62 protein-coding genes (2 of these 62 only partly in view) are annotated in these 57,671 nt (G+C 36.9%); 34 read left to right on the top strand and 28 right to left on the bottom strand.

Annotation, left to right across the window (positions count from 1 at the left end; translation table 11 throughout):
- From ESU54_RS04220 to ESU54_RS04145, 16 genes are all read left to right on the top strand, one after another.
- Positions 1-59 carry the end of a four helix bundle protein gene (locus tag ESU54_RS04220; protein WP_111843891.1) on the top strand. 289 nt of this gene lie to the left of the window's left edge, so the window shows 59 of its 348 coding nt (coding positions 290-348); its start codon lies beyond the left edge, outside the window; the stop codon is at positions 57-59.
- A 65-nt stretch (positions 60-124) separates the two neighbouring features.
- Positions 125-886, top strand: coding sequence for an imidazole glycerol phosphate synthase subunit HisF (hisF, locus tag ESU54_RS04215; RefSeq protein WP_111843890.1), 762 nt, complete (start codon positions 125-127; stop codon positions 884-886).
- A 20-nt stretch (positions 887-906) separates the two neighbouring features.
- Positions 907-1,512: a bifunctional phosphoribosyl-AMP cyclohydrolase/phosphoribosyl-ATP diphosphatase HisIE gene (hisIE, locus tag ESU54_RS04210; RefSeq protein WP_111843889.1), complete on the top strand. Its 606-nt coding sequence runs from the start codon at positions 907-909 to the stop codon at positions 1,510-1,512.
- Positions 1,513-1,555: 43 nt separating this feature from the next.
- The gene (gene corA, locus ESU54_RS04205) at positions 1,556-2,644 is read left to right on the top strand and encodes a magnesium/cobalt transporter CorA (RefSeq protein WP_111843888.1); all 1,089 of its coding nucleotides are present in this window, start codon (positions 1,556-1,558) and stop codon (positions 2,642-2,644) included.
- Positions 2,645-2,713: 69 nt separating this feature from the next.
- Positions 2,714-3,127, top strand: coding sequence for a c-type cytochrome (locus tag ESU54_RS04200; RefSeq protein ID WP_111843887.1), 414 nt, complete (start codon positions 2,714-2,716; stop codon positions 3,125-3,127).
- A gap of 106 nt (positions 3,128-3,233) precedes the next feature.
- Positions 3,234-3,710 (top strand): hypothetical protein, encoded by a 477-nt coding sequence (locus ESU54_RS04195; RefSeq protein WP_111843886.1) that lies wholly within the window; start codon positions 3,234-3,236, stop codon positions 3,708-3,710.
- A 231-nt stretch (positions 3,711-3,941) separates the two neighbouring features.
- Positions 3,942-4,328 (top strand): hypothetical protein, encoded by a 387-nt coding sequence (locus ESU54_RS04190; protein ID WP_111843885.1) that lies wholly within the window; start codon positions 3,942-3,944, stop codon positions 4,326-4,328.
- 2 nt (positions 4,329-4,330) lie between these two features.
- A complete protein-coding gene (locus ESU54_RS04185) occupies positions 4,331-6,142 on the top strand; it encodes an adenylate/guanylate cyclase domain-containing protein (protein ID WP_111843884.1) in 1,812 nt (603 codons plus the stop codon).
- Between the two features lie 180 nt (positions 6,143-6,322).
- Positions 6,323-8,116 carry a type VI secretion system tip protein VgrG gene (gene vgrG, locus ESU54_RS04180; protein WP_111843883.1) on the top strand — a complete coding sequence of 598 codons (1,794 nt, stop codon included), beginning with the start codon at positions 6,323-6,325 and terminating at the stop codon, positions 8,114-8,116.
- 14 nt (positions 8,117-8,130) lie between these two features.
- Complete coding sequence (locus tag ESU54_RS04175; protein ID WP_111843882.1) at positions 8,131-8,430, top strand: PAAR domain-containing protein; 300 nt, start codon at positions 8,131-8,133, stop codon at positions 8,428-8,430.
- Between the two features lie 70 nt (positions 8,431-8,500).
- Positions 8,501-8,683, top strand: a complete 183-nt coding sequence (locus ESU54_RS04170; RefSeq protein ID WP_111843881.1) for a DUF5908 family protein — start codon at positions 8,501-8,503, stop codon at positions 8,681-8,683.
- Positions 8,683-9,495: a contractile injection system tape measure protein gene (locus ESU54_RS04165; RefSeq protein ID WP_111843880.1), complete on the top strand. Its 813-nt coding sequence runs from the start codon at positions 8,683-8,685 to the stop codon at positions 9,493-9,495. The genes ESU54_RS04170 and ESU54_RS04165 overlap by 1 nt, the downstream gene beginning before the upstream one ends.
- 148 nt (positions 9,496-9,643) lie before the next feature.
- On the top strand, positions 9,644-10,741 hold the full coding sequence (locus ESU54_RS04160; protein ID WP_111843879.1) for a nickel-binding protein: 1,098 nt from the start codon (positions 9,644-9,646) through the stop codon (positions 10,739-10,741).
- Positions 10,742-10,853: 112 nt separating this feature from the next.
- Positions 10,854-11,228, top strand: coding sequence for a group I truncated hemoglobin (locus ESU54_RS04155; RefSeq protein WP_111843878.1), 375 nt, complete (start codon positions 10,854-10,856; stop codon positions 11,226-11,228).
- 1 nt (position 11,229) lies between these two features.
- Complete coding sequence (locus ESU54_RS04150; RefSeq protein WP_111843877.1) at positions 11,230-12,615, top strand: FAD-binding oxidoreductase; 1,386 nt, start codon at positions 11,230-11,232, stop codon at positions 12,613-12,615.
- A 125-nt stretch (positions 12,616-12,740) separates the two neighbouring features.
- Positions 12,741-12,932, top strand: a complete 192-nt coding sequence (locus ESU54_RS04145; RefSeq protein WP_111843876.1) for a cold-shock protein — start codon at positions 12,741-12,743, stop codon at positions 12,930-12,932.
- Between the two features lie 135 nt (positions 12,933-13,067).
- Here ESU54_RS04145 and ESU54_RS04140 read toward each other — a convergent pair whose 3' ends face one another.
- The 4 genes from ESU54_RS04140 to ESU54_RS04125 form a co-directional block, all read right to left on the bottom strand.
- Positions 13,068-13,526 carry a TspO/MBR family protein gene (locus ESU54_RS04140; protein ID WP_111843984.1) on the bottom strand — a complete coding sequence of 153 codons (459 nt, stop codon included), beginning with the start codon at positions 13,524-13,526 and terminating at the stop codon, positions 13,068-13,070.
- 49 nt (positions 13,527-13,575) lie between these two features.
- Positions 13,576-13,800, bottom strand: coding sequence for a hypothetical protein (locus ESU54_RS04135; RefSeq protein WP_111843875.1), 225 nt, complete (start codon positions 13,798-13,800; stop codon positions 13,576-13,578).
- Between the two features lie 72 nt (positions 13,801-13,872).
- Positions 13,873-14,514: a thiamine phosphate synthase gene (gene thiE, locus ESU54_RS04130; RefSeq protein WP_111843874.1), complete on the bottom strand. Its 642-nt coding sequence runs from the start codon at positions 14,512-14,514 to the stop codon at positions 13,873-13,875.
- A 44-nt stretch (positions 14,515-14,558) separates the two neighbouring features.
- Complete coding sequence (locus tag ESU54_RS04125; protein ID WP_111843873.1) at positions 14,559-15,173, bottom strand: DEAD/DEAH box helicase; 615 nt, start codon at positions 15,171-15,173, stop codon at positions 14,559-14,561.
- Positions 15,174-15,207: 34 nt separating this feature from the next.
- On the opposite strand from ESU54_RS04125, the gene ESU54_RS04120 reads away from it, so the two are divergent.
- A complete protein-coding gene (locus ESU54_RS04120) occupies positions 15,208-15,417 on the top strand; it encodes a hypothetical protein (RefSeq protein ID WP_146743974.1) in 210 nt (69 codons plus the stop codon).
- A 58-nt stretch (positions 15,418-15,475) separates the two neighbouring features.
- On the opposite strand, the gene ESU54_RS04115 is transcribed toward ESU54_RS04120, so the two are convergent.
- Positions 15,476-16,234 (bottom strand): arylesterase, encoded by a 759-nt coding sequence (locus ESU54_RS04115; protein WP_111843872.1) that lies wholly within the window; start codon positions 16,232-16,234, stop codon positions 15,476-15,478.
- A gap of 27 nt (positions 16,235-16,261) precedes the next feature.
- Here ESU54_RS04115 and ESU54_RS04110 point away from each other — a divergent pair, with 27 nt between their 5' ends.
- From ESU54_RS04110 to ESU54_RS04100, 3 genes are all read left to right on the top strand, one after another.
- The gene (locus ESU54_RS04110) at positions 16,262-16,951 is read left to right on the top strand and encodes an ABC transporter ATP-binding protein (protein ID WP_111843871.1); all 690 of its coding nucleotides are present in this window, start codon (positions 16,262-16,264) and stop codon (positions 16,949-16,951) included.
- A 47-nt stretch (positions 16,952-16,998) separates the two neighbouring features.
- Positions 16,999-19,491: an ABC transporter permease gene (locus ESU54_RS04105; protein ID WP_111843983.1), complete on the top strand. Its 2,493-nt coding sequence runs from the start codon at positions 16,999-17,001 to the stop codon at positions 19,489-19,491.
- A 434-nt stretch (positions 19,492-19,925) separates the two neighbouring features.
- Complete coding sequence (locus tag ESU54_RS04100) at positions 19,926-20,774, top strand: aldo/keto reductase (protein WP_111843870.1); 849 nt, start codon at positions 19,926-19,928, stop codon at positions 20,772-20,774.
- A 47-nt stretch (positions 20,775-20,821) separates the two neighbouring features.
- Here the strand turns inward: ESU54_RS04100 and ESU54_RS04095 are convergent, their stop codons facing one another.
- A complete protein-coding gene (locus ESU54_RS04095; RefSeq protein ID WP_111843869.1) occupies positions 20,822-21,247 on the bottom strand; it encodes a BLUF domain-containing protein in 426 nt (141 codons plus the stop codon).
- A gap of 291 nt (positions 21,248-21,538) precedes the next feature.
- Between ESU54_RS04095 and ESU54_RS04090 the strand changes: the two genes are divergently transcribed.
- Together ESU54_RS04090 and ESU54_RS04085 are read left to right on the top strand one after the other, a co-directional pair.
- Positions 21,539-22,744, top strand: coding sequence for an RNA methylase (locus tag ESU54_RS04090; RefSeq protein ID WP_111843868.1), 1,206 nt, complete (start codon positions 21,539-21,541; stop codon positions 22,742-22,744).
- Positions 22,745-22,824: 80 nt separating this feature from the next.
- Positions 22,825-23,094, top strand: coding sequence for a hypothetical protein (locus ESU54_RS04085; RefSeq protein ID WP_111843867.1), 270 nt, complete (start codon positions 22,825-22,827; stop codon positions 23,092-23,094).
- 527 nt (positions 23,095-23,621) lie between these two features.
- Here ESU54_RS04085 and ESU54_RS04080 read toward each other — a convergent pair.
- The 6 genes from ESU54_RS04080 to ESU54_RS04060 form a co-directional block, all read right to left on the bottom strand.
- Positions 23,622-24,641: a toll/interleukin-1 receptor domain-containing protein gene (locus ESU54_RS04080; RefSeq protein WP_111843866.1), complete on the bottom strand. Its 1,020-nt coding sequence runs from the start codon at positions 24,639-24,641 to the stop codon at positions 23,622-23,624.
- 34 nt (positions 24,642-24,675) lie between these two features.
- The gene (locus ESU54_RS04075) at positions 24,676-24,900 is read right to left on the bottom strand and encodes a PGDYG domain-containing protein (RefSeq protein ID WP_111843865.1); all 225 of its coding nucleotides are present in this window, start codon (positions 24,898-24,900) and stop codon (positions 24,676-24,678) included.
- A 98-nt stretch (positions 24,901-24,998) separates the two neighbouring features.
- Positions 24,999-27,239 carry a caspase family protein gene (locus ESU54_RS04070; RefSeq protein WP_111843864.1) on the bottom strand — a complete coding sequence of 747 codons (2,241 nt, stop codon included), beginning with the start codon at positions 27,237-27,239 and terminating at the stop codon, positions 24,999-25,001.
- Positions 27,240-27,297: 58 nt separating this feature from the next.
- Positions 27,298-29,265, bottom strand: coding sequence for a tetratricopeptide repeat protein (locus ESU54_RS04065; RefSeq protein WP_146848079.1), 1,968 nt, complete (start codon positions 29,263-29,265; stop codon positions 27,298-27,300).
- A 96-nt stretch (positions 29,266-29,361) separates the two neighbouring features.
- Positions 29,362-29,517, bottom strand: a complete 156-nt coding sequence (locus ESU54_RS17775) for a hypothetical protein (RefSeq protein WP_160113260.1) — start codon at positions 29,515-29,517, stop codon at positions 29,362-29,364.
- 78 nt (positions 29,518-29,595) lie between these two features.
- On the bottom strand, positions 29,596-30,456 hold the full coding sequence (locus tag ESU54_RS04060; RefSeq protein ID WP_111843982.1) for a formate/nitrite transporter family protein: 861 nt from the start codon (positions 30,454-30,456) through the stop codon (positions 29,596-29,598).
- Positions 30,457-30,773: 317 nt separating this feature from the next.
- On the opposite strand from ESU54_RS04060, the gene ESU54_RS04055 reads away from it, so the two are divergent.
- The 3 genes from ESU54_RS04055 (at position 30,774) to ESU54_RS04045 (ending at position 32,596) form a co-directional block, all read left to right on the top strand.
- The gene (locus ESU54_RS04055) at positions 30,774-31,736 is read left to right on the top strand and encodes a TerC family protein (protein WP_111843862.1); all 963 of its coding nucleotides are present in this window, start codon (positions 30,774-30,776) and stop codon (positions 31,734-31,736) included.
- A gap of 79 nt (positions 31,737-31,815) precedes the next feature.
- Positions 31,816-32,118: a ribosome hibernation-promoting factor, HPF/YfiA family gene (gene hpf / locus ESU54_RS04050; RefSeq protein ID WP_111843861.1), complete on the top strand. Its 303-nt coding sequence runs from the start codon at positions 31,816-31,818 to the stop codon at positions 32,116-32,118.
- A gap of 13 nt (positions 32,119-32,131) precedes the next feature.
- The gene (locus tag ESU54_RS04045; RefSeq protein WP_146743972.1) at positions 32,132-32,596 is read left to right on the top strand and encodes an arsenate reductase family protein; all 465 of its coding nucleotides are present in this window, start codon (positions 32,132-32,134) and stop codon (positions 32,594-32,596) included.
- Positions 32,597-32,618: 22 nt separating this feature from the next.
- Here the strand turns inward: ESU54_RS04045 and ESU54_RS04040 are convergent, their stop codons facing one another.
- From ESU54_RS04040 to ESU54_RS03990, 11 genes are all read right to left on the bottom strand, one after another.
- A complete protein-coding gene (locus ESU54_RS04040; protein WP_111843859.1) occupies positions 32,619-32,870 on the bottom strand; it encodes an acyl carrier protein in 252 nt (83 codons plus the stop codon).
- Positions 32,871-32,875: 5 nt separating this feature from the next.
- Positions 32,876-34,147: a beta-ketoacyl-[acyl-carrier-protein] synthase family protein gene (locus ESU54_RS04035; RefSeq protein WP_111843858.1), complete on the bottom strand. Its 1,272-nt coding sequence runs from the start codon at positions 34,145-34,147 to the stop codon at positions 32,876-32,878.
- Between the two features lie 8 nt (positions 34,148-34,155).
- Positions 34,156-34,632, bottom strand: coding sequence for a 3-hydroxyacyl-ACP dehydratase FabZ family protein (locus ESU54_RS04030; protein WP_111843857.1), 477 nt, complete (start codon positions 34,630-34,632; stop codon positions 34,156-34,158).
- Between the two features lie 15 nt (positions 34,633-34,647).
- The gene (locus ESU54_RS04025) at positions 34,648-35,421 is read right to left on the bottom strand and encodes an SDR family oxidoreductase (protein WP_111843856.1); all 774 of its coding nucleotides are present in this window, start codon (positions 35,419-35,421) and stop codon (positions 34,648-34,650) included.
- Positions 35,422-35,483: 62 nt separating this feature from the next.
- Positions 35,484-36,536: a type III polyketide synthase gene (locus ESU54_RS04020; RefSeq protein ID WP_111843855.1), complete on the bottom strand. Its 1,053-nt coding sequence runs from the start codon at positions 36,534-36,536 to the stop codon at positions 35,484-35,486.
- On the bottom strand, positions 36,526-37,251 hold the full coding sequence (locus tag ESU54_RS04015; protein WP_111843854.1) for a methyltransferase domain-containing protein: 726 nt from the start codon (positions 37,249-37,251) through the stop codon (positions 36,526-36,528). Before ESU54_RS04015 ends, ESU54_RS04020 begins: the two co-directional genes overlap by 11 nt.
- The gene (locus ESU54_RS04010; RefSeq protein WP_111843853.1) at positions 37,248-38,375 is read right to left on the bottom strand and encodes an NAD(P)/FAD-dependent oxidoreductase; all 1,128 of its coding nucleotides are present in this window, start codon (positions 38,373-38,375) and stop codon (positions 37,248-37,250) included. The genes ESU54_RS04015 and ESU54_RS04010 overlap by 4 nt, the downstream gene beginning before the upstream one ends.
- Positions 38,376-38,449: 74 nt before the next feature.
- Positions 38,450-39,157, bottom strand: coding sequence for an OmpA family protein (locus tag ESU54_RS04005; RefSeq protein ID WP_111843852.1), 708 nt, complete (start codon positions 39,155-39,157; stop codon positions 38,450-38,452).
- 5 nt (positions 39,158-39,162) lie between these two features.
- The gene (locus ESU54_RS04000) at positions 39,163-39,642 is read right to left on the bottom strand and encodes a lipocalin family protein (RefSeq protein WP_111843851.1); all 480 of its coding nucleotides are present in this window, start codon (positions 39,640-39,642) and stop codon (positions 39,163-39,165) included.
- A 44-nt stretch (positions 39,643-39,686) separates the two neighbouring features.
- The gene (locus ESU54_RS03995; protein WP_111843850.1) at positions 39,687-39,848 is read right to left on the bottom strand and encodes a DUF1328 domain-containing protein; all 162 of its coding nucleotides are present in this window, start codon (positions 39,846-39,848) and stop codon (positions 39,687-39,689) included.
- Positions 39,849-39,945: 97 nt separating this feature from the next.
- Complete coding sequence (locus ESU54_RS03990; protein WP_111843849.1) at positions 39,946-41,955, bottom strand: alpha-ketoacid dehydrogenase subunit alpha/beta; 2,010 nt, start codon at positions 41,953-41,955, stop codon at positions 39,946-39,948.
- 119 nt (positions 41,956-42,074) lie between these two features.
- On the opposite strand from ESU54_RS03990, the gene ESU54_RS03985 reads away from it, so the two are divergent.
- The 4 genes from ESU54_RS03985 to ESU54_RS03970 all read left to right on the top strand — a co-directional run bounded on the left by ESU54_RS03985 (position 42,075) and on the right by ESU54_RS03970 (position 45,173).
- Positions 42,075-43,025 (top strand): isopenicillin N synthase family dioxygenase, encoded by a 951-nt coding sequence (locus ESU54_RS03985; RefSeq protein ID WP_111843848.1) that lies wholly within the window; start codon positions 42,075-42,077, stop codon positions 43,023-43,025.
- A gap of 72 nt (positions 43,026-43,097) precedes the next feature.
- Positions 43,098-43,427: a translation initiation factor gene (locus ESU54_RS03980; protein ID WP_111843847.1), complete on the top strand. Its 330-nt coding sequence runs from the start codon at positions 43,098-43,100 to the stop codon at positions 43,425-43,427.
- 10 nt (positions 43,428-43,437) lie between these two features.
- The gene (locus tag ESU54_RS03975) at positions 43,438-44,310 is read left to right on the top strand and encodes a nucleoside phosphorylase (RefSeq protein ID WP_111843846.1); all 873 of its coding nucleotides are present in this window, start codon (positions 43,438-43,440) and stop codon (positions 44,308-44,310) included.
- Positions 44,307-45,173 carry a substrate-binding domain-containing protein gene (locus ESU54_RS03970; protein WP_111843845.1) on the top strand — a complete coding sequence of 289 codons (867 nt, stop codon included), beginning with the start codon at positions 44,307-44,309 and terminating at the stop codon, positions 45,171-45,173. The genes ESU54_RS03975 and ESU54_RS03970 overlap by 4 nt, the downstream gene beginning before the upstream one ends.
- A gap of 195 nt (positions 45,174-45,368) precedes the next feature.
- Here the strand turns inward: ESU54_RS03970 and ung are convergent, their stop codons facing one another.
- Positions 45,369-46,034: a uracil-DNA glycosylase gene (ung, locus tag ESU54_RS03965; RefSeq protein ID WP_111843844.1), complete on the bottom strand. Its 666-nt coding sequence runs from the start codon at positions 46,032-46,034 to the stop codon at positions 45,369-45,371.
- Between the two features lie 39 nt (positions 46,035-46,073).
- Between ung and ESU54_RS03960 the strand changes: the two genes are divergently transcribed.
- Positions 46,074-48,248: an endonuclease MutS2 gene (locus ESU54_RS03960; protein ID WP_111843981.1), complete on the top strand. Its 2,175-nt coding sequence runs from the start codon at positions 46,074-46,076 to the stop codon at positions 48,246-48,248.
- Between the two features lie 60 nt (positions 48,249-48,308).
- Positions 48,309-48,710: a thiol-disulfide oxidoreductase DCC family protein gene (locus tag ESU54_RS03955; protein WP_111843843.1), complete on the top strand. Its 402-nt coding sequence runs from the start codon at positions 48,309-48,311 to the stop codon at positions 48,708-48,710.
- Here the strand turns inward: ESU54_RS03955 and ESU54_RS03950 are convergent.
- The 3 genes from ESU54_RS03950 to aroC all read right to left on the bottom strand — a co-directional run bounded on the left by ESU54_RS03950 (position 48,707) and on the right by aroC (position 52,246).
- Positions 48,707-49,504 (bottom strand): hypothetical protein, encoded by a 798-nt coding sequence (locus ESU54_RS03950; protein ID WP_111843842.1) that lies wholly within the window; start codon positions 49,502-49,504, stop codon positions 48,707-48,709. The genes ESU54_RS03955 and ESU54_RS03950 overlap by 4 nt on opposite strands.
- Before the next feature lie 215 nt (positions 49,505-49,719).
- Positions 49,720-51,165: a dicarboxylate/amino acid:cation symporter gene (locus ESU54_RS03945; protein ID WP_111843841.1), complete on the bottom strand. Its 1,446-nt coding sequence runs from the start codon at positions 51,163-51,165 to the stop codon at positions 49,720-49,722.
- 16 nt (positions 51,166-51,181) lie between these two features.
- Positions 51,182-52,246 carry a chorismate synthase gene (aroC, locus tag ESU54_RS03940; RefSeq protein WP_111843840.1) on the bottom strand — a complete coding sequence of 355 codons (1,065 nt, stop codon included), beginning with the start codon at positions 52,244-52,246 and terminating at the stop codon, positions 51,182-51,184.
- Positions 52,247-52,419: 173 nt separating this feature from the next.
- Between aroC and ESU54_RS03935 the strand changes: the two genes are divergently transcribed.
- Positions 52,420-53,256: a UDP-2,3-diacylglucosamine diphosphatase gene (locus ESU54_RS03935; protein WP_111843839.1), complete on the top strand. Its 837-nt coding sequence runs from the start codon at positions 52,420-52,422 to the stop codon at positions 53,254-53,256.
- A gap of 2 nt (positions 53,257-53,258) precedes the next feature.
- Here ESU54_RS03935 and ESU54_RS03930 read toward each other — a convergent pair whose 3' ends face one another.
- Positions 53,259-56,192 carry an FAD-binding and (Fe-S)-binding domain-containing protein gene (locus ESU54_RS03930; protein WP_111843838.1) on the bottom strand — a complete coding sequence of 978 codons (2,934 nt, stop codon included), beginning with the start codon at positions 56,190-56,192 and terminating at the stop codon, positions 53,259-53,261.
- A 132-nt stretch (positions 56,193-56,324) separates the two neighbouring features.
- Here ESU54_RS03930 and ESU54_RS03925 point away from each other — a divergent pair, with 132 nt between their 5' ends.
- Both ESU54_RS03925 and ESU54_RS03920 read left to right on the top strand, forming a co-directional pair.
- Positions 56,325-56,825, top strand: a complete 501-nt coding sequence (locus ESU54_RS03925; protein ID WP_111843837.1) for a hypothetical protein — start codon at positions 56,325-56,327, stop codon at positions 56,823-56,825.
- 138 nt (positions 56,826-56,963) lie between these two features.
- Positions 56,964-57,671, top strand: partial view of an amidohydrolase family protein gene (locus ESU54_RS03920; protein ID WP_111843836.1) — the beginning only. 747 nt of this gene lie beyond the right edge of the window; only the first 708 of its 1,455 coding nucleotides appear in the window; the start codon lies at positions 56,964-56,966; its stop codon lies off the right edge, out of view.

Raw genomic sequence — 57,671 nt, 5'->3', positions numbered from 1 at the left:
GCAACGAATTGGTAGCCATTACCGTCGCTTCCATAAAAACAGCAAGAAAAAGATTATGATAAATATTTTTCAAATCTCAAAACTCAATCTCGTCGCTCGTCGATCGTAACTCGTACTTCAAGATATGTTGACTAAAAGAATAATACCGTGTTTGGATATAAAAAACGGCAGAACCGTGAAAGGAATAAATTTCCTCGATTTGCGTGACGCCGGAGATCCTGTAGAACTTGCAAAATTCTATTCTGAAAACGGAGCGGATGAGTTAGTTTTTTTGGATATTTCAGCGACTGAAGAACGGAGAAAAACGTTGGCTGACTTAGTTTTAAAGGTAGCAGAAACCATTAATATCCCCTTTACAGTGGGTGGTGGTATTTCTTCAGTGGAAGATGTAGAAATTCTGCTGAATAACGGAGCTGATAAGGTTTCTATAAATTCTTCCGCAGTAAAAAATCCGCAATTAATAAATGACCTGGCTTCAAGGTTTGGTTCACAGTGCATCGTAGTGGCCATTGATGCAAAACAGATTGACGGAAACTGGAAAGTTCATTTAGTGGGAGGGAAGGTACCTACCGAGTTAGATTTGTTTGAGTGGGCAAAAGAAGTAGAACAGCGAGGTGCTGGAGAAATTCTTTTTACATCGATGAATAACGACGGGACCAAAAATGGGTTTGCAAATGAGGCTTTGTCAAAACTCTCAACGGGATTGAACATTCCTATAATCGCTTCCGGAGGGGCGGGAACTATGCAGCATTTTACTGATGCTTTTGTTGAAGGAAAGGCAGATGCCGCTTTAGCTGCCAGTGTTTTTCACTTTAAAGAAATTACAATATCAGATTTAAAAAACGAATTACAAACACAGGGAATTCCGGTTCGAATTATAACTTAAGAACAAAAAAAAATTAAACGATGAATATAGATTTTAAAAAATACAGTGATGAGCTAGTGCCAGCGATAATTCAGGATAATACCACCAATAAGGTATTGATGTTGGGCTATATGAACGAAGAGGCTTTTTTGAAAACCAACCAGTCCAAAAAAGTTACTTTTTTCAGCAGGAGCAAGCAAAGACTTTGGACAAAAGGGGAAGAAAGTGGCAATTTTTTGAATCTCGTTTCAATTGCGGTAGATTGTGATAATGATGCTCTACTTATAAAGGTGAAACCCACAGGTCCCGTTTGTCACAAAGGCACTGATACTTGTTGGGAGGAAGAGAATATTTCAAATTTTGGCTTTCTTTCAGAATTAGAAAATATTATTGAAAATAGAAAAGATCACGCTGATAATGAGGATTCGTATGTTTCATCCCTTTTCAGAAAAGGGATAAACAAAATAGCCCAGAAAGTAGGTGAGGAAGCAGTGGAAGTGGTTATTGAAGCAAAGGACAACAATGACGAACTATTTTTGGGAGAAAGCGCAGATTTGCTTTTTCATTACTTGATTCTGCTTCAGGCAAAGGGTTTTACGCTGAGTGATGTAGAGAAAATACTTCGGAAACGCCATAAACAGGAATAATCTTTATACTTTTTCCTACCTTTAAAAAATAATCCATTTTTTTATGTCTGCTAAAAGAAGAAAAAAACAACAAACCACTAAAATACAACCCAAAAGAGCCAAAAATCTTTCTCCGGGAACTGTTAGCTACACGGGAAAAAAAACAATTACCAATACGCAGCTTGATATAATTGATTATTCAAAAGAACATTATAACCGTTTTGAAACGCATGCTATCGAGGATGCATTCAAATATGAGGATTCCACACATATTACCTGGATAAATGTAAACGGCTTGAGCAATGCGGATGATATAATAACCTTGGGTAATCACTTTGAATTGCACCCGTTGATACAGGAAGACATCGTTACCACCAACCAACGCCCAAAGATTGACGAGTATGAAGAATATCTCTTCATTGTCTTTAAGATGTTGCATTATGACGATAACGAGCTGTTAACCAATGAACATGTGAGTATGGTAATGGGGAAAGATTACGTTCTTACCTTTCAAGAGGCTGAAGGCGATGTTTTTGGAGATCTCCGAGAACGTTTGGAGCACGGAAAAGGAAGAATAAGAGGTGTAGGAGCTGATTATTTAATGTTCGCTATCTTGGATGCGGTTGTGGATAATTATTTTACTGTCATTGATTTTTTAAGCAATAAATTAGAATTACTGGAAGACAAGCTTTTTGGTGATAAAGAAGACCCAAATATCACGGAAGATATCCAAGAGCTTAAAAAGGAAATATTAAAAATCCGAAAGGCTGTAGTGCCTTTAAGGGAAGTGATAAACAGGCTTGAAAAAATAGAAACTCCACTTATTGAAGAACGGACCAATAAGTACATCCGCGATCTTTATGACCACATTATTCAAGTAAACGAAAGCGTTGAAATATACCGCGATATGATCTGGGGCTTGATGGATATGTATATGACCACCATTAGCAATAAGATGAACGAAGTGATGAAGGTGCTGACCATTATGGCTTCCATTTTTATTCCTTTGACCTTCCTTGCAGGAATTTATGGGATGAATTTTAAAAACATGCCCGAACTTGACTTTAAGTACGGATACTACTACCTATTGGGTTCTATGGTTTTAGTGTTCTTTGCAATGATTTGGTATTTTAAAAGAAAGAAGTGGTTGTAGGGTACTGATTTTCCACCGTATATCTATTTTCACTATATTTAGGCATGTCGTTATTTATATCCAAAAATTATGCGATTATTTTTATTCTTTATTTTGATTCTCTTGGGGTGCAGTTGTAAAAGTGAAAAGAAATCAAATGAAGCCATGGATATTGTTGAACCCAAACGTGCAGAACTGAGCTTTGACTCCCAAATTTTTCTTGGAAATCGATTGTTTTCAGAGAAAACATGTATAACCTGCCATGATGTAAACCGGGTAAAAAAAGCACCTTCCGTCAAGGAAATCATGGCTGTTTATAAAGAAAAAAATGGTGACATCGTTGCGTTTTTAAAGGGAAACGCACAACCCATTGTTGACACCACGGCTACTCAAGTGGCCATTATGCAAAAGAATATCGATGGTTTCTTAAAAAAAATAACCGACGAAGAACTGAATTCCTTATCCATCTATATGCTGCATATCGATAAATTATATCCGGAATAGCATATTTTAAAGCTGTAATTTATACTTCCCTTGCGCGCACCCAAGCACCTTGATTATGTATTTATTCCAAAGCCTGTAAGAAATTTTATACTTTTAAGTTAGTATTATGCCTGAATCTCCCAATGAAATAAGCACAGTTGATATTTCGTATATTCTAGATAACTCATGGGGCCTAACTGAAAGCGAGTGGAGCTTACACAATAAAAGTTCACGAAACAATACCCTTTCAGAAATAGTTAGACGTCTTAAATTAACTGCTGCAGATGGTTTTTCCAATATATGGAGAACACCAACTAATGAACCTATAGCCATTTTAGGGGTTCATAAAGTTGAGGATAAAAAATATGAAACCTTCTTTATTGCAAGCAAACACATGGATGAATCTGCACTGAAATTAAGCTTTGATATGCGCAAGATTTTAAAGGAAAAAACTTCTATTTATAAAGGATGCTCCTGTGGATTGTACTCTACCTCAGACCATCCCAGTCAAATTAACTGGTTTCGGTTTCTAGGCTTTAGCTATATCCCGGAGGGAGATCTAGGCAATACCCGATATTTTGAATACAAACCGTCGAATAGCTAACAAAAAGTTTTCCTACAAGCTAAATAACGCCCAAATCAAACGTGAAAAATCTTGACTGTTATCTCTAAAAATAACTATTGGAAGTTATTTTCAAGCCCATTCGATAATGAAATTAACAGCTTCGGACAGTAATTGAAGGGTTTTATACAGTTTTAATATATTGATTCACAGTATTTTGTTACCTTAACACTTAATTTATGAGCAGTACTACTAACCTTAAAAAATAAAATTATGTGCGGGACAAAACCAACCAAGATTACCCTTACCATTGGCGCAACAACAGCCAACCCATTTCCACCTACTTTAACAGATGATGGTGGTTTTACGTCTATTACAGAACCGGGAGACAAAAACACAGTTACCCTAGTAAGCCCTGGAAACATTATGATTTGGAAAAAATCAGAAGATGTTTCCAAGATTATTGCAATTGTAGAAACTGGCGGGGATGATGTATTTAGTTCCAACCCCACGCTGCAACCAGACGGAACCTGGCAGGCCGTAGTTGGTAATTTTCCAGCAGGAAACGAAAAATCATATAGCATTGTCTATGCCGTAAGTGGAGCACCTTGTGACTGCTATTGTCAAGATCCAGTAATGAAAATTAATCCTCAGCAATAATTATGATTGTTAATAGAAAAGCCTATTTCTTAATAATAGGCTTTTTTTGCCTTTTCAATAGTACTATTATTGCTCAGGATCAGCGTATTGCAGACAGCCTGGCGGGGATATATCGTGCAGATACTCTTAAAGGCAATGAAAAGTTAGAATTACTTAGAGAGCTGTCTTTTAATGAAGTAAAGGACAATCAACGTAGCCTTCAATATGCTGAAGAGTTAATACAGCTATCTGAAAAAATGGGTGATTATCCCTATTTATCGCAAGGGTATTATCAAAAGGGGAGTGCTCATAGATTGTTGGGCAATCTAGAAGAAGCCGTAAAGGCTTTTTTCAAAAGTGCAGAATTTGCAAGAAAAATAAATAAATTTTCTTTAGAGGGCAGTGCCTATGGCGCAATTGCTAGTGTATATTCCATCACAGACAATCATAAAAATGCAATGCTCTACTATAACAAGGCTATTGCCACACTCCGAAAAGATAAAGATAAAGTGGCATTAGCATCAACAATATTAAATGCTGGAGACGCGCTCCTCACTAAAAAGAAGTACGATTCTGCACTTGTGTACTTCAAAGAATCAGGTGAAATTTTTGAACAGCTTAATTATGCTACTGGAAAAGCATATAATCTAGGCAACATAGGTATGGTATATGCCAATACTGGGAAAAAAGAGTTGGCCGAAAAGAACATCAATGAAGCTATCCATATTTTGCAAGAATCTGAGGATTATTACCCAATTAGTGTTTATCTCATGGCAATGTCTGATATCTACTTAGAAAAAGGGCAATGGCAGGCCGCAATTGATTATTCTAAAAGAAGTCTCACGCTTGCAAAACAATATGGTTTAAAGGAACAGATTGGTGATGCCAATAAAAAAATAGCTGAACTTTACGAGCAGGCCGGTGACTCTGTGCTATCCTACAAATATTATAAGTCGTATATCATTTATAGGGATAGTGTTGTCAATGTAAAAAATGTGCAACAAATGGGCGATTTGCGCACAAATTATGAAGTTTCGCAAAAACAGATAGAAGTAGATTTACTGGACCAAAAAAGAAAAAACCAACGCAATATAATAATTGCCACTGCTATCGCCCTGTTTTTGATAATACTCATGGCCATTGGCTTATATAGGCGCAACAACTTCATAAGAAAAACAAAAAAGATTATTGAACAAGAACGGGATCGCTCAGATAGTTTATTGCTAAATATACTTCCCGAGGAAACTGCAGCCGAATTAAAGCAAAATGGTGCGGTAAAAGCCAAAAAATACGATTCCGTGACAGTGTTATTTACCGATTTTAAGGGATTCACCAATTATTCGGAAAAGCTATCGCCAGAAGCCTTGGTAGAAACAGTGAGCTTTTACTTTTCAAGGTTTGATGAAATTGTAGAAAAACACGGTCTGGAAAAAATCAAGACCATAGGCGATGCCTATATGTGTGCAGGGGGGCTGCATAGCAATACGGAAGATCACGCCAAAAGAATGATATTGGCCGCTATTGAAATCGCCGCATTTGTAGAGAAAACAAAAAAAGATGTATCAGCAAGCGAACTCACTTTTGATATCCGAATAGGCATCAATACGGGGCCCGTTGTTGCGGGCGTAGTGGGAACCAAGAAATTTGCCTATGATATATGGGGAGATACCGTAAATGTAGCTTCCCGTATGGAAACCATGTCTGAGCCCGGAAAAATAAATATTGGGGAAAACACCTATGAACTTGTAAAAGATACTTTTGAATGTGAATATAGAGGAGAAATAGCTGTCAAAAATAGAGGCGCAATGAAAATGTATTTTATAAACAACAATTAAGTCGAGGCCCATGAGGGAAGCATAATGCTTTTTCAACTAAAGCTATAGTAAAAAAAATGGTGTGTGGGCTGAAAAACCTACAACCAGACAAATAGATTATATTCAATGTTGATCTCTATTGAATAATTTATTTACTAATTTGATCCAAAAAGTAAACAGAACCCATTAAAAAGAGAACCCATGGCAAAGGCACTGCAATATCCCGAAGGTATAATCGATTTTGAAATTTTAATTAATGGCACTAAAATTAAGGATACTATCGAGGTAAAAGAGCTGTTAATTGAAATGGAGGTTAATCGAATAACGTCAGCCATGATTGTTGTTCACGATGGGGGAGCAGATGGTTCAGAAAATGAGTCTTATATAAATAGTGAGGGTTCAGACTTTATTCCTGGTAACGAAATTGAAATACGTCTTGGTTATAATAATAAAAAGGAAGAGGTTTTTAAAGGATTAATTATTTCCCAACAACTCAAAGTTAAAGGCTATAAATCACAGCTTACGGTTTTATGCAAAGACAAAGCAGTGAAAATGACAAAAGGCAGGCACAATGCTGTATTTCAAAATATTATAGATTCAGATGCTTTAAAAAGCATTGTTAAAAATTATGGATTAAAACTTGAAATAGATGCTACAACTGTTTCACATCCAGTTTTAATGCAGTATAACTGTTCAGATTGGGATTATCTTGTTATAAGAGCAGAAGCCAATAATATGCTCGTAACTACCTATCAAAATAAACTTAGTGTAAAGAAGATTGACTTTAACACAACGCCTGAGTTGGAAATAAATGCTACTCAATTTATAATTGATATTGATCTAAGATTGCAAAGCGAAAACCTTTCCGAAGCTTATAATATGTCAGCATGGAATCCAGATACACAACAAGAAATAAAGAGTACGCACCTCATTGAGGATTCTTTAAATCAAGGAAATTTAAACGCTAAAAAACTGTCTGCAGTGTTAAGCAATACTTCAAACAGTTATTCATCAACTTCTCTTGATACTGATGAAATGAAAGTTTGGTTAGCATCGCGGGCAAATTCAGCGATTCTGGAAAAGATTCAGGGGAAAATTACTGTTCTAGGAACTACAAAAGTTATTCCGGGCAATATTATTAAGCTTTCAGGATTTAGCGCTCGCTTTAATGGTAATGCCTTTATTTCAAAAGTTACACATAGTTTGCAAGATGGCGAATGGTTAACTGAATTATATGTGGGTAGATCGGCAAAACTTCATGCCGCTTTAAATGATGTTGAAGATTTAGGGGCATCAGGATTGTCACCCGCTTTAAGAGGTACTCAAATTGCAACGGTTAAACAAATACATGAAGACCCTTCTAATAAGTATCGAATTTTGGTAAGCTTGCCAATAAGTAATGGAAATGGGGAAGACTTAGCTATTTGGGCTAGAATTTCAGTCCCTTATGCTTCTGCAGATGCTGGCCTTTTCTTCTTTCCTGAAGTAGGGGATGAGGTTCTCCTAACTTTTATGAATAATGACCCGCGATTTCCAGTCATAATCGGATCGCTTTATAGTGCTAAAAATAAGCCTAAGGAAACACCCGATGAAAAGAACCAATTCAAATCCATTTATTCTAAATCTGGTATCCATATAACCTTTGATGATGAAGATAAAATTTTAACCATTGAGACTCCAGAAAAGAATACAATTGTGTTCGATGATAAAAATAAAAGCATCAATATTACTGATGTCAATGAAAACACCTTAGTTATGGATGAATCAGGAATAACAATGAATTCATCAAAGGATATAAATTTAAACGCCGATGGAAACATTAACCTTATAGCAAAATCTAATTTAGCAATGAAGGCAATGGCTGATGTAACATTGGATGGATTAAATATTAAACAAAGTGCCCAAACCTCATTTACAGCAAAAGCTAATGCCTCAGCAGAACTCTCAGCCTCTGGCCAAACTACTGTAAAAGGGGCTATGGTAATGATTAATTAAAAAACAAAAAAACTATGTCATTAGCAGCAAGACTTACAGATATGCACACTTGTCCAATGGAAACCCCAGGACTTCCACCTATTCCTCATGTGGGCGGTCCAATTGTTGGCCCCGGAGTACCTACAGTATTAATTGGTAGTATGCCCGCAGCCGTTGTTGGCGATAGTTGTGTTTGCGTAGGACCTCCAGACACCATTATAACAGGTTCAGCTACAGTATTGATTGGCGGTATGCCAGCAGCAAGAATGGGTGATGCCACTGCCCATGGCGGTACCATTGTTTTAGGATGCCCCACTGTAATAATAGGGGGTTGATGTTGATTTACTAAGGTATTAATTAAGAGAGATCCTTAAAAAAGTTTCCATAAACTAAAATTAAATTTTCATGACATTAATTATAAAAGAATTGATAATACGAGGGGTTGTAACTAAAAGCACTTCAGATAAGAATGAAGAATCATTGAATAATGAGGATTTATTGCAATACATGGAACAAATGAAAAAGTCAATTAAAGAGGAATGTATTGAAACGGTTTTATCAAAATTAGAATCAAAATCAAAACGATAATGAAGCAGGAGCAAAGCAGTATTTATAAATCTATTTTCAACTTCAACTATGAAAATAAGGCTTTGGCTTCTCGATGCAATAATGTGATTGAAACTGTTTTTGATTCTCAGATACACGCTGCCCTGGAAAATGCTATTTCATGTAAAATCCCAAATGAAATTAGTATCGAATTGGATATTTTAGAAATAGACATAGGCACTATTTCTGAAAAAGAACTTGAATCAGAACTACCGAAACGTATTGAAATTGCTTTCCAACAGGCTTTGGATACTAAATTAAACTTAAAGAATAACAATTTACAAGAAATGGAAGATGAAATATATATAAATAATTCAGGCTTAATCATAGTATGGCCTTTTTTACCACGCTTTTTTGAGCAATTGGATATGCTTGAAAACGGTGAATTTATTAATAGTGAAAACAGAAATAGAGGGGTGTATTTAATACAACAACTTGTTTATAACCAAATTGATTTTCCTGAGCATGAGCTTGTGCTAAACAAACTATTGGTTGGAATGCCCATAGAAGACCAATTGGAGCCTATTACTGAATTAACACAACAAGAAAAAGACCTAGCAGAAAGCCTTTTGAATGGGCTTATTCAAAACTGGGATAAAATAAAAAATACAACTATAGAAGGGGTTCAAGAAACCTTTTTACAACGAAATGGAATTTTAAAAATTGAAGAGGATAGAAGTAAACTGAGGGTTGAACAAACGGGAGTTGATGTATTAATGCAAACCATCCCCTGGAATATTTCTCTAATTAAGCTGCCGTGGATGGAAAATCCATTATATATAGATTGGGTTTAAAAGAACATTAATATCAAATATAAATTTCTTTAATCATCACATTAAGCAGAAACTATTATAAAATACTCCATAAAAGAGCGTTTAAACCACTTTTGCAATTTGACTTTTGCAATAAAAAAAATGTATCTTACAATCAAAACCATCAAGTATGCCAATATTTATGGACTTCCATGATCTGCCTGACGGCGTTTCAGCCAAGCATGTTGCAGAAATGCATCAAGCAGATTTAGATATTGAGCACAAATATAATTGTCGCGGATTAACCTATTGGTGTGATGAAAAAAGACAAACAGCCTTTTGTTTAATAGATGCACCAGATAAACAAGCGGTTTTAAATTTGCACCATCATTCGCACGGTGCTGTTCCACAACGTATTATTGAAGTTAATGACACCATTGTAGAATCTTTTTTAGGACGTATAGAAGACCCGGAAAAGTCTAAAAAAACCAGTCTTAACATTATTAACGATCCAGCTTTTAGAACGCTTATGGTTGTTACTATAAAGCATAAAACCTTAAGACTAACCGAAATAAAAACCTTAAAAGCCGCAATTAGAGGCTACACTTCTTCAATAAAAACCCTGACGTCTGAATTTAATGGCCGTTTGGTTCGGCAAGAAGCCAATAGCTTTTTAATGTCTTTTGCTTCTGTTACCGATGCGATACATTGTGGGCTAAAAATTAAAGGAACTCAAAATTGTGTTATAACCCCTGATTTAGACTTTAAAATAGGAATAAGCGCTGGGATTCCTGTTACTGAAAAAGAGGGCATTTTCGAAGACACCATAAAAATGGCCGAGCGTTTATGTGAGTATGTAAACAAACCTGTCTCCATAACATCTGAAGTGAAGGATTTATACGAAAGTGAGCATTTAAATGTTCCTATTAACAGTAGTCTTGTACATACATTAAGTAACACCGACGAAAAATTTCTTAACCACCTTATGGATCATACAGAGCAGGTATGGGATCAAACCACTTTAAATGCAAGCGACTTTAGTAAAGATTTAGGTTACAGCAAGTCGCAGCTCTATCGTAAAATGATGGCCGTCCTGGGAAAATCCCCCAATACATTTATAAAGGATTACCGTTTGGAACAAGCCTTACTTTTACTACAGAAAAAAACAGATAATATCTCTGAGGCTGCCTTTAAAATAGGCTTTAATAGTCCTGCCTACTTCTCAAAATGCTTTATGGAAAAATATGGTATACTTCCTTCCACATACATACAGCAGTATATAGTCTAAGTTCAATTTCTCCGAATTCCCAATGGTTCAAAATTCTCATTTTTTGAATTAATTTTAGCGGTGTGTCCTCTTTTGTCTCTTTAGTTTTGGAATATAACTAAAACAAAATATTATGAAGACAACACTTTACGAACGCTTAGGTGGCGAAGAAGGAATTAAATTGATAGTAGACGATACTGTTACTGCCCATATGAATAACCCCGCTATAAGTGCGCGTTTTCTGCCTTTTAAGGACAAACCCGAACAGTTGGCTGTTATTAAAAAACACACTGTAGATTTTTTTAGTGCTGGAAGCGGAGGCCCTGCCCATTATGGAGGAAAAGATATGGTAATGACGCATACAGGTATGAATATAAGTCCTGGGGAATATTTGCACGTAATGGATGATATTTTTATTGCCTTGGATAAGAATTCCATTTCTGAAGATTCAAAAACAGAAGTATTGGCCATACTCTGGTCCTTAAAAGATATGATAATTTCAAAATAACATGAAGAATTCAGTTAAAGAGATATCTCCACACATCATAAAAGCATTTGCCTCACAATTAAAAGGCAGGCTTATTTTACCAACAGACGCAGCCTATAATGAAACACGTAAAGTGTACAATGGCATGATAGATAAACATCCGGGGGTATTCGCTATGTGTGAAGATGCTAAGGATGTGATAGCGTCTGTAAATTTTGGAAGAGAAAACAATTTGTTGGTTGCCATAAGAGGAGGTGGCCATAACGGAGCAGGCTTAGGCTTATGTAATGATGGCTTGGTAATAGATTTATCAGGTATTAAGTTCGTAGACGTAGATACCGCTAACAACACCGTAAAAGTGGGAGGGGGAAACATTTGGAATGAAGTAGATAAGGCAACCCATGAATTTGGTTTGGCAATTCCTTCAGGAATGATTTCAACAACAGGAGTAGGAGGGTTAACACTTGGAGGAGGTGTAGGCTATTTAACGCGAAAGTATGGGCTGACTATAGACAATCTATTAGAAGCAGATATGGTTTTGGCAGATGGCAGCTTTGTTACCGTTAATGCTAGCGAAAATACCGACTTGTTTTGGGCCATTCGCGGGGGTGGTGGCAATTTTGGTGTGGTTACTTCATTTACATTTCAGGCGCATGCTGTTAAAATGCTAATGGGCGGACCTACCTTATGGCCAATAGAAAGAGTGGAAGAAATAATGGCCTGGTATGACACTTTTATTCAAGAAGCGCCAGAAGATTTAAATGGATTTATTGCAACCATGATTATTCCAGAATCTCCGTTTCCAACGCATTTACACAACAAAAAGTTTTGTGGCATTGTTTGGTGTTATGTGGGTGATCCTGAAAAGTTTGAAGCAATCTTTAAACCAGTACTAGATCTCGATCCAGTTTTTTCACATGTTGGTGAAATGCCTTATCCAGCCTTACAAACCTTATTTGACGGATTATTGCCAAAAGGATTGCAGTGGTACTGGAGAGCGGATTTTTTCAACGAATTAAGCCCAGAGATAAGCGCACAGCATTTAAAATTCGGTTCTAATGTACCAACCCCTTTATCGCAAATGCATTTATATCCAATAACTGGCGCAGCCAGTAGAGTTGGGGCGACAGATACTCCTTGGGCATATAGAGATGCCAAATATGCAGGTGTTTATATAGGAGTAGATCCAGATCCTGCAAATGCGACTAAAATTACCGATTGGTGTAAAGCGTATTATGAGGCTTTGCATACATATTCTGCAGGTGGTGCCTATTCAAACTTTATGATGGAAGAAGGGCAAGATCGTGTTAAAGCCAGTTATAAGCAGAACTATGATAGATTGGTTAAAATTAAAACTACCTACGATCCAGAGAACTTATTTAGAGTAAATCAGAATATTAAGAAATGAGTTTAGTTCAAATAATTGACTATTTTCTTTATGCCCTAATAATAAACAGACTAATTGGCGGTAATTAAATTTAATGGCACCATCTTTGCAAACTATTAATTATTAATAAATTAAAATACATTACAATGAGTAAAGGAACAGTAAAATTTTTCAACGACGCTAAAGGTTTTGGATTCATCACTGAAGAAGGAGTTGAAAAAGATCACTTTGTACACATTTCTGGATTAATCGATGAGATTAGAGAAGGTGATGAAGTTACATTTGACCTTCAAGAAGGAAACAAAGGATTAAACGCAGTAAACGTAAAAGTTGTCTAAATAAATATTCTTATATTTTCAAACAAAGCCCGTCTTAATCGATGGGCTTTTTTTTATCCATATATTTAAAAGTAAATCCATAAAAAAGTAGTCTGCCACTAAAGCATTAGCGAGTGAAGATGTGTGGGAAACAAATTAATTTTTTAAAAGAACATAAGCATTTAAAGAGGTGGCAATAAGAAGCCAAACAAGATAGGGGGCTATCAATAACGATTTAAAATCCAAATGCGACCAATAAAAATACATAAAGAACCCAATAACCAGCGTAAGCCCGGTTATTATAAATAGTCCTGCTAAAACTTGATGGTAATGGAAGAAAACCGGATTCCAAGCTAGATTCAGGATATAATGAAGAAGCAATACACCAATAAGCATTTTTTTATTCTCGACCACAGGCCATAAATAAGCCAGGTAAATACTGAAACAAATCATTATCAACGTCCACGAGGCACCAAATACCCAACCCGGTGGCGTCCAAGGCGCTTTGTTAATACCGGCATACCATTCAGACCTAGGTCCTTTTCCTGCAAGGACACTTCCAAGTCCGATAGAACCAAAATTTAGTATTAAGAATAGTATAAGTCTGTAAATCATTTGAATGTGCTTTTTAAAATATTCAGTTATTTGAAAATAACAATTTGTTTCATTCAATAATTTCGTAGTCAATAGCTAGTTTTCGTAAAGCTCTTAAAGCAGAACCACTGTCTTTGTCTTTCACTTCAATATCTACAGCATCTCCCTCTAAGAGTATATCCGTAAGTTCATTGGCTAAAGATTCGCTTATGTTTAATGAAATGGCTACAATACATTGGGCTATAGCTCTTTTATCAGGCCGCTGCGCATCACAGGATAATAAGTTTAATTTCATTATATCAAAATTAGAATAGAGTATTTTTCATAATTCCAAATCTCATAGTTCGTACCTCGTCGCTCGTACTTCTTATTCAAAAGTATACCGTTGTTCGGCAGTAGAAGACGCGTTTAGCAATTGGTTAAAGACTTTAATATTATTAAAATCGCGGGTAATTGCTTCGGAAACAGCAATTCCAGATATACCTGTTTCTAAAATGGCAGTAACGTCATCTGTTGTAATGCCTCCAACGCCAATAATGGGGGTGCCGGTTTTCAATATATCTGTAATGGCAGTATAGCCAGCTAAACCTAAAGCGGGTGGTAAATCAGCTTTAGTTGCTGTTGCTCTAAAGGGACCTAAGCTTATATAGTTTACTTGTTCATCAAGCAATGCTTCACAATCTTGCATAGTATTTGCCGTACCGCCAATGATTTGCCAAGAGTATAAATGCTTTCTAGCTATAGTAGGGGAGACATCTGTTTTTCCTAAATGCACCCCATCTGCTTTAACTTCTCTTGATATTTTATAATGATCGTTAATGATTAGCCTGGTTTGAAAATGAGAAGTGATTTCTCTGGCCTCATTAGCAAATTTTAATAATTTCTTTTCCGCAAGACCTTTCAAACGCAATTGCACCAATTCCGCCCCAGAGTTACAAGCCTTTTGAATGTTTTCCAAATGCTCCTTTGGAGAACTTCCTTGGGTTATATAATGTAGTTTAGGGATCATAAATATCAATCAATTTTTAATTTTGTTTAACGTCTCAATACTCACTACTCAATACTAACAACCTTAGAATACGCCATAAAATACCCTTCAAACCGCTTCAAAATGGGATGCATTTTTTCTGAATAAATCACATACTGACATTTATGGATACTTTGAGTAATGGACATAATAGCTTCATATGATGATTTTTGGGTTAGAAATTCAGCGTCGTCTATACTGAACATCTTTAATTGAGAGATACTCACCCCGTTCAATAAAAACAACTTATTCATACTCTTGGGCGTGGTAATAAGAATGTCTGTACCCATAGCTATTTCGGATTTCTGCACATCAATGTGCAGCTCTTCATAGCCTACATAAACCCGTAACGAAGTATGTTTGGTATAGAATAAAAACGCATCGTATAACTCCATGGCCTTTTCCTTGTTTTCAACAAGAACTACCGCCCTTGGGGCATTTCCAACTTCCTTACACTTCAATTTTTGCAAAGTGGTAATTATAAGCGTGGTCGTTTTTCCACTATCCTGTGGGGCCGTGCAATACACATTGGCGCCACTTTTTATAACAGGAATGCTCGCGCTTTGAAAAGGAGTAGGAGTAGTTATTTCTAAAGCCGCTAGCTTCTCTAGTATATCGGGATGTAATTTTTTAAAAGGCATAGGAATTTAATAAATGAAGGCTTAGCGTACGATTATGCTAATAACGGTAAAGATACTGCCTACAAACGACATAGGGGTGCGTTGTTGGGTTTTCTATTTTGGTGGCCTCGATACTAATTCCACTTCGCTTCGCTCTTTGGAATTCACTCGGTCACCATTCGTGATTGTGACTTGGGTAATGATCCAAACCGTCATTGCGAGCGCAGCGAAGCAATCTCATGAAACCACTTGCCATCATGAATAAACTACACCTGAGCAGATTGCCACAGTCGCTCCTTGGGTCGCTCCTTCGCAATGACGAACTACAACTCAGAATTAAGAACAGGCCCCAACACCTCCCATACAGTATTGGCTACTATCCTATGTCCTTCAACAGTCGGGTGAATACCATCACTCTGATTTAATTCTTTTACACCACCTACGTCTTTCAAAATAAAAGGAATGAAGGCAATTTTATTTTCTGAAGCCAGATCAGAGAAAACGGCTTTAAATTGGGTTGTGTACGCTTGTCCCATATTGGGGGGTAATTGCATGCCTGCCAAAACGATTTTTGTGCTTGGGCTTTTGGCTTTTACGGCATCTATAATCGCTTGCAAATTCGCTTTGGTTTCTGTTATAGGCAGACCGCGCAGGCCGTCGTTTGCGCCTAGCTCCAGCACGAATATATCGATATCCTGGTTGAGAATCCAATCGATTCTACTTTTGCCGCCAGCGGAGGTTTCGCCACTTAGGCCAGAGTTTACAACCTCATAGTTTAAGTCCAAGGAATCAATTTTAAACTGAATAATCCCCGGAAAAGCATCGTTAGTATCATCTAGCCCATAGCCGGCAGTAATGCTGTCGCCATAAAATAGGATGGTCTTGCTGGAAGTGGTTGCTGGAGCTTCCGTTTCAGTTTCAGTAGTGGCATTTTCGTTTGTATCTGCAGAGACTTTTGATTTTGTGTCATTTCCACAGGAGATTACAACAAAAACCATCAGGAAATAACAAAACTTTAAGAGGTTTCGATATTTGGAAACTGTACTATTTAAAAGGGTTTCTGTAATTTTGGACTTCGGCATAAGGACGCTGATTATTATAAAATTTAAATGGTAAAGATATTAAAGATTAACGGGCTGGAAAAGACTTATAAAAGTGGTTCCAAGGAATTAACGGTCCTTCATAATGTTTCCTTTGAAGTTGAAAAAGGACAAACATTCTCCATTGTTGGCCCCTCGGGAAGTGGGAAGACCACCTTATTGGGCTTAGCTGCAGGCCTAGATACGCCCAGTGCTGGCACGGTTGAATTATGCGGACATACTTTAAACACCCTTAACGAAGATGAACGGGCGCAATTGCGCAATGAAGAAGTGGGGTTTATTTTTCAGGATTTTCAGTTGTTACCAACCTTAACGGCCCTTGAAAACGTTAGTGTGCCTTTAGAGCTACAAGGCGCAAAAAATGCCACTGCCAGAGCGAAGGAATTATTGGAAAAAGTTGGCTTGGGAGATCGCATTCATCACTATCCATCACAACTATCGGGTGGGGAGCAGCAGCGGGTAGCAGTAGCAAGGGCTTTTTCAAATAGCCCTTCAATTTTATTTGCTGACGAGCCTACTGGCAACCTAGACGAAGAAACCGGCGAGAAAGTGATACAGTTGCTTTTTAACCTCAATGAAGAGGCAGGAACTACACTAGTGATTATTACCCACGACTTAGATTTGGCTGCAAGAACACAGCAAATCTTAAGATTGAAAGGGGGCAAGATTTTAACGAATGAAACAACTGTACAAATTTGAACAAGTCTCAGTTAAAATCTAAACCCAACACCGCTTGGCTTTTTAAAATGGCTTGGCGCGATGCCAAAGCCAGTAGGGTGCGCTTACTGCTTTTTATGGCCTCTATTATATTGGGGATTGCGGCCGTAGTTTCCATACAGTTGTTCGGACAGAACCTAACCGCTAATATTCAGCGGCAATCAAAATCCTTGATGGGGGCCGATTTCCTTATTGATACGGATCAGCTTCCCAATGAACGCGCGCAAGCAATTATAGATTCCTTAAAACCAGATGCATCGGAAGTAAACTTTGTATCGATGGCCGCTTTTCCTAAGAATAACGGCACTAAATTAGTACGTGTCCGTGGTTTACAAGGCGATTTCCCTTTTTACGGAACGCTTAAAACACAGCCTGTTACAGCCGCTACTTCCTATCAAGCTTTAGGTGGGGCTTTGGTTGATGCTACTTTGATGTTGCAATACAACCTTCAAGCGGGCGACTCCATTAAAATAGGCGAAATAACCTTGCCCATAGCCGGCGCATTAAACGCTATTCCCGGTAATAACGCTGTTTCCAATTCTGTTGCACCCTTGGTGATTATTCCTTTTCGATTTATAGCCGACACCGAATTGTTACAGTTTGGAAGCCGAAAACAGTATCAGTATTTTTTCAAGCAACCCAATACAGATCTGGTGGCACTGGAAAAAAAGTTGCAACCGATGCTCGAGGCAGAAAATGCAGACTTGGATACCCACACCAACACCAGCAGCAGATTGGGGCGCCGGTATGACAATGTAGGCTCATTTTTAAACCTAACCGCCTTCATAGCGCTATTACTAGGCTGCGTAGGGATTGCCAGCTCGGTAAACATCTATATCAAGGAAAAAATAAAGGCCATTGCAGTATTAAAATGTCTGGGAGCGTCCAGAAAACAAAGCTTTTTGATTTTCTTGATACAGATTGCAGGCATAGGGATCTTAGGAGGTATTATAGGAACCGCAATAGGAGTAGGGCTTCAAGAACTTTTTCCCATTGTATTAAAAGAGTTTTTACCGTTCGAATTAACCATTAGCATTACTGCACAACCGTTAATCATAGGCGTTCTTTTAGGCTTGGTGATGTCGGTTTTATTTGCTTTATTGCCTTTATTGCGCACTTGGTATGTTTCCCCCTTGGAAGTGCTGCGGGTTAGCGGCGATACTTCTAAACAATCTGCGAAGGCCCGTTATAGTGTCATTGCCGTGATTGTTTTGTTTTTATACGCCTTTTCCTATTGGTTGCTTAAAGATTGGTTATTTGCCTTGGCCTTTATCGGCGGGATACTCGTAACCTTCGGTATCCTTGCAGGTATTGCAATAGGGAGCATGAACTTGGTTAAAAGATACTTTCCCAAGGGTGCAGGTTTTACTACACGGCAAAGTCTGCTGAATTTATTTCGTCCCAACAACCAAACCGTTGTGTTGCTGGTAGCTATTGGATTGGGTACCTTTTTAATCAGTACGCTTTACTTTACAAAGGATATTTTACTAGATAAAGCAGCATTGGGGCAAACCTCAGAAAGTGCAAACTTGATAACCTTGGACGTGCAGCCAGACCAAATAGCTGAGGTTGTAAACACCTTTAAGGCGAATGACTTGTCGGTATTGGATAATATCCCGATTGTTACGATGCGGATGCATAGCATAAAAAATGAATTGGTAAACAGCTTGCGAACGGATACTACTTCCCAAGTAAAAGGCTGGCTTTTAAATCACGAGTTTAGAACCACCTATCGCAGTGAACTTACCGATTCCGAAGAAATTGTAACAGGGGAGTGGGTGGCTTTGCACAAGGCAGAAGATACCATCCAAATTTCCATCTCCGAGAATCTTGCTGAAGACGCCAAGGTAACACTTGGCGACCCAATTGTTTTTAATGTGCAGGGCGTACTTATGGAAACGGTGGTTACAAGCATCCGAAAAGTGGATTGGACAACCCTGCAACCTAATTTCTCCATCGTTTTTCCAAGTGGAGTTTTGGAAAATGCGCCACAGTTTAATGTGTTGACCACCTATGCGCCAACGGAAGCCAGTTCTGCGAAACTGCAACGGGATTTGGTTACTAAATTTCCAAATGTGTCTGTTATAGATTTAAGACAGATGTTTACGGTAATAGAAGATATCCTGAATAAGGTTTCGTGGGTTATTAATTTTATGGCGTTTTTCAGCATCCTTACAGGGATTATTGTTTTAATAGGCTCTGTGCGTACCAGTAAATACCAGCGAATAAAGGAAAGTGTCTTACTGCGAACCCTGGGTGCAAAAAACAAACAGATATTGACCATTACCGCCCTGGAATATCTATTTCTAGGAATTTTGGGCAGTCTCTTGGGAATACTTTTGGCGCTAGTTAGCAGCTTGCTCTTGGCAATATTTGTATTTGAAGAACCCTTTACACCTTCGCTAATCCCGTTCTTGGTTTTTCTACCTGGAATCTCTCTTTTGGTTTTAGGGATTGGGTTAAGCAATATCCGGGAGGTTTTGAGGAGCTCTCCTTTGGAGGTGCTTCGAAAGAGTGGGTGATGGGTTGTCAGTTGTCTGTTTTGGGTTCTCGGTTGTCGGTTGTGAGGCTACTTGCCGTCATGAATAGAACTACAACTGGGCAGGTTGCCGCAGTCGCTCCTTCGAAATGACGGACGGATGATGAATAATTAGTAATTAATAATGGGTAATGAATAATTAGATTCTGAAATTACCCCTTACGTCTCCCGACGAAAAGGTCGGGAGCCACCTTTTCCTGTAATTTTGTTTTTTCTTCCAATGTGTATTTATTGCATAGGGGAAGGAGCTTTTGATTTATGATTGACGATATAAGATTGGTGATTTGGGATTTGGGAAATATAAAGTATAATGCTTACAGCTACAGCTTAAAACCTAAAACCATTTTAGAATTCTTGGGCTTGAATTTTTGTTACATTTGAACTATGACCAGAAAACTGAAATAAAAAATTGGCGCAATGATTCAAAAAAAAATAAGCTTGAATGATGGGCATAGCATACCGATAGTAGGATTTGGAACCTATAAAGCTATCGATCAAGAAGGAATTGAATCGGTTACATCTGCTATTTCCAATGGGTATTCTTTAATTGATACCGCAGCGATTTATGGGAATGAAGAAGCTGTTGGAAAAGGTATGAAAGCCAGTGGCGTTGCAAGAGAGCATCTTTTTATAACTACTAAGTTATGGCGGGAGCATTTAGGGTATGAATCAACGAAAAAGGAGTTTGAAAATTCCTTACAAAGACTAAATCTAGACTACATTGATTTATACTTAATACACTGGCCTGCTAATGCTAAAAATTACGATAACTGGCAAAAAGCCAATGCCGATAGTTGGCGGGCAATGGAAGAATTACAAGCTGAAGGCAGGATAAAATCCATTGGGATAAGTAATTTTTTTCAGGAGCATTTAGAAGCTTTATTTAAAACCGCCAAGGTGATGCCGGCAATTAACCAAATAGAGTTTCATCCAGGCTATTGGCAGCAGGAATTAGTGACGTACTGCAAAAATAAAGGTATAGCGGTTGAGTCTTGGTCGCCTTTGGCTAGGGGAAAAGTTTTTGAAAACGAAGTTTTGGAAACAATCGCGAAAAAACACAATAGATCGATTTCACAAGTTTGTTTGCGATGGATAATTCAGCACGAAGTAATCGTTATTCCAAAATCAACATCGCCCAAAAGAATAGCGGAAAACATCAAGCTGTTCGATTTTGAATTGACTGCAACAGATATGGAATTAATTGATAAGCTTCCTGTAATGGGTTTTAGTGGAGAATTACCCAATATCTGGCCAGACAGAGTTTAATTTATAAGCGACACAAGAATAAGTTCAAATCATTTAGCCTGGTAACATTAATTAATCACGTTCATTGAGGTGTTTTTTTTATTAAGAAACGGACCTAACAAAGCTAGGATCGTTTGGGAGTGGGGAGAACCTTTGCTATTTCTTAAAAAGGTTTCCAATATATTAAGCTGTCGCGCATTGTTCAATGAGCTCAAACCAGTTCTAAATTTAGTAAAGAGCCTTTTCGTATTCATTCTGTCCAGAACTGTCATTATATTATTATGACGCTTATCCTGTTGAATAGTTTTAAATAAATTATTAAGATCCTGATCATTGCCTTCCAAAACTTGAATAAAAGTCCCTTCCTTATATATTAATATTCCAGTTACATTATTCGAAATATTATTTTGGACGCATTGATAAAATAATTCATCCAAATGTTTCTTTTCCAGTAGCATAACGGCATTGCTAATATAGACGATTGTACGAATCATATACTATAGTTGTTTTATGCAAAATTCCGCTATTCATATTTAAAGATGACCAAGGTTGTGTTAATTGGCGTAATTTAAGATATTGATAATGTTGAAGTTAAATGGTTTTGAGCCAAACACTCAGGGGTCTATGTATGCTGCTTCAAATGAAAACAGATGATGAAAGGTAATCGAGTGAATTCCAAAAGTCCAAAAGTCCAAAAGTCCAACAATCCAGCAATCCAGTAATCCGTTTTACAAGCTTCTTTATAATATGCTACCTTAGCCAATTACAACCAATAAATTAGATACATGAATTCAAATTCCTGGGAAACCTTTTTTTACAATACCAATAAGCTCAGCAAACCTGCACAAGCAAAACAGTTAATTTCAAAAGAGGATATCTCGGAGATGGAGTTATTGCTTATTAGTGTTTTAAATGGATACTTAGCCAATGAGGAGCTAAATAATGGTTTAAAAATCTATATTGATAATGAGCTTCGAAATGATTTTATTGCAAAAATGGCATCAAATCCGCCCAAGTTGGAGTATTCGCTTGAAAGTTGGACGCAACAAATTTTTGGTGACCAAAAGTTTGGGATTATTCTCATGGGTTTGGAACAATACAGTAATTCTTTTGCTGAAAAAGCTGCCACGATAGTTCACCCATTAATAAAAGTTGCCGGCTTGCCTCTTCATGGTTTGTCTTTCCTATTTTTTATGGGAAACTATGGTTTCACGCCATTTGGTATTCATAAAGATGCCCCTGGGGAGGACGGGATTCTATTTCATCTAGGACCAGGAAATAAGCAGTTCTACACTTGGGATGACCCAAAATACAACGCAATAGAACATCACTCTAAGGTTTTTCACAATGTTTCTGAAATGCTTACAGAGGGTAAGGCTCATGATCTAGAGCCTGGAGACGCTATGTTTATTGCACATTATGTGTATCATATTGCCAACAGCCCGAAATTTTCCGTGAGTGTTGTTTTAGATTATATCAACCCTTCCAAAGACCTATTCGAAAATGAACTCATAAAGGAAACTGCCGAAGAAAATCTTATGCATCAAATAGCATATGAAAAACCCATAAAGTTAGCGGCAACACAGTCTGATTTGAATGAACTTATCAACCTACAGTCCATTCAGAGAAAAATGGAAATTACGCTTGAGAGAAAAATGGCCCGCTTGAAAAGTAATGGAGGCATTGGGAAAAAATCAAACAAAATAAGGGCTAAAATCCCCTCAATGGAGGCTTTTTCTATAAAAGGGAAAAAAATATTCCCAATCTATCTTGATGAACAAGACCCAAAAAGCACTTTATTATTTGCAAGGGGTCATCGCATTGTAAAACAAAAACATCCCGAATTGGCAACAGTAATTGACAGGCTAAATAGGGGCGAAGCAATCTCGCTAAGCTCCCTTACCCAATTAATGGATCCTACTTGGGATTTAGTTGAAACCTTTGGTTTTATTCAGGAACTTTTGAGCGCAGATGCCATTGTACTAGTGTAATATTTGTTGTTCCCAACCAGATTTAATTGGACGTTTATTAAATTAAAAATCAGCATTTACACTCAAGAAAATCCAAAAAGATGAAAATTATTTTTATAATTATGATTTTTAGCTTAGTTGCTTCATCAGCAAATGCACAAGATTGTTTTGATAGGTTACAGGAAGCATTTGATACTAGAGGGGCAAATCCTGTAGCAGATGGGATGCATCGAAATGTATATATTTCCTATTTTGAAGATGGAGCTTCTAGATGTATCTCAGGAAAAGTACGTGTAGAAGATAGCAAGATCGTAAGTGTGTTCTTGCAATATGATTATGACACCTATGAGTTAATGGATGCGAAATTCTAAGATTCAGAAAAGCAGCAGCCAACAATAGTAAATGGAATTTCTGAAATGATTTATAACGCTGATGGAGAAAAATTCAAGGTGGTATTTATTGATGTTTTAAAACCGAAACAGGAATAATAGAAGTAACAGCATCTGCAACAATCTAACTAAGGTTTACTTAAGGTGTAATTAAGGTCAAACTCAGGTAGTCCTAAATTTTATTTCAAATCAAATTGTAAAATGTATAAGCTTCAGAGCGAGATAATTTCACAATAGATAAAATAGATTCAAGGAAAATTTTAAAAACGTAATGCTCATAAATCGCGTATTCCAAAATATTCCCGACAAATTCCCAATTAGAGAAATTATATGCAAATTATACGTAATCAATCAAAACGTCATAAATACCATAAACACATACAATAATCGCCATTTCCCCATAATAACTCAAAACACATATTTGTTCTATAATTTATATTATGTAAAATAGAATATGTGAGAACCCTCTATACTTTGCTAGTTGGGTTCAATTTAATGTTTATGTGTGTTTACTTATCTGGAAATTGGATTGTTACTAAAATAGATCCATCATCTGGAAAATCAACAGCCATTACTCTTACTTTCTCTCCAGCGATAATATTCTCTCCATGAATAATCTGTTTGTCATTAACATCATATATATCTACAAAGCTAATAGCTGAAAGAATATCTCCAGATCTGGGCAGTTGGTTGTCATCTTGTCCATAATCCAGATTTCCTTCCGCATTGGTAAATAGATTCTTTACAAAATGTTTTGTACCGTCAGGATCTGCATAGGTTACAACTCCTATATTGGGCATTAACATATCAATTGAATCTGCTGCATCCATAAAGTATTCATCCTCAGGGCCCACTTTATACATATACTTTAAATAATTGTCGATGGAATTTGAACTTACGGCATCCTCCCAATCAGGATTTGTGCTTTCTGTAGCTGTTTGGGTATCATTTTCTATGGTATCTTCTGTGGTTCCGTCATCACAATTTAGTATCAAAATAACAAAAACAAGTAAGGTCGCAATCCCCCCAATTACATATGGCATAATTTTTTTAGAGCCTTTTTGCACCACGTTTCCTTGGTTGGCAGCTGTTACTGGCGGCTTAAAAGTACCTTTTGGAACCGTTTTATTTTCTTCGGCCAATTTTAAGGTATGCTTCAAATCGTTCACCAATCGTTCAAAACCCGCTTCGTGGCCCATTACCGTAAAATCTACAAACTGCTTCCGCGCCAAACGCATCGGCACGTCGCATTCCTCTATCTTTATTGGGTTTACTGTCTTATCAAGCCCTATGGCGTATGATATTTCATCCTTCACATTCTCTGAAGCCACCGAGGTTTTCGACAGTATCAACACTATGGCGTCTGCCTTTTTCAATTCAGATTCTATAGTGTCGTCCCAGTCAGTACCTGTGCGTATATTCTTATCGAACCACACCTCGAACCCTTGTTTTCGCAATGCTTCCACCAAGGATTTTACATATTCAGTGTCTCGTCTTGAATAACTGATAAATATTTTTTTTGCACTCATCTTTTAGCGATTTTAAATTTAATTTGGTTTTGCGTTAGTCAATAATATCATAAGTCTTATGGAAAATGGCATTGTCACAAATATATTTCTCCCCATTTATACCTATCATCAACCAGTCGCCTGCTTTTCCCGTAACAAGTCCTTCTATGCTTTCAACTTGAAAAGGCTCGTCTATTTGTATACATTTTATGGGAATAGGTTTTTTTAAAGCTTTTTTGAAATCCAATTTTGGGGTTTTGTCTAGAAGGAATTTCTTCATAGCTGATAAATTTAAAATTAAATTACAATAAAAAATTGGTTCTTAGGTGTTTAATGAATGAATCAATCGAATTTTCAGAATACATAAACTGGTTTATACTAAGTTAAAAAGTTCGTTTTTAGGAATTTTATAAATGGGTCTTCCGGATTGTCTGTTTGCATTAAACTAACGTAAGCATTATAGGCATTGGAATGTATTGAAATCTTTTCGCGCAAGCCAGCCATTGCTGCTGCTTTTGCATAATTCTCCTTTGAATTTTCAAAGTCTCCTTTATAAAGAAAAGCCTCTCCCATAGTTGCAAGTTTCCACAAACTTGGGAATGGATCCTTCGCTGTTGCTTGGTATGCTTGGTCTGCAAAAGTATTCATATCGCCTTTCTCTCCTTTCATCAAAGAGAGAAAAGCCAGATTGATGGCGTGATAATATATTTGGGAATAATCATTTTTTGCTTCTGAAATATTCAAGGCATCGCTATAATGTTTGAAAGCCATTCGCAAATCTTCAGTTGTATGTGTTTTCAAATATTGGCGCTTATACCTCCCTCCCATTATTCCCAATAAGTTCGAATTGTCCTTTGCTTCTGGATGTTCATTTAAAATTTTCAGTGCCTCCTCTTCCCTACCCGCGCCTTCTAAAGCATAAATTAGCTGCTCTAGGCCTTTACTGTCAAGCATTTCTAGCGTTGGAAGGAGCTTGTTTATAACATCACTATACTCGCCTATTGCAATATTTATTTCTTCTGTATTTGAAGATTTATTCAAAAAACTTTTGTTGGTTAGTGTATTTAAAAGTAGTTGGTAGCTATCGTCATTTTCATTCGTAATCTGTACTATTGAAAAATGGTCGCCCTCTATGATTTCGTGGTATTTTTTTGGAAAAGGTTCCAAACTTGAACTAATGGGTACATATTCATCTTTAGTAGCCGCAACTGTTTTAAAAGTGAAAGGATAATCATCTTTAAAAGCCTCATCCCAACGATTTCGAAGGTTTCGCATATATTGGCTTCCTTCTTTCAGGTCTTTTTCATCATTGCCATAAGTGAAAAAGTTTTGAAGTTCTATTTCAGGCAGGCCATAGCTTGGGGTAGCATAAAACATTACGTGACTTATTCTACCTAAATCATACGCTTCTAATTCTAGCATTGCTTGTTGAACTACAATTCCACCCAAATCGTGCGCTACAATTGCGATACGCTTATATTTTGAAAATTTATTTTTGATTGAAGTAAGCAAGAAATCTGAGTTTCTTTCAATATCTTTTGCGCATGCCCAAACACTCTTACCCATTTCTGGCACTACATTACTACTATAACCCAACGGAAACATATCCCAACCGTCTAATCCGCCTTTATTGTTAATGAGCAACTTTGGCGCTTGTGCAAATGTATTCTCTGCTTCGCCAGAAAAGCCGTGTACAAAAAGAATAACACTATTGGCATTTTCACTTTCTCTAAATTTTGTAACCAATTCTTTTTCAGGAGATTTTGGTTTGTTTTCTAAAGTTTCAGCTTCAGTCTCTTCAAGGTTGTCTTTTTCAAATTTTGAAGAGATACTAACCACGAAATTTTCATATGACTGAAGATTAGCATACGGTTTTTGATCAGGATTTATTTTAGGAACTTTATCGAATAAATATATAAGCACTTCAAAAATTGTTACAAATGGGTCATCGTCTTCATGCTTGTCCTCTCCACTTAAAACTTCAAGCATACATTTTGTAAAAATGCTGTTCTCCTCCCCCTCTACAATTCCACTTTCCTGATCAGCACGGCAGGCAGAAACAATGGTCATTCCACGGCCATCGTCTAAGTTTTGCGCTAAGCCGTCTGCGTTTGTGTGTTTTGGCTGCACAGTATGTCTTGAAACGCCTGCCGTCATTCCTGAGGCGTGGCAACAATCTAAAAAGAATATTAGTCTTCGGGATTGTAGTTGCGAAATTTTATATTTTACTTCTTCAGCCTTTATCCACGTAGTTTTGTAGTTATCAGGATCATAATCATTTGGGCAGAGATGAAAATATTTTTGGTTTTCTGCTTCGGGCTTCTTTTTTGCTTCATCTTTTATAAATGTATTATCGCTATACATACCGCCGTGACCGGAATAATATAGAAATACAGATGAATTTTCATCGGTTCTTTCAAGCAATTCATCAAACGCTTTCAGAATTCCATTTCGAGTAGCTTTTTTCCTGGTAAGTACTTTTATGTTTTTTTTATAATAACCGCCAAATTTTTTATCGCCAAGAAGTTTTTGTAAAGCCTTGGCGTCGTTTACAGTTTCTGGTAAGTCTTTGCTACCTACCCCAATAATTAGTGCATGTGCATTTTTTAGTTTTGCCATTTTATCTATTTTTAATTTAATAGAAAAAGTAGTGGGGAGCTGAAAATTTAAAAATACCTTATTTCCAAAAATTCAACACTTCTTCAAACTCTTTTGAATTTATATAATCTATAAACTGAGGATCGTTTTTATAGTATTTCCAATGGAACACATGCCCACTCGCAACGGATTTCAACAAAGATTTATACAACTCAGCTTTGTTTTTTGTTGCTGCGTAATATTGTGCAAGGGCATAATCTATTTCACCAAATTGGAAGTTAGCTCGTATATTTTCCAAATTTTGGATATTTTTTTCTGCGTCGGAAATATTGCCGAGTTTAAAATTGCAGATTGCCAATTTTGATAAAACATTACTATTCTTTGGCTCATTGGTATGAATTTTACTTAAAACTTTTTCAGCTATCGCATAATTTTCTTTATAAAACAATGCGTCAGCTAACATTTCTGGAGCTACTGTGTTGGGCTCGGAGTTTATTATTTTGTTGAAATATTCATCTGCTTTTGGCTTGTTGCCTTTCAATAAATATTCTTTTCCTGCTTGTAAATATAACTCCTGTGCCTCTGCGGATGTTGCAGTTATATCTATTTTTCGCAGAAATTGTTCCAAAACCTCTTCTCTTCCAGACCTTATGTATGCAATCAATAAAGGTCTATTAAGATATTTAATTTCGTTTTCTTTTTGGGCTGTTTCAATTATTTTAATAGCTGAATTATAATTTTTCAATTCAATATCAGCATACGCTTTTACGTATATACGAAAAATGCAATCTCGGCAGTTTTGGAGATTCATGCTATCCATCACAACTGTTTTGTAAATTGCTTCAACATCTTCGGGTCTGTTTACAAACTGAAGCGCAAAAATCATAATGGTACTATTGCTACCTAAATCGGAAGGAGCTATTTCATATTCTTTTAAATAGGTATTATAAACTGTGCGGTTGTTTCCCTTTAATAACGCCTCGTGCATATTTAGTAGATTCAATTGGCGTTTATTGGTATAGGAGTCGGGTTTTATAAGTTTAAGTAGCGAATCTGATTTTTTGAATTCTCTTTGATTAAAATAATGTTGAACCCGAAGTACTTTTGGCTCAAAATACGTGGAATCAGTTTCAATAGCTTTGTTTAATAGCGTAATGTACTCTTGGTCGTCATTACTGTTTTTTGCTTCTATCAAATATTTGTATGCCTCGTATTTAGGTGGGCTTTCTTGAATTGTTAGATTTTTCTTGTCTGCCGTAATAAAATAACCTGTAATAGATTCATTTAGATCTTCAATACATTTTAATGGGTTTTCAGTAGCACATTCTGTGGGTTTAAATGAAATTATAGTTTTGTTCGTTTTTCCATCTATTAACATTCCTTGAAAAATTAGTTTGCCCTTTTTTAGATAGAAATTTCCAGAAATAATTTTGCTGGGCTTCAAATATTCTTTAACGATGGTGGTTTCATCTTCTTCAACATTTTTACCTTTTAATATTGCTTTATATTCATCTACCAAATCCTGTGTTATTACTTGTGCTACGTTGTTTTCGGTAATACCATGGATAATCCAATCTGAAGCCATTTTGCTCACAATATCGTATTGTGGATCGCCAGTATTGTTGCCAAATTTTAAAACAGCAATTTTATCGCTTTGTATTATTTTAGGAAGAAGCGTTTTATTTCCTTGGAAGAAATTTTTATTCACAATAAAAAAAACGGCTATTACGCAGATAGAAGCAATAATACCCAAAGCAGAAAAGTACATTTTCTGAAATGCTATTTTTTTCTTTTGATCTTTTTCATCAGTGTCTATTTCGGCTTTTTGTAGGGGAACAATTCTAAATTTCCAAAGAAAAAAAATATAAAGTGGAAAGCATATAAGCAAGACTACTATTAGGAAAGTAACAGATTTTTGCGGAAGTCCCAAAGGTTGCCACGTTATTGATAGTACCTGCAAAATTACCCATGCAGACACCACATATATAGACAACATTTTAAAGACTTCCTTTTCGTGGCATTGCTTAAAAAAGGAGTTAAGCGTCATAATATTCGGTTAGTATTGCTAAAATACTTAAATTCAGATAGTCTTCGAAGATTTATTTCAAATAAAATTAAACCGATAATTTCTAAATGCTTATCTTTAGTTATTGTTTAACCAAAATCTTTTTATTATGCCAACAGAACCAAAAAAAAAGCCCGCAACCCCAGCAAAACCTGCTAAACCAGCACCTAAGCCAGCGCCAAAAATTAAAAAAAAGCCAGCTGGAGGTATTAATCCAGGATAATTGGTTTTCACTCGCTAAATAAACACATTTAAAATCCCTTTTATAAAAGGGATTTTTCTTTATAAAATGCTTCGCTCAACAGGAAGGAATTAGCCTTTCACATCATACACAAAAGCCCGGTACTTAAGCAAGGCTACAAACACAAATCCTCCAAGCGCATTTCCTAAAAGCGCCAAGGCAATGAAGGAGATATAGTCTAAAAATGATATTGCAGATGAAGTTATTAATCCCGCAAACACTTCCACATTGCCAACTATACTATGGTGAAGGCCTGTAAACGCCAAAACTGCGGTTATCATAAAAATTATTACAATGCGGCTCAATGTATCTTTGGAGGCTGCCACTAACCACGAGAGTAATCCCATTAACCAACCGGCAAGTATACTGCTGGCCAAAATAACAATATTGTTGTATTGGGTTACGTGTATCGCTATTTTTTCTACTGTTTTTAAATCAAATATCTCCAAACGGGGTCCAAGCCAAACCAATAAAAAAGCAATCAGGTAACCACCAAGTAAGTTTCCAGCTATAACCAGCCCCCAAAGTTTTAAAAGGCTGGGCAGACTTCTTTTTTTATTTAAAACCGGTAATGTAAGCAATGAAGTCTGTTCCGTAAAAAGTATGGATTGGCCAAGTATTATCATAATAAACCCCAATGGATAAACCAATGACAATGATTTAATTATGGTGTCTTCAGCAACCTTTCCACTGAGGAAATAAAACATAACGCATATCAATAAATAACTAAAACCAATTTCCAATCCCGCTGTTAGGGAACTTAAGAGAATACTTATAGGGTTTTTATCATAGGTCTCCTGCCCTTCTATAATCTGTTGTTTCAGTATTTCGCCATGCGATTTTGCAGTATCCGCTTCAGATGTTTTAGATTTTTTCAGCTCATTGTCGATATTTTGCTGCTCTTCAGATTTATTTTGGTCAGTTGTTTCCATAAGTGTTTTTTGAAAAAAATCCATTCCGAAGATAAATCTAATTATTCAATCAGAAATGAAACTTTTATTAGGTCTGCTTAAAATGCTTTAATTATTTGCTGAAATCTCCGTTAAAGGCAAATTCAGCCCGCGTTTTGTGTTTGCATATCTCTTTAAGTTCTTGCTTTTTTAGATTTTTCGGCAACTCATCAACATCACCATCAAAATAGCCAAAAGCAATGGTTTTAAAAAAGATTTAATGCTCTCCTTCATTATTAACATTTTCCTATATTGTTATAACTTCAAATGCACTTATTTTTACTCAAAATTTTAATTTTATGCTCGTCTGGGGAATTTTTATTGCATTTATCATTTTATTTTTAGCTTTGGATTTGGGCATTTTCAACCGTACTCCACATGTAATCAAAACAAAGGAAGCTGCTATTTGGACGACAATTTGGATTACTGTAGCCCTAAGTTTTTCAGGTGTTATTTATTGGTTATTTCAACCGGGAGGTCTTATTGAAAACCCCACCGAACTAACGCCCCAGCTTGCGGTCTTAAAATATATAACGGGTTATTTAATTGAGCTTTCCCTAAGTATAGACAATGTTTTTGTTATAGCAGTTATCTTCTCTTCGTTCAAGATTCCACAAAAATACCAACACGAAGTTCTATTTTACGGAATCTTGGGAGCCATTGTTTTTAGAGCGTTAATGATCTTTTTTGGCGTTGCATTAATCAATAAATTTGACTGGATAATCTATGTTTTTGGAGCGTTTCTATTGATTACAGCTTTTAGGATGTTATTCCATAAAGAAGAAGAATTTGACCCCAAAAAGTCAAAAATGTTTCGTTTCCTTAAAAAACTATTCCCTATAAGCTACAAAATGGAAGGCGATAAGTTTTTTATAAAACGAATGGGGATCCGTGCAGCTACCCCACTTTTTGTTGCACTTATAATCATAGAATTGACGGACATTCTTTTTGCTCTGGATAGTATTCCAGCCATTCTTGCCATCACTTCTGATCCTTTTATTGTATTCAGTTCAAACATTTTAGCCATTTTGGGACTGCGTTCTATGTATTTTTTAATTTCAAGAATGTTGACCAAATTTAGATATATCAATTACAGTTTGGTAGTAATTCTTGCTTTTGTAGGTGTAAAAATGATTCTCTCTCACAATGTTGAAATTCCTGAATGGCTTTCTCTCGGAGTTATCGGTGTATCGCTTGTAGCTGGCGTTATTGCTTCAATGATAATACCAGACCCAAAGCCTTCTGTGGTTGAGGAAGATTAATTTCACAAAATCCTATTAAAAGTTTGGAATGGTTTTTTTGCTATCGTATCTTTAAAATTGTAATCTAAATCAACAAGATATGAATATAAACTTCGAGTATCACGAGGTGGCAGCTAGCCCAAGATTGGAAGCTTTTGTAGCTGAAAAACTAAATAAACTTGAATCAAAATACGACGCTATAGTTAGTGCAGATGTTTACTTTAAAAAGGAAAACACAACTAATCCTGAAATAGGAAAAATTTGCAGCGTACGCTTAGGTATGCCTGGACCTACCATATTTGCAGAAACCTCCACTGCATCATTTGAAGCTTCAGTTGCAAAAGTAATTACAGAGCTTCGTTCACAACTTCAAAAACGTAAGGAAAAACTGAACGCACACTAATTGTATGAAAAATATGGGAGTTATAGCTCGAAACGATAAACAAATTACACTTATATACAGTAGTAATACACGCATTGGAACACACACGTTGAGCTATCTAGCAGGAAGTGATGAAAGATATTTGGCAATAGATTTGGCAAAAACCAAAGTGTCAGATACCCAATGGGCCGAGATTGCAGATGAATTGGGTGTTAAGATTGGTGATTTGGTTGATAAAAGACAACTAGAGATTGACGATGAGAGCACAACGAATTTTGGTTCAAATGATTGGCTTAAAATTATTCAGAAAAATGATTCTGTAATATCACGACCTATTGTCATTAAAGGAAAACGAACCAAACAAATTGACAATCCCCCAGAAATCTTGGAGTTTTTTGAAGTTGATTCTGCAGGTTTGGAACAAAGTCCATTAAACGATGCGAATCTTGATATTGAGAGAACAACCGAGGATGAAAATTTTATTGAGAAAGACGAATAATCAAACGCGATTTACAATTGTGCTAAGCAGAAATTTTTTGTTGGATTAGAAAAGTAACATCGTTCACATTTCGCAGTTTTTCCATATCTTCATTTTTGAATTCAATATTGAAAACGTCCTCTATGTCCAAAATAATATCTACAAGATGGGCAGAATTAATATTCAATTCGCGTGTCAAATCACTTTCATGATTTATTTCTTTAGCAGAAACATCTTCTGGTAAGTAGGTTTTAATTATGGGTTCAAGAAGCGCGAAAATTTCTTCTGAAGTCATGGGATTTAAATTTTTTTAAAGATAACACATGCGTTTACATCACCAAAACCAAAACTGGCCTTGGCTATGGTTTGTAACGATGTTTTGAGTAGTTTCATCGAAATTTTTTCAGAAGAAATCATTGTTGCTATTTTTGGATGCAGTTTTTCACAATTTACATTGGGAAAAACAAAGCCTTCGTGCAGTTGAAGAATTGCTGAAACAATTTCAATACTACCACTGGCCGCCAAACAATGGCCCACCATCCCTTTCAGCGAATTGATATAGGGAAACTCCTCCCCTTTCCTGTTCAGCGCAATGCTCCAGTTCTCTATTTCATCAGGGTCTTTGATTGTCGCGGTAAGGTGTCCATTTATATAATCAATTTCCGAAGCTGAAATATTTGAGTTTTTTAATGCATCCTTTATACATTTTTGAATAGCCAAACTGTTAGGCGCAGTCATACTGCCTCCTCCCCTTTGGCCTCCATTGTTTATAGCTCCGCCCAAGACTTCTGCATATATAGTAGCACCACGTTTTTGGGCGTTTTCCAAAGATTCGAGTATATATGCCCCTGCCCCACTGCCGGGAACAAAGCCACTGGCGTCAACACTCATTGGGCCTGCAACATTTTCGGGGGAATCGTTGTATTTATAGGTTGTAACCTTCATCGCGTCAAAACCACCCCAAATATAAGGGCCAGAATCGCTTGTGCTACCACACAACATATAAGTTGCCTTACCATTGGCTATGTGGTCGTAACCCATTAAAAGTGCCTCGGTACCAGTTGCACAGGCGGAGGAATTGGCTGTAACCATATTTCCAGCACCAATTATACCTCCCAGATAGGCACTCACGCCACTCGTCATGGTTTGTGCAACGGAATTGCTTCCCAATCGCCGCACGTTTTTATCGTCAATTTTATAAATGGCCTCGCGAAATTTCTCGACGCCGCTTGTGCCGCTTCCGAATATTATTCCCAAATCCCATAACGGTTCTTCCTCATTTTTTGCTGGTTCCAATTTTGCATCTTTCAATGCATCCATTCCAGCAATTACGCCGTATAAAATACCGCTGCTATTGAAGTTGCGAAGTTGAAGTTCAGAAAGATATTCGCGTTTTTTTTCTTCAGAGATAGTGGGCATTGCTCCCAATTGACATGAAAATTTGAGATCGCGTAGTTCTGGGAAAAAGCGGATTCCGGAAATACCTTTTTTTATGGAATCCGAAAACTTCGGAAGACCCACCCCATTTGGTGAAACCACTCCAAGACCAGTAACTACTACACGTTTCTTCATTTAAATGTTTATTGAGGAAGTTTCTTTGAATGAATTGTTTCTTCTCTTTTCTTATTGATTATCATTCCACTGATAGTTCCTTTCGCAACAATTTCATCATTATTATTTAGCATTTTCACTTCACATTTTAATTTATTAAACCTGAAGTATTTTTTTTCCGAAAGCACTTTGACTTTTTCACCTGGAAAAACAGGAAGGTAAAAATCTATTTCGATACTACTCATAGCAAATGTTGGTGATGTTAAACTATTCTCTTTGTCCAAAAGATAAATACCAAGACATACCAACCCAATCTGCGCCATACATTCCGTCAAGATTACACCTGGAGTAACAGGATTGTTTTTGAAATGACCTTTATAAAAAAATGCGTCTTTGTGAAAAGTATAGGTTCCAGAAATAGTTTCTTCGGAAACGGAAAGCACTTCATCCACAAACAAAAAAGGTTCGGAGTACGGTAGCTGCAATATAATTTCGTTAATCTTCAAATTATCTTTTTAAAATCATCTTAAACTTTCGCCTCCATCCACTTTCACTATGGTTCCGTTTATCCAATCTCCTTCTTTTTTACAGAGTAGCGACACAACGTTGGCAACATCTTCTGGAGTTGTTAGTCTATTGAAAGGATTTCTCATTTTAGCCATTTCAGCTAATTTATCACTTCCGGGAATTGCCAAAAATGAAGGTGTTTTTGTAGTTCCGGCCTGAATACAGTTGGTTGTAATTCCCAATGGGGCCAACTCTACCGCCATATTTCGCATTAAAGCTTCCAGTACTGACTTCGCCGCAGAAACAGCCCCGTAGCCAGGCCATACTTTTGAGTTTCCTTCGCTTGTAAAAGCTATACTTCTTGCTTTGGCAACAAATATTTCTTTTTGAATTAAAGCTTGAACCCACTCATACCAGCTAACGGCCATTGCGTGAATAGTTATGTCAAAATCCTGCTTTGAAAGGATTTCATTTTTATCGTCGTGCATTTTTTTTAAACTTCCTTTAGCAATGCTGTGCAGAAGTATTTTAACGCTATGCTTCGGGAGCTCATTAAGTATTTCGTTTCTAACATCTCCATTCAAAGCATCCTGATTAAAGGATTTTACTAAAACTCCATAGGATTTCATCTTTTTCATCTCTTCCTCAAAAGCAGCCAAACTATTCTTCAAATCTCGATGGACAATGCAAATATTCATCCCTTCGGATGCAAGTTTTTTAGCACTGGCAAGGCCAAGTCCGCTACTTCCGCCAAGGATTAATGCCCATTGATTTTTGAATTCTTTCATAAATAATCTATGTCACTACGGCTCTGCTAAGTAACCGGTATTAAATAATTGAACAACGAATTTTAAAATTTAAGTAAAACTCTTTGTGCCGAAAAACCAGGACCAAAACTGAGCATCAAGCCCAAATCCCCACTTTTGGGTTTTTGGTCCATAAAGCGTTCTAAAACATACAGCACTGTGGCACTGCTCATATTGCCATACAATTTAAGCACTTCTTTGGTATCTTCAATATTTTTGCCCAAACTGCCGAACAAATCCTCAACGGTTTCCAATATTTTTCGTCCCCCGGGATGAAAAATAAGGTGGTTAATATCTTTAATTTCAAGATTGTTTTTTTTCAGAAAGGGATATACAATTTCTGGAAAGTGTTCTGTAATCTTTTCGGGAACATTTTTGTCGAGAATCATTTGAAGTCCTGTGTTTACAAGTTTAAAGCCCATCATATCAGTAGCGTCATAAAAATGGTACATTTCTTCAGCGAGTATTTCGGGGCCTTCATCTGCTTCATTAGAGGATAGCAACACACAGGCGGCGCCATCACCAAAGATTGCCGCGCTAACAATGTTCACCATTGAAAAATCCTCCAATTGAAAAGTGGCAGTGGGTGCTTCTAATGCAATAACCGCGGCACGCTTTCCAGGATTTGCCTTTAAAAAATTGTTTGCATAAATAATTCCCGAAATCCCAGCAGCACAACCCATTTCTGTCACGGGAAGACGCACAATGTCTTGCTTCATTTTCAGTTCGTTAATCAAATAGGCATCTACTGATGGAATCATAATTCCAGTGCAGCTAACGGTGATTATAAAATCTATATCTGTAGGTTTCCAGTTTGCTTTATCAAGTGCTTTTAGGAGGCATTGTTTGCCTAGCTTCGTTATTTCTCGGACGTAGATATCATTGCGTTCTTCAAAACTTGTTTTTGTGAAAACTTCAATAGGATCCATAATAGAATAACGTTTGTCCACTCCCGCTCCTTCAAATATTTTTATCACTTTTCTTTGGAATCGGCTGTCTTGTGCATGCATCCATTGTTTTACAAATGGAATTACTTCCGCAGTCTCTCTGCTGAATGCAGGAAGCTGTTTTGCTACTGTGGTTATTTTAACGTTCATAAGTTTTTTTAAGTATCCATTGATATCGGAATGCCCAACGCCAGTGGATAGCGCTTTGTTGATTTGGGATTTTTTTGGAAATACTTTCCAATTCACTTTTTTTGAATCCTCGCGCAATGGAAACCAATCCATCGTGTTTTGCGGTTTTTGTTTTCAAAAATAGTTTACTTACTATCTTAAACAGGTTAAAGGCTTGTTTGCTGCGTTGCAAGTCGTTTATTATCAAGCCTATATTTACTTTTTTCAATAACGTATTCAATAAACTTTCAATCTTTTCATTACTGAAATGATGTAAAAACAGCGTACACAATGCAATATCGCAATTTGGAATTGATTCTTCATTCAAAAAAACATCAACTTTTTCAAAAGAAATGTTTGGATAATTATTGCTTTGCTTTCTGGCAACCGCTATAATGTTTTCGTTGAAATCCAATCCAATACATTTAAAATTGAAATGGTTTTTATTTCCAAAATCACTGCATTTTCGGAGGAATTCGCCATCACCACACCCAATGTCTAAAAGCGTAATGCTTTTGCTTTTTGGATGATTTTTCAATAACTTTTGTAAGCCATCGATTGTAATATTATTTCCACCCAGCCATTTGTTAACTGTTTTCAAGTCTTTTAGAAGATTTTTCATTTCTTCCCCTTGAAAATCCAAGTCGTCCATTATCTCGACTTGGTCTGACCTATATTTATGGCTGAAGGTTATCATTTTGTTTGGCTTCCGTGTGTTTTTTCAATTAATTTCGGCAACAACGAAGGAACAATCTTTGCTAATGAAAAACCTACTTTTGAAGCAAAGGGATCCATCAAAATACGCTGGATAAATCTTCCTGTTTTTAATCTCTCTCCAAATTCTTTTTGCCATTGTGCTGTGTAATCCTCTTCCAATTTGGTTCTATCAAAATTGTTTTCTTGAAATGCTTTGAGAAACAATTCTGAAAAAATTTGGGAGCTCTTTATTGCCATTGCCATTCCATTACCGCAGAGCGGGTGAATGAGTCCTGCACTATCACCCAACATAAAGATATGGTTTTTTACAGGCTCTTTTTTCTGAAAAGAAACCTGGCTGATGGTTAATGGTTTTTTGAAGATCGGTTTTGCTTCTTTAAAAAATTTATCCAAATAAGGATTTTTTGAAAGCTCCTTTTTCTGAAAGGCATCAATAACACCATATTTCTTAAAGGACTTAAAAGTGGACAAATAACAAGCGTTTACGGTATTGGTTTCAGTTTTGCTTAACCCGCAATAGCCACCTTTAAAATTATGCAATGCAACAGTATCATCAGGGAAATCATAATCATAGTGAGCTTTCACAGCAAGCCAAGGCGAAGTTTGCTGCATAAATTTTCGATTTAAAAAAGAATCCAAATTAGATCTTTTTCCATAGGCTCCTATCACAAAATCTGCTTTCAAAATATTCTTTTTTTTGGTTGTAACCGAAAAATGATTCTCTTCAAAAGTTACTTTTTCAACGGTGTCAAAAATAATTTCAGCTTTATTCTTTAAGGCTTCAAACAACAAATTGTCAAAAGCATAACGGCTAATCCCAAAACCTCCGAGGGGCAAACTGGCTTTTAATGGAGCACCTTTGGAGTCGGTAATTTCAAATTTTGATATTTTTTTGGCTCCAACTGAAAAGGGATTGATTCCCAAAGAAATTAGATAAGGCAATACTTCGTTACTCACATACTCGCCACAAACTCTGTGGTGCGGATATTCATTTTTCTCAATCAAACATACTTTACAATTGTTGTTAGCAAGATGCAATGCGGCTGAAAGGCCTGCCAGGCCACCGCCTATTATTACAACATCTCGTTTTGTTCTATTTGCCATGTTTGACTTTAAAGCTAAAAAAAAATCCCGACCTAAAGAGAGGTAGGGATTTTTTAAAATATTTAAGTTTCTAACTATTCGCCAGCTTGTTGCTTAGCTTCATTCTTCATTTTTTCATTTGGAATGATAGCAAGGTTTACACGGCGGTTTTTAGCACGACCTTCAGCTGTTGTATTGTCTGCAACTGGAGCCGTTTCACCATACCAATTGGTAGTGAATCTGCCAGCGCTTAAACCTTTGCTCTGTACAAAATAATTAGTAACGGACTGCGCTCTATTCTTTGAAAGTGTCATGTTCATTTCATCAGCACCTACGCTATCAGTATGACCCACAACAAGAACATCAGTATCTGCATACTCTTTTAATACATTTGCCAATTTATCTAAAGTGGCCTGTGATGCTGCGTTGATATTATATTTAGCTGTATCAAAATAAACGCCACTATTTTCGTCAAAAGTAATCACGATTCCGTCATCTACTCTTACTACTTGAGCTCCGGGGATTTCTTGCTCAATCTTTTGGGCCTGCTTATCCATTTTGTTTCCAATAAGAACTCCAGCTCCACCACCAACTACGCCGCCAATGACTGCGCCAAGCGCTCCATTGCCACCTTTACCAATATTGTTACCAAGTATTGCACCCAATACGGCTCCGCTTGTGGCTCCAATTACGGCACCCTTTTGTTTATTGTTAGCATTTTTAGTGGCTTCACAGCTTCCTAGGCTTAAAATAAGTGTAAAAGCTAAAGCTACTAATGCGGTTTGTTTTAAATATGTTTTCATAATTATTATTCGTTTATTTTAGAAAAATTCATGTTTATTTTAAAAGGTTTGCCATCCAAACTCACCGTTTGTTCCCAACGCATTGAGTTATCGTTAAGTTGGGCAAGGTGCAATCTGAATCCAGTTTTATCTTCTGATCTTCCCTTTGCATCTGTTGGTTTTACCATAAAATCATATAGTCCAGAAGCGGGATCAATTTCTATTATAGTAAAGATGAAATCGCGTTGACCTGTTGGACAGTTAGAGTTGTCAATAGTATAATTACCAGTATTGTTATTTGGAATGAATCTCCAAGTACTTCCTTCGAAACATTCTACTGAAGTATCGTTGAATAAAGTAACATTATAAGTTCCTGAGGAACCGTATGTTATATTTTCCAAAGTCCAATAGCCTTTAATAACTTTTCGAGATTCTTGAACGGTTTTTGGTGTTCCGCAAGAAAATGCTGTGGCCGCAATCAGGGCCAAAATGAGGATTTTTTTCATAAATGATAGTTTTTGTGTTTAAAAAAAAGGGGTTAGTAAATTTTTTATCTTTTAAATAATCTTGAGAGTAATGATATTGCTAAAAGAACTATAAAGATGTAAAAGATAATTTTTGCGATATCAGCTGCACCTTCTGCGATGCCTCCAAAACCAAAAATTGCTGCAATGATTGCAATAACTAAGAAAATAACGATCCAACGTAACATAGTTTTTGGGTTTAATGATTAGTATGGCACTAAATTAAACAACAATTTTAACGTTTGGATTATCTTTGTCTAAAGTTTAACAACGAATGTTAAATTATTAGTAAGATAATAAATTTAATAGGTTTTTTTTAAATTTTTCTTTAGGAAGATAAGAAGATTCTAAGTTTGCCGCAAAAGGAATAGGTGTTTCTAGACTGGCAACCCGCTTTACAGGAGCGTCCAAATTTTCAAAACAATTCTCCATTATCAATGCGGAGATATCTGAAGCAATACCCCCAAATATTGAATCTTCTTGAAGGATAATTACCTTTCCAGTTTTCTTAACTGAACTGTAAATTGCTTCGGTATCCAAAGGGATTAATGTTCGCAAATCGATTAAGTCTGCACTTATTTCTGGATTTTGTTCCAGAGTTTCCAAAGCCCAATGTACTCCGGCTCCATAAGTTATTATAGTAACGTCTTTTCCTTCTTTTAAAACGGAAGCTTTACCCAGAGGAAGTGTGTAATAATCCGTGGGCACATCTTGTCTAATACTTCTATACAATGCTTTATGTTCAAAAAACATCACGGGGTTGGGATCTTCAATACATGTAGCCAATAATCCTTTGGCATCGTAAGGAAAAGCTGGGTAAACAACTTTTAAGCCAGGTGTGTGTGTAAACCACGCCTCATTTGTTTGACTATGGAACGGCCCCGCTCCTACTCCTGCGCCACAGGGCATTCGGACTACTACATCAGCTTTTTCATTCCATCGGTAATGACTTTTTGCAAGATGATTTATAATTGGGTTAAAACCCGAAGTAACAAAATCTGCAAATTGCATTTCCACTACCGCTTTAAATCCATTAATGGAAAGTCCCATTGCCGCAGAAACGATGGCAGATTCACAAATAGGTGTGTTGCGGACCCGTTCTTTACCGAACTGCTCCAAAAACCCTTCTGTTATTTTAAAAACTCCGCCGTACTCAGCAACATCTTGGCCCATAATCACAAGATTGTCGTGACGTTCCATGGATTGTTTCAAACCTTGAGAAATAGCATCAATTAAGCGAATATTTTCTTTATTTGAATTTTCTTTAACATCCTGATAATTAAACTCTTTGTAAACATCATTTAATTCATTAGCTTCAGTAGATTCTATTTTTGGTTCTGCAAAAGCAATATCTAGATTCGAATCAATTTCGTGCTTGAATTCATCTTTAAACTCTTGGATTTTTTCTTCAGAAAGTATACCTTCCCCGAGCAAATAGCTTTCATAATTTACAAGCGGATCTCGCAGTCCCCATTCGTCAATCAAGTCTGTTGGAACGTATTTTGTGCCACTCGCCTCTTCATGACCGCGCATTCTGAAGGTTTTGAACTCTAACAACACCGGACGTGGATTTTTCCGCATACTTTCAACTAAATCTTTCAGTTTGGTATAAACTTCCAAAATATCGTTGCCTTCAATTATATGGGCTTCCATCCCATAGCCTTTTCCACGATCGGCTATATTTTCACAATTATACTGTTCGTTGGTTGGCGTTGAAAGGCCGTAACCGTTGTTTTCAACACAAAAAAGAACAGGAAGTTGCCAAACAGAAGCAACGTTTAACGCTTCGTGAATATCACCTTCACTAGTGCCACCTTCTCCTGTAAATACGGCACATACTTTATTATTTCCTTTTAATTTGTTTGCCAGAGCAATTCCATCAGCAACACCAAATTGAGGGCCTAAGTGCGAAATCATTCCAATAATGTGGAATTCCTGTGTTCCAAAGTGAAAACTTCTATCGCGACCTTTTGTAAATCCGTTTGCTTTTCCCTGCCATTGCGAAAACAATCTGTGGAGCGGAATATCGCGCATCGTGAAAACCGCCAAGTTTCGGTGCATGGGTAAAATGTATTCGTCTTTGTCCAAAACAGCTGTAATCCCTACTGAAATAGCTTCTTGACCTATGCCACTAAACCATTTTGAAACTTTTCCTTGACGCAGAAGAATGAGCATTTTTTCTTCTATCATCCGTGGCTTCAGCATTCCACGGTAAAGTTTTAGCAAGGTTTCATTGTCAAGATTTTTTCGGTTATAATCGAAGAAAATATGTGGTGTTGTTTCAGGTTTCATCATTAGTAATTAGAAGATTCAAAAGTAGAAAAAAACCCATTGTAATAAGGATTATTAAAGCAAATTTTATCTGAGGAAAAACTTTTACAATTTGGTATCTTTGTAAGCTAAATTCAATTGCTATGAACAATATACCCAGTGTAGATTTAGCCGATTTCCTTTCTGAAGACCCAAATAGAAAGCAAAAGTTTGTAAATGAAATAGGTTCAGCATACGAAGACATAGGTTTTGTATCCCTTAAAAATCACTTCCTAAGTGATGATTTGGTCGATGAACTATATAAAGAAGTGAAAAACTTTTTTGCACTTCCACTTGAAGTGAAAGAAAAATATGAAATTGCAGGTCTAGGCGGACAGCGCGGTTATATTTCCTTCGGAAAAGAGCATGCTAAAGGAAAAAAAGAAGGAGACTTAAAAGAGTTTTGGCATTTTGGACAAGAGCCTTCTGCAGATGCTAAACTCGAGGAAGAATATCCGAAAAACGTTCATGTTAAGGAATTGCTCGATTTTAACCATACTGGTATGGAAGCATACCGAATGCTTGAAAAAACTGGAATTTATGTGCTTAGAGCATTGGCACTTTATATTGGCTTGGATGAGTTCTATTTTGACCATTGGGCAAATAATGGCAATAGCATCCTTCGCCCAATTCACTACCCTCCTATTACTGAAGAGCCCAAAGGAGCGGTGCGTGCAGGAGCCCACGGAGATATCAATCTTATTACACTATTAATGGGAGCCTCTGCTGGTGGTCTTCAAGTTTTGAGAAAAGATGGCGAATGGATTGATGCAATTCCTAAGGATGACGAATTGGTTATAAACGTGGGCGATATGCTTGAACGCCTCACTAACAATAAACTTCGCTCTACTATACATAGGGTTATAAATCCACCTCGTGAAGAATGGGGAAGCCCGCGCTACTCAATACCTTTCTTTATGCATCCGCGCTGCGATATGAAATTGAATTGTTTGCCAGAATGTATTGACGAAGCACACCCAAAAGCATTTGGTGATATTACAGCAGGTGAATTTTTACACCAGCGATTGGTGGAAATTGGATTAATTAAAAAATAACCCTTCTATTTCGCTCAGGGACCGATTCGGGGATTGTGCGGAGCCGAAATCACAAATCTTAAATTTTAAATCTTGAATTCCTTAGAAGAACAATTAAAAAATCTATTTCCCGACCACGATCCAAAAGATGTTCCCGAAACGAATGAGGAACCTACTATTTGGATGCAAGACGACCCGTTAATTTGTAAGTATGAAAAGAGAAAGGGGAAACCGATTACCATTATAGAAGGCTACACCGGTGCGGATAGTGATTTCAAGATTCTTGCAAAGGAATTGAAACAGCTATTAAGTGTTGGGGGAAGTTTTAAAAATGAACAAATTATTATTCAAGGAGACTATCGCGATAAGATTATGAAATTCCTAAAAGAAAAGGGATTTAAGGTTAAACGGGTTGGGGGATAAAAATAAAAGGATGAGAATTGAAGAATCTGAACTAATATTGACGCCTGAAGGTAAAATTTACCATTTGAATCTGGCTCCTTCACAGCTTGCTGCAACCGTAATTACTGTAGGCGATCCCGACCGTGTAGAAATGGTTTCCAAATATTTCGACACCATTGAAACAAAGGCCGAACATCGCGAATTCAAAACCCACACTGGAACCTACAAAGGAAAGCGTATTAGCGTGATTTCTACCGGAATTGGTCCCGACAATATTGACATTGTCTTCAATGAACTGGATGCTTTGGTGAATATAGATTTTGAAAAGCGTCAAGTCAAGAAAAAGCTGACGTCGCTTGATATTATTAGGATTGGAACCTCTGGAGGCTTGACTCCCGATGTTAAAGTGGATAGCTTTTTGATTAGTACACTCGGCATCGGATTAGATAACGTAATGCATTATTACGACAAAACGGATAAAATTTTCAATCGCGATTTTGCACAATCGTTTATTGACCATACCCAATGGAATCCAGACAATTCGGTTCCCTATGCCGTAGAGGCTGATAAAACTTTGCTGAAAAAATTTACATCTGAAAATACTATTCAAGGTATAACTATTACCAATGTTGGTTTTTATGGGCCGCAAGGCCGGGTGCTTCGCGCAAAATTGAAGGATGAAAAACTAAATGAAAAGCTAACTTCCTTCCGCTATAAAAAGAAAAAGATCACCAACCTGGAAATGGAAACCGCAACAATGTACGGGATGGCCAAATTGCTAGGCCATCGAGCTATTTCAATGAATGCAATTATTGCTAATCGTGCTTCCGGAACTTTCAGTAAAAATGCATCAAAAACCATAGATGCACTTATTCAATACACTTTAGAAAAAGTTACAGAATGAAAAATTTTCTAATTGGCGGTGTGCCAGAACATTTCAACCTGCCTTGGTATATTGCACTTCGCGATAAGGATTTTCAGGAAAAAGGAATCAATCTACGCTGGAAAGATTACCCAGGCGGAACTGGTCAAATGTCCCGTGCACTGCGCGAAAAAGAAATAGACATGGCTGTAATCCTCACCGAGGGAATTGTTCGTGATATAATTAAAGGAAACGATTGTAAGATTATCCAAGTTTTCGTGAAAACGCCTCTTTTATGGGGAATCCACGTTGCAGCCAATTCAGATTATGAAACAGTTTCAGATTTAAAAGGAACAGAAGCCGCAATAAGTCGTTTTGGCTCCGGATCACATTTAATGGCTTTCGTAAATGCTGAAACCCTTGATTGGGATTTAAAAACCGACTTGAATTTTAAAGTGATAAAGGATTTAGAAGGCGCTTTGGAAGGACTTCCAAAAGGAAACGGCGACTATTTTATGTGGGAAAAATTTATGACCAAACCACATGTGGACAACGGTACTTTACGTTTAATTGGTGAATCTCCTACTCCGTGGCCAAGTTTTGTCATCGCTGTTCGAAATGATGTTTTAGAGAATGATTTAGAAAGTGTTCAATCAATTTTGAAAGTGATAAACAACACTACTGAAAACTTCAAAAATATACCAAAGATTGATGAGATGATTGCAAAACGCTACGGCCTAAAAATTGAAGATGTACGTGAATGGCTGTCGTTAACCGAATGGAGCGACCGGCAGCTAAGCTCAAAAGAACTGGAAAATATTCAACAGAAACTATTGGAACTAGATTTAATTGAAAGTAAAGTTCAGAAAAACAGTATATTACATAATATCCAAAAAAAATCTTAATATTTACGCAACCCGAAAGTAGAACTTGCATCTTGTTATTATAAAACCAAGTATTATGACTACTTTTTTAATCGTTTTGGGGGCGTTGTTAGTCACAAATTTCTTGCTACTGCAGTTTAGTTGCAATGACGCTACCGAATCAGAAGTACCCGAAGAAGAATAAGAAATATCCCCATTTCTTTTCTTTCATTAAAATTACCATTTAATTGGGTTTTTGCCTTTTTTCTTTAAGTATTCGTTTGTTTTACCGAAATGTTTATTTCCAAACCAATAGCCCCTATTTGCGGCTAATGGCGAAGGATGACCACTGCTTAGCACCAAATGTTTTGACGTATCAATCTTGGCACCTTTCTTTTTTGCGGGACCTCCCCAAAGCAGGAATACCAATCCTTCCCTTTCCATAGAAAGCTTTTCAATAACTGCATCCGTAAATTTTTCCCAACCTTTGTTTTGATGGCTCCCTGCCTGATGTGCCTGAACAGTTAAGGTGGCGTTCAACAATAACACGCCCTGATCTGCCCAGCGTTCCAAATTGCCATTTTTTGGAATTGGGGAGCCGATATCAGTTCTTATTTCTTCAAAAATATTTTTCAGCGAAGGTGGAACCGCTACGTTTTCTCCAACTGAAAAGCACAAACCATGTGCCTGTCCTGGTCCGTGATAGGGGTCCTGCCCTATTATGACAACTTTGACACCCTTAAAAGGCGTATGATTAAAGGCTGAAAAAATCTGCTTTGCCGGCGGAAAACAATGTTTTGAAATATATTCTGTTTTTACGAATTCCACCAAATTTTTAAAATAAGGTTTCTCAAATTCTTCCTTTAAAATCGCCTTCCATCCTGGCTCGATTGTTACCTCCATTATTGTTACTTTTGCATGATTGCTGAAAAAGTAAAATTAATGGAAATAAAACGGAAAGCCCGTATAGACAGTAAAACTTTAGAGGACCTTGAATTTCCTTCGGTGCTGCGCCAAGTCTCAGAATTTTGCGTTACCGAACCGGGGCGTGAGAATGTACTTTCAATTGTGCCCTTTCAAGAATTTGCTGAAATTGAACCCGAATTGCAACGTGTTAAGGAGTTTACGGCTTCACTTGATGGTGACAACCGGATTCCAAACCACGGCTTTGATCCTATTTTCAGAGAGTTGCGATTGCTAGATATTGAAAACAGTACGCTTGAAATTTCTGGGTTTCGAAAAATTCTTTCCATTTCTGAAACCACTCGAATTCTCCTTAAATTCTTTAAAAAGTTTGAGGAATTCTATATTCACTTGAATTCTTTTTCCGAAGAAGTAGATTACAATTCAATCATTTCAGAAGAAGTAAATAAACGGATTGATAAATATGGCGAAATTAATGATGATGCTTCCACCGAACTAGGCGTTATTCGTAGAAGATTGAATGTGGTGAAGGGAAAGATAAATTCCTCTTTTACAAAAGCACTTTCGCAATACATACAAAACGATTATCTGGATGAAATCCGTGAGTCTGTGGTGGAAAACCGTCGGGTTCTGGCAGTAAAAGCGATGCACCGCAAAAAAGTAAAAGGCTCAGTCTTGGGCAGTTCAAAAACGGGAAGCATCGTTTATATTGAACCTCAAGAAACACTAGAATATGCCAACGAGCTGAGTAATTTAATTTACGAAGAAGACGAAGAAATAAAACGAATTCTAAAAGCATTGACAGAATTTGTAAGGCCACACACGGCACTTTTGGCGAGCTATCAAGAATATTTAACAAGTATGGACGTGCTTTACGGAAAAGCAAAGTACGCACTGAAAATAAATGGAGTATTACCTATTATCACTTCAGAAAAAAAGATTTCACTTCAAAATGCATTTCATCCGCTGTTGTTGGTTTCAAACAATAAACGGAAAGAAAAAACATTTCCGCAGAGCATTGAACTGGTTCCCGATAAGCGAATCATTGTAATCTCTGGGCCAAACGCTGGCGGTAAAAGTATTACGCTTAAAACAGTTGGGCTTTTGCAGGTAATGCTTCAAAGTGGTCTGTTGATTTCCGTTGAACCCCAAAGCGAAATGTGCTTTTTTAAACGAATTTTGACAGATATTGGCGACAACCAATCTATTGAAAATCATTTAAGTACTTATAGTTACCGTTTAAAAAAAATGAATCAATTTTTGAAAAAGTGCGATAAAAAAACACTTTTTTTAATTGATGAATTTGGAACTGGAAGTGATCCAGAACTCGGCGGAGCTTTGGCCGAAACTTTTTTGGAAGTTTTTTATGAACGAGAGGCTTTTGGGATAATCACAACGCATTACACCAATTTAAAACTTTTGGCAAACGAGCTGCCATACGCAATCAATGCCAATATGCAATTCGATAATAAATCGTTGGAACCACTTTATCATTTGCATTTGGGCGAAGCTGGAAGCAGTTATACTTTTGAAGTTGCCCAAAAAAACGGAATTCCTTATAGTCTTATAAATAGATCAAAGAAAAAGATTGAACGCGGGAAAGTGCGTTTTGATAAAACCATAGCCAATCTTCAAAAAGAGCGGTCAAATCTCAGAAAAACTTCAGAATCTTTAAAAACAGAGGAACAAAAAGCTCGGGTTGAAGGCAAGCAACTAGAAGAAGTGAACGCACGTGTACAGGAAAAACTGGAAAGCTATCAAGAATTGTTTGATGCAAACCAAAAGCTAATCAGTTTGGGGAAAAAAGTTGATGCACTTTCAGAAAAATATTTCAACAATAAACAGAAAAAGCAGTTGATTGACGAGTTGATGAAGCTGGTTATGATTGAAAACAGCAAGCGCAAAAAACTGGAGCCAAAAGTTAAGAAAGCCGTAAAAGCCAAGGAACAAAAGGTTATCAAGGAAGTTGAAAAAAAGGTGGAAGTAATCCGGGAACGCAAAAAAGAAGAGAAGGAAAAAGCCAAAAAGCTACCCCCGCCAAAACCGAAAGTTACACTCAAACTTGGTGACAGAGTTCGAATGATTGATGGAAGAGCAATTGGAACGATTGATACCATAGAAAAAAATAAGGCGATTGTTAATTACGGAATGTTTACGACTAACGTAAGTCTGGAGGAACTAGAAAAAGTTTAATTAGGTCTCGACTGCGCTCGACCGGACATTTGTCTAATCGAGCGCAGTTGAAAGGATATTATGAATGAAAAACACAAAATAATATTGTTCGACGGCGTTTGCAACCTTTGCAATGGCGCAGTTACCTATATTATAAAGCACGACAAAAAAAATGTTTTCAAATTTGCGGCGCTTCAGAGTGAGATTGGAAAACAATTGGTTGCAAAATTCAATATTGATACTGAAAAAGTAGATTCCATTATTCTTATTGATGACGAAAAACATTACGAAAAGTCTTCAGCGGCACTTCATATAACTAAGAATCTTTCTGGCGCTTATCCCCTACTTTTTGGGTTTATGATTGTTCCGAAATTTATCAGAAATGCAGTGTATGATTACATTGCACGAAACCGTTACAAATGGTTTGGAAAGAAGGAAAGCTGTATGATTCCTACTAAAGAATTGAAAGCAAAGTTTCTTTAATTAATATTTTGCCCCACATTCAAATCTCCTGGTGAATCATCCGCTGGGGCATTCCATATAAAATCTCCGTAGGTGTTTCCATTTCCTGTGAGTTGTAAAGAAAAGCCAATTGGGGTTGTAATTTTCGATTCTTTTACACCAATATCGGTTGAATTTATTCCGTTGGCAGGGCCGTTATTTGCCATGAATGTTCCTTCGTAGCTAAGAAATTGGATGACTATGCCCGCTTTTACAATTGCAATTCCGTCCGCTGGTCCATTTTGAAGTCCTGTAGCCACAAATGAACGGGTTCCAACTCCATTTGATTGATTTGGAATTAATCCGTTCAAAGGAATAGTTTGGTAATTGGTGCCTGTAGCGCCATTATACAATTCAATTGTACAAGTACCTAAATCATAACCCGCAGGACCGGCGATCTCAACAAATTCTCCAGAATCTGTACCCATGTTTTTATAATGAAATTCATTGATCCATATTTCAGGAGATGGAATCGTAACGCAATAAATATCGTTCCAGACTCCTCCATCCCATATTTGTAGACAGCTTTGTCCATTTCCATTGTTCATCACAAAAACTAATAATCCCGCGTCGGATATATTGGGAATTATTGCATTACGTGCAGGAATGTTCGGTACCCGAGGCGGCATAAAACCTTTGTAAGTACTGCCTCCATCAGAGGTACTGCTCACTTCAAGCATTGAAGAATTAGTGGGATTTACGGTTCCAATCCCCACCTGGCCAAACAAATTTCCCATTGCAAAGCCAACACAAAAAACTAAGACAACTGTTTTCATAACTATGATATTTAGTCATAGCCAAATAGGTAAATTCAAGAAAAATTTTAGATCGGGCAATTGTTCCCGGGGAGAAGTGATAATCTAAATTAATAAAATTTAATCTTTTTTCAAAAAACTAAACTGTTAAAATACAATCAATTATAAATTTTATAACCTTAAACTGCCATTCGTTATATTCTAAAAAATAAAATAGTATTCAATTTTAAAATGTATTAAGAATCCAAATCGAAGGTTTCAGAAGGATTTTCCTGCGGATCATAATTAAGCATTCCTTCACCTTTAGCTATAATGGTGCAAACCGTGGCATCTCCAGTAACATTGACGACTGTACGAAACATATCCAGAATTCTATCCACTGGGAAGATTATGGCTATCCAAGCAGGGTTCAAACCAACCGATTCCAAAACGATAATAAGCATTACCAATCCTGCGCTCGGCACAGCCGCCGAACCTATGGATGCTAAAGTAGCTGTCAACACAATCGTTAATTGTTGACCCATAGTCAAATCAATCATATGCAACTGCGCAAGAAAAACAACCGCTACGGCTTGATATAAGCAAGTTCCATCCATATTTACGGTAGCGCCAATGGGGAGAACGAAACTGGTTATTTTTTTATCAACACCCAGATTTTCTTCAACACATTCCATTGTCACGGGCAGTGTCGCCGCACTACTTGAAGTTGAAAAGGCCAACGTCTGTGCTGGTGCCATTGCTTTAAAAAATCCTTTATAGGGAATTATTTTCACGAAAAGTTTCATCAATAAAGGATAGACAATAAAAATCATCAACATCAATCCTAAAAACACAGTAAGTGAATACCAGCTTAGGCCTTTAAAAATTTCATACACTTTGCCAATATCATCTCCGGCCATTCTGCTTACAACACCCGCCAACAAAGCAAAAACAAAGAAAGGTGCTGCTTGCATCACCAAATCAACCATTTTCAGAAAGACTTCCATTGTGCTGTCCATAAAAGCGGTGACAGGCTTCGATTTTTCATTGGGAATCAATAACAGGCAAACTCCAAAAAATATTCCGAAGAAAATAATCTGAAGCATCAACCCATTGTCTGTCAATGAAAAGAAGAAATTTTCTGGAACAATATCAACCAACGGTTGCAATGGTGTGGTTTCTTTTGTTTTTTCGACTGTCTGCATTTTTTCGGTAACGGAAGCATCTCTCAATTCACCTTTAGAAAGATCCGTAATTTTTTGAGCACGCTCAAAGAAGGCGGGATCCTGTAAATAATTTATTCCATCTTTAACTGGGTGACCTTCCGAGGCTGCCCAAATTTCATAACTTATCCTGTTGTCAATCCTACTTTGCTCATCAATTAGTTCTCCAGGTTTTATGGCATTTACCATAACCAATCCCAAAGTCACAGCAAACAGTGTGGTAAGCAAATACGCCAAGAGTGTTTTACCTCCCATTCTTCCCAAACTGGATGCGTCTCCAATATTCGCTACACCACTGATTATAGAAACCAAAACCAAAGGCACTGCAATAAGTTTTAAAAGATTGATGAAAATTTTTCCAAACGGCGCTATCCAATTGATGGTAAACTCGCTCCATCCAAGCTGGCTGGAAAGTAATGCCCAGATTATTCCTAATATCAATCCGATGATTATTTTCCAGTGAAGCGCTAGTTTTTTCATATAAGTTTTTGATTGTTTAAAGTCTCGAAGTTTTGTTCAATAAATAAAAATCTGCCATAACCAATGCAGCCATAGCTTCAACTATGGGCACCGCACGAGGCACCACACAAGGGTCGTGACGCCCTTTGCCTTCAGCTTCGGCCTTGTTTCCTTTGCTGTCAATTGTTTCTTGCTTTCGCATAATGGTTGCAACGGGTTTAAAGGCTACTTTAAAGTAAATATCTTCGCCATTGCTTATTCCGCCTTGAATTCCACCACTGTGGTTGCTCTTAGTGCTTCCGTCTTCATTAAAAATATCATTGTGCTCGCTGCCTTTCATTACAGTTCCTGCAAAGCCGCTTCCATATTCAAAACCTTTTACGGCATTTATGGAGAGCATTGCTTTGCCTAGTTCGGCATGCAATTTGTCAAAAACCGGTTCGCCCAAACCAATGGGTACGTTTTGAATTACACAAGTAACGGTTCCGCCGACAGTATCGCCTTCTTTTCGAATCGATTTTATATAATCCTCCATTTTTGAGGCCATTTCGGCATCGGGGCATCGAACAGGGTTTTTCTCAATTTCTGAAAAATTAATTTCAGAATAATTTTTCTTCAATTCCATTTCGCCAACGGAAGAAACATAAGCTGTAATTTTTATATTCTGAAGTAGTTGTTTTGCAATAGCACCAGCAACAACCCTACAAGCAGTTTCACGTGCTGAAGAGCGCCCACCACCGCGATAATCACGTATTCCATATTTTTTATCGTATGTATAATCGGCATGGGAAGGACGATAAACATCTTTTATATGGCTGTAATCTTGGCTCTTGTGATCTGTATTTTCAATAACGAAACCAATAGGCATTCCTGTAGTTTTTCCTTCAAATATTCCTGAAAGAAATTTTACTTTGTCTTCTTCTTTACGTTGGGTAACTATTGAAGACTGACCGGGTTTGCGGCGTTGCATTTCAGTGTTGATTGTTTCAAAATCCAAGGAAAGTCCTGCGGGGCAGCCATCTATAATTCCGCCAATGGCCGCGCCATGCGATTCGCCAAAGGTGGTAAGTTTAAATATTTTTCCGAAGGAATTGCCCGCCATAGGTTGGTTTTCAACAAATGTAAACGATAGAGACGAATAATGAAAATAAACATTATTCTTAATCTTTAAGAAACATTATACAATCCAAATAACCACAAAGCACAACAAACGTAACGTTGTGATAAAATACTTAGCCGTTAATTTTTCGAAATTTGTTCGATAAATATTTTTGTTTGAAAAGAAAGGTTGAACTTGTTGTAATATCTGATGTCCATTTGGGAACCTACGGCTGCCACGCCAAAGAATTGCTGAAATATCTAAATTCTATAAAACCCAAAAAAATAATCTTAAATGGCGATATTATTGATATTTGGCAATTTAGAAAAAGTTATTTTCCAAAAGCACATCTCTTAATTATCAAAAAGATATTATCGCTTGCTACCAAGGGAACCAAGGTCTATTATATAACTGGAAATCACGACGAGAAGCTTCGGAGGTTCAGCAATACGAAAATGGGTAACATTCAAATTATTGATAAATTACTTCTCAATTTAGATGGAAAAAAAGTTTGGTTTTTTCACGGCGATGTTTTTGATGCTTCCGTCCAGCACGCTAAATGGATAGCAAAGTTGGGAGGCTGGGGTTATGACATGCTTATCCTTTTCAATCGTTTCATTAATTATTTTCTTGAAAAAGCGGGCCAAGAAAAGTATTCTCTTTCAAAAAAAATTAAAAACAGTGTAAAAAGCGCCTTGAAGTTTATTGACGATTTTGAAACCACAGCGACAGATTTAGCAATTGATAATGAATTTGACTATGTTGTCTGTGGCCACATTCATCAGCCTTGCATTAAAAAAATAGTTACAGCCCAAGGAAGTTGTGAATATTTAAATAGCGGCGATTGGGTTGAAAATCTTACAGCGTTGGAATACAATAATGAAAGATGGACATTATATTCTTACCACGAACGCGAACATCTTTTGGTTCATATAGAAAACCAAATTGAAAGTGAAGATGAGGATATTGGAACCATGGTTGCAGCAATGAAAGCATTTAAAATCACGATTTAACGTTAGTACTTTAAAGCATTTTTCAAAATAGTTACTGGATGCAAGGCTTTCCTTCCAGTTCCATCAAGAATCTGATGTCTACAACTTGTTCCATTTGCTGCAATTAATGTTGCTCCAGTAGTTTTTCTCACCGATGGAAATAGCTTCAACTCCCCTATTTTCATACTCACATCGTAGTGCTCCTTTTCATAACCAAAACTTCCAGCCATTCCGCAACAACCTGAAGTAATGATGGTTGGTTTGTAATTTTCGGGAAGGTTTAAAATATCAAAAGTAACTTTCTGATTGCTGAGCGATTTTTGGTGACAATGCGAATGGATTTTAATTTCTTTTTCTTCCGAAGTGAACTGCGCTGCCGAAATGTTCCCTTTTTCAATTTCGTTTGCTAAAAATTCTTCTATCAAAAAAGTATGTTTTGAAATGTTCTCTGCAGAAGTTCTATCATCTGCCAATCTAAGATATTCGTCTCTAAATGAAAGGATAGCGGAAGGTTCTATACCAACCAAAGGAGTTTCTTTAGATACTTTTTCTTTTAAAAACGCAAGGTTTTTGTTTGCTTCCTTCTTCGCCTCATCCAATAAACCTTTTGAAATAAGTGCTCGGCCACTATCCAAAGTATCAATTACGGTCACTTTATAACCCAAACCTGATAATAGTAGAAATGAATCCAGTGCAATTTCAGCATCCAGATAATTGCTGAATTCATCAACAAAGAGCAATACATTTTTTTGAATTTCTTTATAAATATTACCTGAAGTAATATTTTGATATTTAATACCTTGTATTTCTTTACTGAAACTTTTAATCGAAATTTTTGGCAACGAACGATTTTGATGAATTCCTCCAATATTTTTTATAATTTTTGAAGTGAATCCATTCGCAAAATACCAATTTGAAAGTTTCGGAAATTTGGAGGCCATTTTGTTCAGTTTCGTACTTTTTCCGAATATTTTATTGGAAAATGAAATGCCGTTCGCTTTATTGTATTGGTATAAAAATTCAGCCTTAGCCGTGCTAATATCCACATTGCTGGGGCATTCGCTAGCGCAGGCTTTGCAGCTGAGGCAAAGATCAAAAACTTCTTTTAACACCTTGGAATTGAATTTATTGACGGCCTCATTATTTGTTAAAACCTCTCGCAAGGCGTTGGCCCGAGCCCGAGTTGTATCTTTTTCATTTTTGGTGGCGTGATAGCTGGGACACATTGCTCCAGCTGCTTCTGAAGTTTTTCTGCAATCACCACTCCCATTGCATTTTTCAGCTAAACGAAGGATCCCTTCAGAATCACTAAAATCCATCAATGTTTCAATAATTGGTTCTACTCTACCAACTTCATAACGAAGCGATTCATCCATTTTAAAAGCATCGACAATTTTTCCAGGATTGAAGATATTATGTGGGTCGAAAACGGCTTTAATACGCTTTAAAAGCTCGTAATTATTATCGCCAATCATCAACGAAATAAACTCTGCTCGCACAATGCCATCGCCGTGTTCACCAGAAAAGGAGCCTTTGTATTTTTTGCAAAGCAACGCCACATCAGTTGTGATTTTTCTGAAATATCCCACACCTTTTTTCTCTTTCAAATTGAGTATGGGCCGCAAATGCAGCTCTCCAGCTCCAGCGTGTGCGTAGTAAACCGCTTGTTGGTCATATTTTTTCATCAAGGCAGAAAATTCGCTGATATAGGCTGGCAAATCTTCCAAAGCTACCGCCGTATCTTCAATGCATGCAACGGCTTTCCGATCGCCAACCATATTTCCCAAAAGTCCCAAACCCGCTTTTCGGAGTTCAAGCGCCATTTCAATCTCTTCACCTTTTAAAACTGGATTGTCATAGGAATAATTTGAAACCTTTAATGATTCCAATAAAGATTCTGTTTGTTTTTCCAAATCTTCTTCCGAATTACTCTTCAGTTCCAACAATAGAACGGCTTTCGGATTTCCTTTCACAAAAAAACGGTATGGCTCGTAGGTTTTGTTCTTTTTGGTACAGTCCAAGATCACGTTGTCCATCATTTCGCAAGTGTGTAGGTTGTGCTGCATTACAACAACCACATCATTCAAGCAAGCTTCCAAGGTTTCGTAGTGTGTAGCGACCATTGCCGTAAATTGTGGCGGTAAAGGGTCTAATTGAAGCGTTATCTCAGTTGTAAAAGCTAGTGTTCCTTCACTTCCGCAAAGCAGATTGCAAAGGTTGATTTCTTCCTTAAAATCCCCAAAAACTGAGGTGTTAAGCAGACTGTCAACTGCATAACCTGTGTTTCTTCGGTGTATCTCAGGTTTTGGAAACTCTTTCCAAATTTCTTGCTGTGTCTCTTCAGGAATTAATTCATTATAAAGGGTCTGGTATATTTTTCCTTCCAAAGAATTCAATTCTGTTTTATATAAATATTCTTTTTTTGAAAGCGTTTCGAAAATAACTTCTTCGCCATTTGAAAGGATTGTTTTCAGTTTTAGAACTTTGTCGCGCGTTACTCCATATTGAATGGAAGTCGTACCACTACTGTTGTTGCCCACCATTCCACCGATCATACAACGGTTGCTTGTTGAGGTATTTGGCCCAAAGAAAAGTCCGAAAGGTTTAAGATATGAATTCAATTCATCCCTAATAACTCCAGGTTGAAGGGTAACTGTCCTTTTTTCAGTATCTAAAGAAATTATTTTGGTGAAATGTTTTGAAACATCAACCACAATTCCATCGCCAACACATTGACCCGCAAGAGAAGTGCCCGCCGTTCGTGGAATAAGTGATATTCCATTTGTTTCGGCAAAGGAAACGAGCTGTTTTATACCTCTTTCATTTTTTGGGTATGCCACAGCCTTTGGGACTTTTCGATATACCGAAGCGTCTGTAGCATACAATAGAGTATGAAGGGAATCTGTAAAAAATTCGCCGTTGAATATTCTTTGAAAGTCTTGGAATTGTGTTTTCATGTTATGTACTGTAAATGTAGAAAATTCCTTAACAAAATTTTGTAAATTTTCTACTGCAGATTGGCTTTGCCTTAACTATTGCCACTTTATAATACACCTACATTTACACTTCTTATAACTAAAAGAAAAATTATGAAAAAATCAATTTTATTGCTTTTGACTTTTATTGCGTTAGGAATACAAACCAACGCCCAAGAAATATCAAAAAATGCTATTGGGATTCGTCTAAGCGAAAGTGACGGTTTTGGCCCAGAAGTAAACTATCAACGTGCATTGGGCGATTCAAACCGGTTGGAACTTGGGTTGGCCTTTCACAGCAAACGTTATTGGGATGCCGCAAAATTTACTGCCATCTACCAATGGGTCTGGAACATAGACGGTGGATTTAATTGGTACGCCGGGCCTGGTTTGGGCGCGGGGGTTGTGAATTATGATAATAAGCATAAGGATTATCCTTATGACGACAGATATGACGATTCTGAGGCATTTGCCTTTTTAACTGGGGATGTTGGGATAGAATACAGCTTTGATTTTCCGCTGCTTATTTCTTTTGATTTCCGACCACAAGCAAATCTAGGATATAGAGACGACGTTAGTTTTGACGTAGGTTTAAGCGCGCGTTATCAGTTTTAGAAAATCATATTCATATTATTTTTGAAAGAAATGCCCCACCTAAAAGGGGCATTTCCCTTTTTAAAAAACAGGAAAAACCCTGTTTCAAGTTTCCATATTTTATCGCAATTTTAATCAAATTCTCTTAGAAGTGCATTTATGGAAAAGCATTGTGTAGATATTCACTGCCACCCCTCTTTAAAACCCTATAGCAAAAGTTTTAAAGATCAACCTACAAAACAAAATGCGCTGGATCCCAATAGGAAAAACTCCATATGGCATTACAACCCTCCTAATTTTCTTGAAAAGTTTGTAAACCGATTGATAACGCTTACAAAATTTACACAAACTGATCTTACTGCTCTGGCAAAAGCAAAATCTAAAGTTGTTGTTGTTTCACTTTATCCTTTTGAAAAACACTTTTTTGGGAAGGAAATAATCAGGGTAAAAAGAGTAACCGATTTTTTGGTAAACTTTACGGCAAACATTAGCCAATCACGGATGGATTATATACGCAACAGTAATGATTATTTCGTGGACCTGATGGATGAATATCAGTATTACCAAAAGCTCCACAATCAGGTTGAAAACATAGACGGGAAAATATATACTTACAGATTGGTGCGAAGTTTTCAGGATATTGAAAATAATTTTGCCAAAGAAACCGAGCTCAAGAAAATCATTAATATCCTAATCACCATTGAAGGCGGGCATAGTTTCAATACAGGCATAGAGATGAATAAAGACATGGCGAGCCGCAGTGAAGTTTTAGGTAACATAAAAGCCATTAAAGACTGGGAACACCGACCATTATTTATTACGTTGGCGCATCATTTTTACAATGAGCTTTGCGGACACGCTCGCAGC

Source organism: Aequorivita antarctica, assembly GCF_007997155.1.
Lineage (GTDB): Bacteria > Bacteroidota > Bacteroidia > Flavobacteriales > Flavobacteriaceae > Aequorivita > Aequorivita antarctica.
Note: the sequence above shows the minus strand (reverse complement) of the source record. Positions and strands in the feature narration are given on the sequence as shown.

Coding starts and splice junctions, on each gene's coding strand:
- hisF (WP_111843890.1), top strand. CDS start 125: ATGTTGACTAAAAGAATAATACCGTGTTTGGATATAAAAAACGGCAGA.
- hisIE (WP_111843889.1), top strand. CDS start 907: ATGAATATAGATTTTAAAAAATACAGTGATGAGCTAGTGCCAGCGATA.
- corA (WP_111843888.1), top strand. CDS start 1,556: ATGTCTGCTAAAAGAAGAAAAAAACAACAAACCACTAAAATACAACCC.
- ESU54_RS04200 (WP_111843887.1), top strand. CDS start 2,714: ATGCGATTATTTTTATTCTTTATTTTGATTCTCTTGGGGTGCAGTTGT.
- ESU54_RS04195 (WP_111843886.1), top strand. CDS start 3,234: ATGCCTGAATCTCCCAATGAAATAAGCACAGTTGATATTTCGTATATT.
- ESU54_RS04190 (WP_111843885.1), top strand. CDS start 3,942: ATGTGCGGGACAAAACCAACCAAGATTACCCTTACCATTGGCGCAACA.
- ESU54_RS04185 (WP_111843884.1), top strand. CDS start 4,331: ATGATTGTTAATAGAAAAGCCTATTTCTTAATAATAGGCTTTTTTTGC.
- vgrG (WP_111843883.1), top strand. CDS start 6,323: ATGGCAAAGGCACTGCAATATCCCGAAGGTATAATCGATTTTGAAATT.
- ESU54_RS04175 (WP_111843882.1), top strand. CDS start 8,131: ATGTCATTAGCAGCAAGACTTACAGATATGCACACTTGTCCAATGGAA.
- ESU54_RS04170 (WP_111843881.1), top strand. CDS start 8,501: ATGACATTAATTATAAAAGAATTGATAATACGAGGGGTTGTAACTAAA.
- ESU54_RS04165 (WP_111843880.1), top strand. CDS start 8,683: ATGAAGCAGGAGCAAAGCAGTATTTATAAATCTATTTTCAACTTCAAC.
- ESU54_RS04160 (WP_111843879.1), top strand. CDS start 9,644: ATGCCAATATTTATGGACTTCCATGATCTGCCTGACGGCGTTTCAGCC.
- ESU54_RS04155 (WP_111843878.1), top strand. CDS start 10,854: ATGAAGACAACACTTTACGAACGCTTAGGTGGCGAAGAAGGAATTAAA.
- ESU54_RS04150 (WP_111843877.1), top strand. CDS start 11,230: ATGAAGAATTCAGTTAAAGAGATATCTCCACACATCATAAAAGCATTT.
- ESU54_RS04145 (WP_111843876.1), top strand. CDS start 12,741: ATGAGTAAAGGAACAGTAAAATTTTTCAACGACGCTAAAGGTTTTGGA.
- ESU54_RS04140 (WP_111843984.1), bottom strand. CDS start 13,526: ATGATTTACAGACTTATACTATTCTTAATACTAAATTTTGGTTCTATC.
- ESU54_RS04135 (WP_111843875.1), bottom strand. CDS start 13,800: ATGAAATTAAACTTATTATCCTGTGATGCGCAGCGGCCTGATAAAAGA.
- thiE (WP_111843874.1), bottom strand. CDS start 14,514: ATGATCCCTAAACTACATTATATAACCCAAGGAAGTTCTCCAAAGGAG.
- ESU54_RS04125 (WP_111843873.1), bottom strand. CDS start 15,173: ATGCCTTTTAAAAAATTACATCCCGATATACTAGAGAAGCTAGCGGCT.
- ESU54_RS04120 (WP_146743974.1), top strand. CDS start 15,208: ATGCTAATAACGGTAAAGATACTGCCTACAAACGACATAGGGGTGCGT.
- ESU54_RS04115 (WP_111843872.1), bottom strand. CDS start 16,234: ATGCCGAAGTCCAAAATTACAGAAACCCTTTTAAATAGTACAGTTTCC.
- ESU54_RS04110 (WP_111843871.1), top strand. CDS start 16,262: ATGGTAAAGATATTAAAGATTAACGGGCTGGAAAAGACTTATAAAAGT.
- ESU54_RS04105 (WP_111843983.1), top strand. CDS start 16,999: ATGGCTTGGCGCGATGCCAAAGCCAGTAGGGTGCGCTTACTGCTTTTT.
- ESU54_RS04100 (WP_111843870.1), top strand. CDS start 19,926: ATGATTCAAAAAAAAATAAGCTTGAATGATGGGCATAGCATACCGATA.
- ESU54_RS04095 (WP_111843869.1), bottom strand. CDS start 21,247: ATGATTCGTACAATCGTCTATATTAGCAATGCCGTTATGCTACTGGAA.
- ESU54_RS04090 (WP_111843868.1), top strand. CDS start 21,539: ATGAATTCAAATTCCTGGGAAACCTTTTTTTACAATACCAATAAGCTC.
- ESU54_RS04085 (WP_111843867.1), top strand. CDS start 22,825: ATGAAAATTATTTTTATAATTATGATTTTTAGCTTAGTTGCTTCATCA.
- ESU54_RS04080 (WP_111843866.1), bottom strand. CDS start 24,641: ATGAGTGCAAAAAAAATATTTATCAGTTATTCAAGACGAGACACTGAA.
- ESU54_RS04075 (WP_111843865.1), bottom strand. CDS start 24,900: ATGAAGAAATTCCTTCTAGACAAAACCCCAAAATTGGATTTCAAAAAA.
- ESU54_RS04070 (WP_111843864.1), bottom strand. CDS start 27,239: ATGGCAAAACTAAAAAATGCACATGCACTAATTATTGGGGTAGGTAGC.
- ESU54_RS04065 (WP_146848079.1), bottom strand. CDS start 29,265: ATGACGCTTAACTCCTTTTTTAAGCAATGCCACGAAAAGGAAGTCTTT.
- ESU54_RS04060 (WP_111843982.1), bottom strand. CDS start 30,456: ATGGAAACAACTGACCAAAATAAATCTGAAGAGCAGCAAAATATCGAC.
- ESU54_RS04055 (WP_111843862.1), top strand. CDS start 30,774: ATGCTCGTCTGGGGAATTTTTATTGCATTTATCATTTTATTTTTAGCT.
- hpf (WP_111843861.1), top strand. CDS start 31,816: ATGAATATAAACTTCGAGTATCACGAGGTGGCAGCTAGCCCAAGATTG.
- ESU54_RS04045 (WP_146743972.1), top strand. CDS start 32,132: ATGGGAGTTATAGCTCGAAACGATAAACAAATTACACTTATATACAGT.
- ESU54_RS04040 (WP_111843859.1), bottom strand. CDS start 32,870: ATGACTTCAGAAGAAATTTTCGCGCTTCTTGAACCCATAATTAAAACC.
- ESU54_RS04035 (WP_111843858.1), bottom strand. CDS start 34,147: ATGAAGAAACGTGTAGTAGTTACTGGTCTTGGAGTGGTTTCACCAAAT.
- ESU54_RS04025 (WP_111843856.1), bottom strand. CDS start 35,421: ATGAAAGAATTCAAAAATCAATGGGCATTAATCCTTGGCGGAAGTAGC.
- ESU54_RS04020 (WP_111843855.1), bottom strand. CDS start 36,536: ATGAACGTTAAAATAACCACAGTAGCAAAACAGCTTCCTGCATTCAGC.
- ESU54_RS04015 (WP_111843854.1), bottom strand. CDS start 37,251: ATGATAACCTTCAGCCATAAATATAGGTCAGACCAAGTCGAGATAATG.
- ESU54_RS04010 (WP_111843853.1), bottom strand. CDS start 38,375: ATGGCAAATAGAACAAAACGAGATGTTGTAATAATAGGCGGTGGCCTG.
- ESU54_RS04005 (WP_111843852.1), bottom strand. CDS start 39,157: ATGAAAACATATTTAAAACAAACCGCATTAGTAGCTTTAGCTTTTACA.
- ESU54_RS04000 (WP_111843851.1), bottom strand. CDS start 39,642: ATGAAAAAAATCCTCATTTTGGCCCTGATTGCGGCCACAGCATTTTCT.
- ESU54_RS03995 (WP_111843850.1), bottom strand. CDS start 39,848: ATGTTACGTTGGATCGTTATTTTCTTAGTTATTGCAATCATTGCAGCA.
- ESU54_RS03990 (WP_111843849.1), bottom strand. CDS start 41,955: ATGATGAAACCTGAAACAACACCACATATTTTCTTCGATTATAACCGA.
- ESU54_RS03985 (WP_111843848.1), top strand. CDS start 42,075: ATGAACAATATACCCAGTGTAGATTTAGCCGATTTCCTTTCTGAAGAC.
- ESU54_RS03975 (WP_111843846.1), top strand. CDS start 43,438: ATGAGAATTGAAGAATCTGAACTAATATTGACGCCTGAAGGTAAAATT.
- ESU54_RS03970 (WP_111843845.1), top strand. CDS start 44,307: ATGAAAAATTTTCTAATTGGCGGTGTGCCAGAACATTTCAACCTGCCT.
- ung (WP_111843844.1), bottom strand. CDS start 46,034: ATGGAGGTAACAATCGAGCCAGGATGGAAGGCGATTTTAAAGGAAGAA.
- ESU54_RS03960 (WP_111843981.1), top strand. CDS start 46,074: ATGGAAATAAAACGGAAAGCCCGTATAGACAGTAAAACTTTAGAGGAC.
- ESU54_RS03955 (WP_111843843.1), top strand. CDS start 48,309: ATGAATGAAAAACACAAAATAATATTGTTCGACGGCGTTTGCAACCTT.
- ESU54_RS03950 (WP_111843842.1), bottom strand. CDS start 49,504: ATGAAAACAGTTGTCTTAGTTTTTTGTGTTGGCTTTGCAATGGGAAAT.
- ESU54_RS03945 (WP_111843841.1), bottom strand. CDS start 51,165: ATGAAAAAACTAGCGCTTCACTGGAAAATAATCATCGGATTGATATTA.
- aroC (WP_111843840.1), bottom strand. CDS start 52,246: ATGGCGGGCAATTCCTTCGGAAAAATATTTAAACTTACCACCTTTGGC.
- ESU54_RS03930 (WP_111843838.1), bottom strand. CDS start 56,192: ATGAAAACACAATTCCAAGACTTTCAAAGAATATTCAACGGCGAATTT.
- ESU54_RS03925 (WP_111843837.1), top strand. CDS start 56,325: ATGAAAAAATCAATTTTATTGCTTTTGACTTTTATTGCGTTAGGAATA.